Origin of the sequence: Shewanella sp. 4t3-1-2LB (assembly GCF_017368415.1) — a bacterium.
Classification (GTDB): Bacteria; Pseudomonadota; Gammaproteobacteria; order Enterobacterales; family Shewanellaceae; genus Shewanella; species Shewanella fodinae.
Window position 1 is genome coordinate 1 of sequence record NZ_JAFNJD010000033.1, and the last position, 52308, is coordinate 52308.

A 52308-nucleotide genomic window follows, 5' to 3' on the forward strand; every position below is an offset into this window, starting at 1 on the left:
GCGCAAACACACAGGGGAAAACATCGAACGTGAACACTTAGGAGATAACAGTTAAAGTAAGCTTGCGTTAGGGAGCAAGGTGTTCACGTTCAATCAGAATAGCCGTTCAACTTCGCCGGAATACGCAGCGAGATATTCCCCAATCATGCATGTTTGTTAGAGCGGATGCTGCAATATCCGATATCACCTTGTTCAAAGGCAACCATTCTCGTTTTTCCGCGCTTAAACCATCTTCCAGCATTGCTGATATTCAGATGGATAGCCCTATGGCTTCTTCTAAGGCTACAGAATTGGCAACAGATTCATTCTATGTCGATGAGTTAAAACTTGGTGAATTTAGACAACGAGTGATCACTGCTTTTGCAACATGATTTTTAAGATAAAGGGAGGTGAAAACTGTAATGAGATTAATGAACTGCCGTACAGGCAGCTGAAGATAAAAACAATCGATTCGATGTTTAAATTAATGCATCTACTGCCGCAGAGGCAGATAAAAACAACTTATTTCGCCAGTTCTAACTGGCGTTTTTTCTTTCCGTATTCAACAAGTAATTGGACAATTTCGTGTTAGGATTTTCACACTAATGAAGGCATTTCAGATTACCCAAAGTATGGAAAAGCTCTAAACCTGCGGCCAATTTTTATCGGCCACAACAAAAGCTTTCATCTAGGTGCTTACTAGATTTCTACACGATGTCCCCATATCAATGCCTATAGAGATTGATTTTAATTTCATCAGTGAGAATTCCCTCTCTCCATGATGAAATAATGTTTCTTAAATCAAGCCATTGGACCAACTCCTTATTTTCCGGAGTGTTATGCAACCTAGGTGTGCTGTACCCAGTTTTTATTTCGGAAAATGGTTTGGGTAGATTGACTAAAACACTACGTACTTCGCTATCGGTCAAAAGAGAGTGGTATTTGTTAAACAGTGAAATTTGTGTCGCTATGGGCGAAGAATACCTTATCAGGGATTGTATAATACTCCCGTTAAGGTTCGATATCTTACCGTTGACTTTATCAATAATTGGGCCGATGAGTGCCGAACGTTTGGGAAGACTCTCTAATGATTCTAGATCCATTAACTCAACTATCCTAAGCTTGTCTAAAATATCAATTTGTGTTCGAAGAAGCTCCTCAAGGAAGTTATCATCGAGTGAATAGTTGTCTGGGTCTATAAGATACATATCGATGTTGGCCGCGACGAACAGAACCTGTAAATCACTGTGGTCAGCGAGCTTGTTGAAACTCTCCTTAGTGAAGGTGATTTTTCCCTCATCGATAAGGATGCGAAGCTTGTTGGGCTCGAGTTCATTTGGTGGGTTCTTAAACGAATTCGGCAGAGCGTGAGCATATTCTTTGTAGGCTGCATCAGACAGAGAACCCGAATTGACGAGGAACTGGCGCAGCTTTAGTGAAGCCGAATCACTAGGCATGGGTTGTTCCAAGATAATTTTACGAACAGCAGCTCGATCAAGATATCCAACTAGGCTATTTGCTTCGAACATTTTACTTTCAATGAAAGAAAGACAGTTCGCCCAAGTTGGTTCGATTGTACCTAATTGAAACAACATTGGGTGTAACCTCTCAGGCACAGCCTCTAGAGTTGGAAGGAAGGTCGTTTGCAGTTCAAGAAACACCTCAATATCATCTTGTTCAAAAGTATCGCATTGAATCACTTTTAGGATAGCTGAAGCATCCTCGTTAGTATTTTCTGAGAGAGCCAAAAGTATATTTGTAAAGTAGTAATCGAAATCGAGCTCGATCCGCTTCATTAAGATTTCATTATTCGTCGAACGTATAGCCGTAAAGTTCATCGTTCGTAGTGGCTCAAGATCCTTCTCTCCCAAAATCACTTGCCAGATGTATTCCAAATTCGACATAGTTAGTTCATAAAGCCCTTTCTCGAACATCGTACGTACAATTTCAGAGTGTTCTTTGATGGAATTTAGATCTTTAACTTCAAAATCCAGGCATGTAAGACGTTTCGGTGCTAGTTCAGGTAAATTCACCAATATTTCTGGAAGATGAACCGACACAAATTCTGGTAGATCTTCAAAATCCTTTGATAGCATTTTGAGCGATTTTTCAGGCAGGCTGGCGACCAATTGAGTGATGTGGGAGATGTTGTTGGGGCTAGCTATAACTGCAGGAATAAAACCATCCCATGTATTGGCTAGTCCTGAAATAAGTCCGGCAACATCGCTGCCATTGTTGTAATAGGCATCTAAAAAACTCTCGCAGCTCTCAAACTTCGTAGAGAGGTATAGAAAAAGCTTCTTTATTTGGCCACTGTATCTAATCCGCTCACTCAAAAGAGTATCAACCAGCGTGATGTTCAATACATAGCTTTGCCTGAAGTCTTCACTTCGCATAGCAGCAATAACTTCTTGTGGATTATCCAGAGGAAAACTCACCTCTGGTGTTTCAAACGCTCGTATTTTGATCAAAAACTTGTTGTCATTCGGCGATAAACGGCCCGAGTGAAAGAGTGAGATGTATTGATAGTATGTATCGTCAATATGGCCCTCTAGAAGCAGAAAACGGGCAAGATCGCCATTTCCCCCGAAAGTTTCAAAATGATTCAGCAGGCTATTGGTATTCAAACGCAGTAACTCGTGGAGCTCAGTGGTACGTAGGGTTGCAATTTTTGATCTTAGCTCACTTATTCTACGCAAGATTTTGTTCTTATTCTCGGTGGCCTTACTTTCGATCATCTCCTTACGTTGCAGGTAAGATTGCTGAGGATCAACCTCGCGTTGCAATTTTAAAATATCGATTTCTTGCTGATTATTATAGTTGTTTCGGTAGAACAGACGTCTAGCCCCAAATAGGTCATCAAATGCACCGTGACTAGGAAGTTGAGGAAGTGAACACCATGCCCTCTGATCATGACTAACGTTGACAGTATTCGCTGGAAGTTTCTCAATCACAGCCATTGCATAGATTTGCCGCAGCTCTCTCAGGTCCGAGGGAGTTTGTCGCTCTGCGATTTCAAGCTGTTCTTCAAGTCCAGAGAGCTCAGTCCTATACGTCTTTTCAGCAGCCCCAATAAGTTCATCTTTTAAGTTCAATATTTTGCTAAGGTTACCTGCGCCGCGGTGCAGTTGTTCAAAGTCACTTGGATAAACGTTTTTATAGATCAAAATCGCAAGCAGCTTGTTTACATCAAGCAGATTCTCTCCGTCTGTCTCCAAATTGGCCACATAAATGGCATATTCATTAAAGATGTTTCGAATCAACCTCAGGTCGTTTAAATATCGTGAGACCTCTCTTAGAAACTGCCGATCTAGGCGCCCGTCGAGCTCAAGTCTTTTTCCCTGATCTAGTACCATGTCGATAGAATTCGATGTGTTAATGATAGGTATGACGGGGATAATGAATTCAAAGAACTTGGTTCGGTCGGTATTGAGAAACATGTTGTCACGCAGAGCGTAGAGGAACTTGATAGCGCGTTTCACACCTGCGTTCTCATTCACGAGGCTATTAATTTCGCGCAGTGTGACGAAAATATCCGCATTGTTAAATCGGTCTAAATCCTCAATGATTACAAGCTCATACTTGGTTGATTGGAAGAAGTAGATTATTTCGTCTAAGTGGCGATTCAATATGGAAGCCTGATCATCAGATGCAGGCTTTATCTCAACGTCTTTCAACGAGATGCTTTTGAGTGATAGACCGAAACTTGCCACATAAAAGTGATGCACTGTCACCCAGAGGAATGTTGCCGCAAGCAAGAATATTCCCAGATTAACCCAATTACTGGGCTCGAAAGGAACAAAATATTTACCGCTGATGACATCTTCTAGATGACGGAACACGTACCAAAGCGCGAGGATTCCAAGCATTATGTAAAGAGACTTTAGACACGCCCAAAAGCCTGGCGACTGAATTCTTTTGAATCTCGACAGAGGAAGTTTGTTTGCGTCTGCACCATACAATATTTGTTGCAGGATGCTTCTCTCAATCTCTTGACGGTTCACCGGATTTGTTGAATCAGCCTCAGGTGCGAAGGATGCGAGAGATATTTGAAGCACTGGCCGCCGATATTTCTTTAAAAAGGTTTGGATTATGCTGCTTTTCCCTGATCCATAGGGACCGGTTAGAGCAATATTGGATACCTTTGCATTGTTCGTTGCATACAAAATCGCTTCGGAATATACACCGGCTTTGTCGGCTTCATCAGTTGGCGCGAGGTCTACGAATTTAGATCGTTCTTTATCAGGATGCTCAAAACTTTCAAGCCATGAAATGGCATAGCGGAGCCAGCTTGAAAGTAGATGTCTAAAAGAAGTTATTATTTTTATCATGCGATACTTGAACTAACTAAAAGCGACTGATTTCTATAGACTACTTTGTAGTATCACTTCATTCTGGTCAATAGTTAAACACGGAAATCAATGATTAATATCTTGTGCGAGAAACACTTCGCACCATTATTCAAACTAGGCCAACGAACAAACGTATGAGTCGACATTTTGATTACTCGAAACAAGCTTTGGGGCAATTTCGTTTTAGGTTAAGTAATAGCTATCCACTCTTGCAACGTGCGTTTTGCTTCAGTGTATTGACGTGAAACGATTAAATCGTCCTGAGAAAGCGCATTGGGGTTGTAGTATGAGGCCTTGGCTACGCGTGAAAACTTCACCTTATCAGGGGCCTCCCTAAAAGGATTAGATTGTGAAGGACCAAATAGTGAATCATGCGCGGCAATAAAATGTTCTCTTTCTAGTGCCGAAGAGTTGTGTAGCAGTGCATGGCGCAATGCTTCTGTTAGCAGGTGTTTGAGTATGCGGTTTTCGCCTTTACTTGCAGCAAATAGCGGTATGGCGAATTGGGCCTGTTCTATAGCCGGTTTTATTTCAAGAGGCATGTGATTAGCAAGTCCTTTGAGATACCGTCTGAAGTATTTCTGCGCTTCATCCGTGGTGATATCAAAGTAGCTTAGCTGCCGTCTTCGTATTAATCGTGATGACCACTGAGGCTCATCTGCAATTTTGTCCGCCCAAGGCATCCCCACAAGAACTATTGGTAGTTTTGCGGCCTCACTGAGATATTTTAAAGCGTTGGCGATGAGTTGGCGTTCTTGAGGAGACTTGAATTCAATGACTTCCTGAAATTCATTGATGATTAGCAATTCAACGTTCGCATTTATTAAGCATTTGACGATATCTTTCCTTAAATCTCGTTGCAAACCCCGTTGTACTGTTCTGCGATGACTACCAAACAACTCCAAATCTGACAGGATTTGAGCAAATGTGTGGTCAATACTTTTGCCACTGGCAATACGGGATACCAAAATTGGGTGGCTAGTGCGCGATGCCGTTTGCGAAGATGCTACGCGCTTCTGATAGTGATTAATTAAATGGCTTTTCCCTACGCCAGTATCGCCTGTCAGTAGCATGCATTGCGGATCAGAATGGAATAACCGGCTCGCTCTCAACTGATCAAAATCTTCAAATATTTGCTTTACCTGAGTGTGCTCAACGAGGCAGTCGCTAAACTGATTGAGCAATTGTATTTGATGTTCACTCAATAGTTGTGCCATTAAAACGCCTCTAAGTCGTCGCTGTCATCATCCCAAGACGAAAAGACGTCAGGCTTGGTTGCGTTTCGGGTATTAGAAAGCGGCTTTGATGACTCTGGGACTATAGTTGTAGGTTTTTTATCACTGATATTGGCTAGTCGAGCTTGATTCTTCGCGGACTGTAGTTTGGTTGTTTTTTGTGAGGTTTGGAGTGTTTGCTCTTGAGCAATATTTTCTTTGATGGTCATCCTTGCTTTAGCAAGGTTGAGTTCATCGACTTGTGCTGCAATGACCTGTTTGTGATGTTTGCGAATCGTTTTGTACTGATACCAGCTCGTTTTATTGTCTGCTAGATGCTCTGCGCAAGGAACATCCAGATATCCATCGATTTCTTCCAGAAAAACTTTGATGGTTGCAATATCATCAGGGTCGATTTTAATTGTCTTTTGGCTAGTTTTTTGACTCTGTGGATATTGCTTTCGATAGTCAGCTAATGCAGTGCTATCGTATCTAAGTCCGTCTAAAGTGAAGCCATTTCTAGTGAGTGTTCGCGTAACCGTTTTTCCCATGATGGCATTGAAGCGCATTTCATCGTTTGGGGTCATCATTGGCGGCGGGAGGATGTTACAGCTTTCTCTCCATTTCATTATTGGAATTCGTGTTTGGCGTGAATCAGGTTGTTGATGGTAGACATCGACTACCCATCGATGGAATTCATTAATGAAAGTAGAAAAGCGAATTACGGCATCTTTTGACGAATTGTAGTCACCCTTTTCGAAAATATTGGAGAATGTTTTCCCTGGCATCTCAGAAAGGTGCAGCTGATTAATAACCCCAAACAAGCGTTCGATAAATGGTTTTAACCATGGTTTTCTAACAGGATTGTATTGGATGTTGATACCAGCGTCTTTACATGCCAGCTCTAAGCTTTTTGACCAGAATTCAGCGCCATTATCGACCACCAATGTTTCGAACTTACCGTAGCAAGGCCATTCATTTTTAAGGTCAATATTAAGGTGTGATAGGTCTTTCGGTTTGATGGCGTGGCTGATCGCTTTGGCGGTTGAGTCATATGATGGGGGATTGAAGCTGATATGAAATCCAAGAATACAGCCGCTATATACATCGATGATGAGCGTTAGATAGGGACGCCCTAGCGGGATATGTAGTTTGTCATCAATTACAATAAGATCTAGTGGAGTATGGTCTATTTCCACACGTTGTAAGATTCGAGTAGGTGACTCGTGTGAAGCACAATATGAGAACCATTGGTCGGCTTTGAACTTACCAAATCGAGTTAAAGCTTGTTCGTAAGGTGGCAGGCTTCTAATCCGTTTGGCAAATGATGTGTATGAGATTATCGGGATTTTACCTTCGACAATATGTTCATTGGCAATAATAATTCTGTCTTTATAAAACTCATAAGCTCTAGCGATAGCTGGGCGCTTTGAGTCTAAAAAGCGAGATAATGCTTCTTCAAAAAAAGGTTCATCGCCTGTCACCTTGGCGGTTCTATTCCCCTTTCGATGATGCTGCTCTGCGAGTGACGAAACACTTCCTTGGGTATCCTTTAGCGCCTTGTTCCAGCGTGTAACAGTCCGCCAACTGGGGCAATTTTCATGATCATCTTTAAACAATTCATTAAGAATCGGTGTGAGATTTTTTTCAGTCCAGCCACCAGATAAACGACTTTCAATTTGTGAAAGCAGTATTAGCTTTTTGGTTGCGAGGGCTTGCTGATCTTTGGAATAGGTCTGCAGATCTCTTGGTAGAATGACGGCATTATCAAGCTTGATATATTGAGCTGGCGTTTGCTGCGATGTCAGTTGCGATGGATCAAATTCATCCTTGAAATCCATCATTGGCACAGACTCAATAATGGGTCAGACATGAGTGTCTGGCTATGAATGTCGGTACTGATACGCCGCTGACTCATTAGCTCTAACATAATACGTCGTGCGTCAGCAGTACTAAGTTTAAGTTGACGTGTTAATGAAGAAAGTGAGCACTCTCCACCGGAATTTGCTATGTGTTGCAATAGTTGTTTCTGTATTTCTGTCGTTTCATAAAAACCACTGTAGCGATGAATGAGCTTAAGATTATCGAGAGTAACATGAGTTCGAATCTGCTTGTCTGTGATCAAATACAGCGGAATCCCAATAGCTTGGGCCGCGACTCTCTTTGCATCAAATTTTTGTTTAAACTCAAAATCTTGAGTACGACTAAATGGCTTGTATTCGTGAAAACAACACGAGCCGTCATTGAGCTCTAACAACATGTCCGGTGTGTAGGGGAGAGATTTTCCATTGAACATATATCGAAACCCTTCAGGCTGACTTTTGAAGGATATTACGTGGTCGTTATATTCGTGATGAAAACAAGCATCAAACTCCAAAGAGCTTTCACAAAGCACTGCTTCACCATTCTTGGTGCTGGCAAATTTGAAAACATTCTTGTTCGGTGAGGCCTTTCTTAGATCGCGAATATACATGGTGGCATTGCTCAGTTGTATGCCTACGAATGCTACTTAAGCTAGCTAAATTTTGAGCAGGTTGCAAATTATGTCATCTTATGGTTTTAATAATCTACAACTAATTGAAATTAAATATTTTTATTTTGTTGTTAACTTTCAAAAAGCCAGATTTATGTCAGCTTATGGTTTAATTATGTCAACTTATGGTTGTTTTATGTCAGCTTATGGTTAGATTGACATGAATCGCCACTATTTCACTAGACGACTGTTAGCCTCATTAGGGCGTGCCGCTTTAACATAGACATCAAAGCGATTTTTCTTCATGGCGATCACCAGTGTCGGCGGGGTGTTATCGAGGTTTTCTGCGTAGTCCGGTCGTTTTACCACAACGCGTTTGCTGGCTAGGGTTAATGCAGGTTGCAGCAGCTGGGCCGCGTCGTCATCAGCACCGACCAAATGCTGAAACACTCGCATCTCTTTTTTGACTTGGGCACTGTTGTCTCGATGCGGATACATGGGATCTAAATACACCACATCAATTGGCAACTGTTGCGGGTTGATGTTGGTTAACTTGGTGCCCCAAGGAAGTAATTGCATACGCTGTTGCATCCAGATGCCTATCTCTTCATCAGCGTAGGCACGGCTCAAACCATCAGCCAGCAGCGCGGCTACCATTGGATGGCGCTCAATTAGCCATACTCGACAACCCAAGCTTGCCAGGACAAAAGCATCACGGCCTAGCCCGGCAGTGCTGTCCAATATGGTTGGGCAAGCCCCTTGCTTGAGTCCCGCCGCTTTGGCAATTTCCTGACCACGACCACCACCGTATTTACGTCGGTGCGCCACGGTGCCGCTGGTAAAATCAACATGTACGCCGCCCAGCTTCGGTTCATCGCGTTTCAGCAGGTTTAATTTGCCGTCGATCAGCGCCATTTCAAAAGGAGCATCAGCGTCAAACAACAGCGGATATGGTGCTAGCAATTCGCCAAGCAGTGGCTGGTCTTGATCAAAATAGACAGCGGTAACGGGGGTGTTCAAATAGTTTCTCGGATACTGCAATGTTAGCCGCATTATGCCAAAGCCTGTCTGCGGTAGAAACTGCTGTTAAGGTGCTTTTTCAGTTAATGAATCTTATAATGCCGCCCTCAATTCTAAGGTTGGAAGTGATTATGCTCAGTTATCGTCACGGTTATCATGCTGGCAACTATGCAGATGTGCTGAAACATGCGGTGTTACTGCAGGCTTTGAGTTTGTTGCAGAAAAAAGATAAAGGCTTGGTCTATATCGACACCCATGCCGGGGCCGGTGGTTATAGCCTGAATGACGAGTTCGCTGAAAAGACTGGTGAGTACCGGGATGGTGTGGGCCGTTTGTGGTCGCAAAACCAGTTGCCAGAAAGTCTACAGCTATATTTGGACAATGTGCGGCACTTTAATGAAAACCATCAGGACTTGGGGTTTTATCCAGGGTCTCCGGCATTGATTGATATGAATTTGCGTCCGCAAGACCGTATGGTGCTGCATGAGTTGCATCCCACTGATCAGCAGTTGTTGACGGAGTATTTTGACCAGGATCCCCAAGTCAAAATCGTCGAAGGCGATGGCTTAAAGGGGCTGCTCGCCGCTTTGCCTCCTAAAGAGCGCCGAGGGCTGGTACTGATTGATCCCAGTTATGAGATTAAAACCGATTACCAACTGGTCGCGGAAACCTTGATTAGAGCGTACCGCAAGTTTGCGACGGGGGTTTATCTTTTATGGTATCCGGTGGTGCAGCGGCAACAGACAGAAGCGATGCTAGCGCGGCTTAAAGAGAGTGGTATTCGTCGACAGCTGCGTATTGAGCAAAGTATCCGGCCCGATAATGATGAATTTGGCATGACAGCCGCGGGGTTATGGGTGATTAATCCGCCGTGGCAGTTGGATAACATTGCCGCAGAGATGTTGGCAACATTGCAACCGATGTTACAACAGCCAAATGGTAGCTATCGCGTAACGTGGGAAGTCGGCGAGTGAGTTATAGCGTACGGTAGCGCTGTAACAGAATACCCACGCGTTCAACATAGGCTTGGGTTTCTGGGTAAGGTGGAACGCCGTTATAGTTGCTGACCGTTGTGGGCCCCGCGTTATAGGCAGCACATGCCAGTGATATATTGCCGTCAAAGCGCTGTAACATTTGAGCCAGATAACGGCTACCCGCATCAATGTTTTGTGCTGCTGAAAAGGCATTATCGACGCCCAGTTCGCTGGCGGTTTGTGGCATAAGTTGCATCAGCCCTATTGCTCCCGTGCGGGATTGTGCGGACGCATTAAATGCTGACTCTGCGTGGATCACCGCTCGGATCAATGCTGGTTCCAGCTGATAGTCTCTGGCCGCTTTGGCGATTTCGGTTTGGTAATCAGCGCGAAATAACGGGGTTTTGTGCCAGTTGATAGTAGAGTGCGGATTGCAGGCATAGCAATCAAACAGCAGTACTTCATAGTCGTCTTGCGGCGGGATTAGGTCGCTGAATAAAGTAATACCGTTGTTATTGGAGCGATAGACTTTTTCCTGCTTGGCTTGTTGGCTAGTACCGTGAGGCGAGTAATGGGCAATAATCTTGCGCCTAGCTTGTTCTGCGGCGGCGCCCATCATGGTTACCAATAATAGCGCTGCCAGTAATATCCGCCGCAACATCGCCTCCTGAGTGTTGGATCTGCTTCTTCATCATAGCAAATGTTGCATGAATGTATTTGGCAGTGATATTTGACTAATGTCATTAATGGTTAATTATCAAGCATGCTTGCAATTATCTTGTGTGAAATACGCTACTCGCCAGTCCAATAATATCAACTTTTAACATTTAATTTTCATTTCTATGGGAAATAGGCACTTTATAAGTTTACTGACTTTGCTCTGACATTAACTGACTGATAGTTATTAGTATTAATCTAATTTCATTCATTAAATTTCTCGCTATTTTATGACTAAGCTATAAAAAATACGTTGTAAATAAGTCAGTTAACATTGGGAAATAGAAGCTAATCCGCCTCTACCATTAATCGATGCCAAATAGCGAAGGCATTGTTCAGCTTTTATTCAGTGTGATTGGGTTAAATTAACTCTGTACATGGTTTAGGCGAAAGCGATTAGTTCATAGTTTGCCTTTTCAGACCCCTCTCCGGGTCTTTTTTTTGCCTGTTTATCAGTGGTCGGACAGCTTAAACGCTGTTGCTTAGTGGCCATTGCCTTATGGCTCTCTCCTTAACTTAATCGTCCACACTCTATTTTTTCTCTTATGTGATTGCCCATGACCGCTTTTGAGTCCTGGTCAACCGTAAAAAAGCCGCTCGATGAGCGGCTTTTCTTGAGAAGCAGTTTTTACTCTTCGGTAGCTTCTTTTTCACGTTTGCTGAACAGGCGTTCAACGACCACAAAGAATACCGGAATGAAGAAAATCCCCAGGAAGGTGGAACTCATCATCCCCCCCAATACGCCAGTACCAATAGCGTGTTGGCTACCTGAACCTGCACCAGTACTTACGGTTAAGGGGACGACACCAAGACCAAACGCCAGAGATGTCATCAGAATAGGCCGGATCCTCACTCTTACTGCGTGCAGTGTCGCATCAATCAAACCTGCGCCTTTTTCATAGAACTCTTTGGCGAATTCTACAATCAGGATAGCGTTTTTGGTTGCCAGTCCCACAGTGGTCAACAGACCTACTTGGAAGAACACGTCGTTGGATAGACCACGACCGTTCATCGCCAACAGAGCACCAATAACCCCTAGTGGTACCACCAGAATAACGGCAATTGGCACTGACCAGCTTTCATACAGAGCCGCCAGTACTAGGAATACCACCAGTAGCGACAAGGCATACAAGCCTGGTGCCTGATTGCCTGAAAGCCGTTCTTCATATGAGATACCGTTCCAAGACAAGCCAAATCCTGGCGGAAGCTGTTTCGCTAATTGCTGCATGGTATCCATTGCTTCCCCAGTACTGAAACCTGGTGCCGCAGCACCTTGGATATTGACAGCAGACAAACCGTTGAAACGTTCCAGACGCGGAGAGCCATATTCCCAGTTGCCCTTGGCAAAGGCAGAAAATGGCACCATATCACCGCTGCTGTTGCGCACATACCATTTGTCCAGATCATCTGGTTGCATACGATATTTGGCTTCGCCCTGTACATAAACCTTTTTCACACGACCGCGATCAATGAAGTCGTTAACGTATGAACTACCCCAGGCTGTCGCCAGCGTGCTGTTGACTGTACTGATCTCAATACCGAGCGCTTTGAGTTTCTCATAATCTATGTTCAGCTTGTACATGGGGGCGTCTTCTTGACCATTGGGACGCACGGCCATCAGCTTTGGATTTTGCGCAGCCATACCCAGTAATTGATTACGCGCTTGGATCAGTTTGGCATGTCCCTGACCAGTCAAATCCTGCAAGTACATGTCAAAGCCGTTTGCGGTCCCCAATTCAATCACTGCTGGTGGTACGAACGCAAATACCATCGCTTCCTTGAATTGTGAGAAAGCTCCCATGGCTCTACCCGCAATTGATTGCACATCGGAACCTGGTGCGGTACGTTCAGACCAATCTTTGAGTTTGACAAACGCCATCCCCATGTTCTGGCCCTGGCCGGCAAAACTGAAACCCGCTACGGTAAATACTGAATTCACACCTGGTTCTTTCTTAAAATGGTCCGACACTTTTTTCAGAACACTCTCGGTACTTTCCTGTGATGAGTTGGGCGGCAGTATCGTCACCGCCATCAGCATTCCCTGATCTTCATCTGGCAGGAACGCCGTTGGCATACGGGTAAACATCCAAGCGACCACTCCAACCAGTGCTGCGTAGATAATCATTACTCGGAAGGAACGCTTCAGGAGCTTGCCTACTGATGACTCATAGCCAGCAGTAAAACGTTCGAAGCCGCGGTTAAACCAACCAAAGAACCCGCTTTTCTCGTGACCTTCGCCCTTATGGATAGGTTTCAGCATCGTGGCACAAAGTGCTGGGGTCAGCACGATGGCGACGATAACAGACAGTGCCATGGCCGATACGATGGTAATAGAGAACTGGCGGTAAATGACCCCGGTAGAACCAGCCATGAAGGCCATAGGCACAAATACTGCCGACAGGGTCGCACCAATACCAATCAAAGCGCCGGTAATCTGTCCCATCGATTTCTTGGTGGCTTCTTTAGGACTAAGCCCTTCCTCTGACATAACACGTTCGACGTTTTCCACCACCACAATGGCGTCATCCACCAACAGACCGATGGCAAGCACCATGGCGAACATCGTCAGAGTATTGATGCTGTATCCCGCAAAGGAAAGTACGGCAAAGGTCCCCAGTAATACCACTGGTACGGCGATAGTCGGGATCAAGGTTGCACGGAAGTTCTGCAAGAACAGGTACATGATGACGAACACCAGTACGATAGCTTCCAGCAGGGTATGAACCACACCTTCAATGGATTTTTCCACAAATGGCGTTGTGTCATACGGATAAACAATCTGCAGACCTTCTGGGAAGGTTGGTTTCAGCTCATCCAACTTAGCGCGTACTGCGTTGGCTGTATCCAAGGCATTAGCCCCAGTTGCCAGCGCAATTGCCAAACCACTGGCCGGTTGGCCATTAAACAGTGAAGATATGTTGTAACTTTGTGCGCCTAGTTCCACACGGGCAACATCCGCTAAATACACGTTAGCACCAGCGATGTTGGACTTAAGAATGATCTTACGGAACTCTTCTGGCGTCTGCAGTCGACTTTGCGCTGTGATAGTCGCGTTGAGTTCCTGCCCCGCCACTGCGGGAGCACCACCAAACTGACCGGCAGCCACCTGCGCGTTCTGCGATTGGATCGCCGCTACTACATCGGAAGTGGTCAGGTTGTATTGCGTCAGCTTCATTGGATCGAGCCATATACGCATGGCGTACTGGGCCCCGAACAGCGTAGTTTCACCTACCCCAGATACACGACTAAGAGGGTCTTTAATCGTTGAACCGATAAAGTCCGCAATATCTGCTTTATTCATCGAACCATCGCTGGAGATGAAACCTACCACCATCAGGAAGCCAGAGGTGGATTTGTTAACTCTTACCCCTTGCGCCTGTACTTCTTGTGGCAACAACGTCATGGCTGACTGCAGCTTATTCTGCACCTGCACTTGAGCAATATCTGGGTCTGCCTCAGCGTTGAAGGTGACGGTGATTTGCGCGTTACCGAAACTATCACTGGTTGAAGTGATATAGCGCATGTGATCAAGACCCGTCATGCTCTGCTCGATAATCTGGGTCACCGAATCTTCCACTGTCTTAGCGGACGCCCCTGGATAATTCGCTGAAATGACCACTGTTGGCGGAGCAATTTTCGGGTATTGGGCTACTGGCAATGACCTGATCGCCAGTACCCCTGCTAACATTAATATTAATGCGATCACCCAAGCAAAAATGGGGCGATCGATAAAGAAACGTGCCATAAGTTCCGCCCTGTTATTGCTGGTTTGAAATTTCTTTCGCTGTTACTGGCGCTCCCGGACGAATCTTTTGCAGCCCCTCGACAATCAATTTGTCGCCAGCTTTTAGGCCACTGGTGATACGCCATTGGTTACCAATAACTTCGGCAGTCGTAACAATACGTGCTTCTACCTGACTCTGCGGGTTAACCACCATAGCAACCGCCTGGCCCTTGGCATCACGGCTGATGGCTTTTTGCGGCACCAGAATAGCTTCAGGATCAATTCCGGAGTTTAGTACTGCTCGCACATACATCCCAGGTAATAACAAGCCTTCAGGATTAGGGAACTCTGCTCGCATAGTCACCGAACCTGTGGCCTCATCGACACTGACTTCCGAAAACTTCAGCGTGCCTTCATGGTTGTATTCACTGCCATCTTCCAACACCAGTTTCACTGCGGCGTTATCGTTTGCTTTAAGCGTTCCGGCTTTTAGACGGGCTTTCAGTTGTAACAGCTGAGTGCTGGATTGCACGATATCCACTTTAATTGGATCCAGTTGCTGAATTGTTGCTAACGCAGTAGTTTGATTTGCCGTCACCAATGCGCCAGGGGTCACGCTGGATTTACCGATTCGGCCAGAAATCGGCGCACGCACTTCGGTGTAATCCAGATTAATCTTGGCGGTATTGAGTGCCGCTTCGGCCACCAGAACCGCAGCATTTGCCTGTTTGTAGGCCGCTTCGGCAGTATCAAAATCTTCTTTGCTGACAAAGTCGGTTTTCAACAATTTTTGGTAACGATGATATGTGGCGGCTGCGGAGGCCAGACTGGCCTTGGCTTTTGCTACATCGGCTTCAGCGCTTTGAACCGTGGCTTTGTAGGTGGCTGGGTCAATCTGATACAGAGATTGCCCTTGTTTGACATACCCGCCTTCGTTGAAGCTGCGTTTAAGGATAATGCCGCTGACTTGTGGCCGCACTTCGGCTTCTAGGTAAGCTTTGCTGCGTCCAGGTAAAATGGTGGTTAATTCCTGACGCACTGTTTTGACTGGAATAATTCCCACTTCCATGGCTGGGGCCGTCTGTTGTCCCTGAGCTTGTTCCTTTTCCGCACCGCAGGCGGTAATCCATAACGCCATGCTTACAACTGAGGCAACTTTTAATATCTGCCGCATGAGAACTCCTATCAATAATCGACTTGTCCGGAAGACTGGCTGGTCAACCTGCATCCTTAACATTGGCAACTGCTTTGTGTGATTGTCTGTTGCAGCCCATAGACAACCATTATTAACAAGTGCACGTAAAAGGGAAAATTTAAAATAGTAAAATTTCATTAAAGTGTCAGTTTGTTACCTTAATTACAGCGGCAACATCTCTGGGTTTCTGTTGTGATTGGCCTAATGATCCCAAAACTCTGTTGGTTCTTGCCATTCTTGCCAACTACCTCTGCTTATTCATCGCAGAAAAAGAGTTACATAATTTGTGGTCTCAACCTAAAAAAGTGGCTAGCTCGCCAGCTTGAGGCAAGCTATTCTACAACTGTGCCAAAAATTTTATTAGTCACTTAGTAATTCACTCACTGTTGCATAGGCGAAACAATAAATGGATCTAAATCGGGTACAAATTTTTGCCCAGGTGGTGGAACAAGGCAGTTTCACCGGCGCAGCCAAGGCGCTAGGACTGACCAAAACTACCGTTAGCCGGAAAGTGGCGGAATTGGAGAAGCAAACCGGTGTGCAATTGTTGTTTCGTACCACCCGTGCGTTGCGACTGACTGAAGCGGGGGCGGAATATTACAACAAAATCACCAAGATCTTGCTGGACCTAGAGAATGCTGAAGCACAATTAAGTGCGAGTCAACAGCGGGTTAAAGGGAATTTACATGTCGTTTGTCCATTTGAGATGGGCCAGCTGTTTATGGGGCCGGTGTTTGCCTGTTTCCTGGAATCTTACCCAGATATTCGTATCGAGACTGAGCTGAGTAATGGTAGTGTCGATTTGATTGAAGAAGGGGTTGATATTCTGTTCCACGTTGGACACATAGAAGATACCCGGCTGCAGACCTACAAGCTGTTCAATACTTCAACCACACTGGTTGCCAGTCCTGCATATTTGGAACGTTTTGGTCGACCACAGCGGCCAGAAGACCTATGGCAGCACAAATATATTGATCTCTATACCTCACTGGCAAAATTACCCTCTGACGGCCACATCCGGATTTTCGATGACCAACAATGGCAAAGCATTACCCCCAAAATCCAGTTTCGGGTAAATAACATCACATTGGCTCGCGAAGTGGCTATTGCTGGGCTGGGTATTGCTGCACTACCCCCGATGATTGTGGAAGAAGCTGTGCAGAAAGGTGAGCTGGTACCGTTATTAGAAGATTTCCCGATGGAACACAATGTATTGGGCATTTCATTTCCCAAACGGGCATATCTGCCACGTAAATACATTATTTTCATCGATTTTGTATATCAGGTGTTGTTCCGCTACAAGGCCGACGAATTATTGGAAAAACCAGACTTTGTGCAATTTGATGATGTAAAACAAACCAAATGCAAAGCCGATGAATATGTTTGTACCAGTGTTGAATCAAGTGTCTGGGGCAGCAAAATTAAAGAAGTTTTAGTCTAGTGCAGAGGGCATCGATAGATGCCCCCACTGCTGCTTTCACAGCCGTTTTTCCAGTACTGCCAGTACTAACAGGTGTTGTACTGTATGGTCAGTGGCTGGCACTGAAATCCACTCTCTGGCAGTCATGCTGAATCAAGGTGTTGAGCACATTGCGCTAATAGTTGTGGGTTTCCACTTGCACCGTTTTGTAATCGGCGTTACTTGCCCACGGCGTTTGTTGCAGTAATAACGGCTGTGACAACCCTGAGCCGCGGAAATCGGGCAGGACACCGCCAAGCCAGTTGCATCATCAGGAGAACTGTGGGCGGGATCTGCTATCGAGTATCCAATCTTGCAGGTAGCGCAGCAGCACACCATAAGCCGGTAAAAATAACGCAAAGCTGATAAGTAGCTTAAAGCTGTAATCGACGGCGGCTATCTCTGGCCAATGCATCGCCATAAACCCATCGCTGGAGGCATAAAATGCCACACTGAAAAATACCAGTGTATCCATGAGATTGCCGAATATCGTTGATACCGAGGGTGCGACCCACCAAGCGCATTTGGCGCGGATAGCCGCAAACACTTTAATGTCCATCAGTTGCCCTAGCAGATAGGCGGCAAAACTGGCAAAGGCGATACGCAACACAACATCATTGCCTTGGCTCAATGCGGAAACACCTTGAAAGTGGCCGTCATGAAATACCACTCCGATGACATAGGACACCAGTAGTGCCGGTAACATTGCCATAAATATTATGCGTCTGGCGGGTTGCTGACCAAAGATACGTACTGTCAGATCTGTCGCAAGATAGACAAACGGAAAACTGAAAGCGCCCCAGGTGGTGTGCAGACCAAAGATCTGGAAGGGGAGTTGCACCAGATAATTGCTGGCACTGATGATCAGAATGTGAAAGCTGACAAGCAGCCATAACGCGCGTTTCACCTGCGCGGTGGTTAACAAAAGCATCTTGTGACCTTTTTGGTTGGTTAAGCGGGGTGAGGGAACCCGCTGCCCGACTACCGGGCGGCGCACATTATAGACAGCCGAGCACAGATTACAAGCGCTGCTAGAAATCCACCAGAATCGACATGATGGTGGCAAGTTTGTTTTCCAACTCCTGCCACTCCAACGATGGATCGGATCCTGTCAGAATTCCTGCGCCAGCAAACAAGTTGATACAGCCTGGCTCCAGCAGTGCACTGCGGATTGCCACTGCAAACTCGCTCAGTTGTGAGCTGAGAAAACCGCAAGTGCCAGCGTACCAGCCGCGGTTGTAACCTTCGTTTGCCGCGATGTACTGCAGCGCTGCTTTTTTGGGAAAACCACCCACGGCGGGTGTCGGATGCAAAGACTGCAGTAATTGAAAATCGCTGATGTCATGCCGTAACTGAGCTTTGATCACTCGATGCAGATGTTGGATATGATTAAGTTTAAAAATCTTCAGTGGTTCATCAGCGTTAACCTGAACGCTCAGTGGTGTCAGTTCTGACACGATATGCGTGCCGACAAACTGGTTTTCGTGGCTGTTTTTATGATCATCAAGCAGTTGCTGCGCCAGTTTTTCATCTTCATCTGCGGTTAAGCCGCGCACCGTGGTTCCCGCCAACGCTTCGGTGACTAATTGATCCTGCTGGCGTCGGTACAACCGTTCTGGCGTGCAGGAAATAAAACTATGCTCAGGACTGAACTGAAAACCAAATTGAAAACTGGTGGGATTGCGTCCTTGCCAGCAAGCCAGCACGGTCCAGGGATCAGGCGTTTGCGTGACGTGCAATTTGCTCTGACGCGACAGGACCACTTTGGGGGTGTGGCAATTGAATGCCGGTGACGTTACCTCTGTGACCAGTTGCGACCAACGTGAGAAATCAGGGACATCGAACCGGCTGAGCACCTCGGTCTTTTGTGGGGGCAGCAGCGGCTGCGCTGGACACAATTGTGCGAGTACCGCCAAAGCTTGTTGCACTTGCTGAGCCAACGACTGTTCATTCAGGTTCAAGTTGACCAGCAACTGACCACGATCCTCTTGACGTCTCAATTCAACCCTGGGTACCAGAAACCGCGCGCGGCCAAACTCCGGCCAGGACGCCAGCGTCCGGTCAAAAGCCACTCCACCATAAAAGCGGACATCGACACCGTGTGGCTGCTGGCAGTATTGCTGGTATATCTGCTGCAGTTTGCTGTCATCGATAGCCTCAATAAAGGCTAAATCCAAGCAGCTGCCTACTGCCGCGACTTCTTCACGACGATCCCGCCCCTGCCAATAAATTTTGGGAAACTGATTTTGCGCGGCTAGCCATGACATTAAAGGCGGCAGGCTGACGTCTTCAACCAGTTGCAGGATTCCCGACTGCTGGGAATGATCAAATAACTGGGAAAGTCTGTCGCTCAGAGAACTGACAGCCTTTGACAGGGATAGTACAGACAAATGGTGCTCCGGAACGGTTTTACAACAACCTGGCTCGGCAGAACAGTGCCGAGGATAGGATTATGCGACACAAACTAAAGTCAGGAGCCGATACTGTCAAGTTGTGGGCAGTGACTGTGTGAAATTCAGCGTGATCTTCATCAGGTTTTGCTTATTTACCATGTGACGGATATGGACATAATTACATAACGCTCTGCACTTATGCGACATATTGTCTAGGTCGCAACATTCCGGTTACGCCGTCTGGCTGAAATTGTCGATCTTGGTTGGTTTTTTGCTTGGGATTTCTTGAGGGTTCAATCGGTATCATGAAAATAAGCAAATACTTCACAACCAATAAGGCATCACAATGTCAGGATTACCTCTAAAAATTTCAGCCGTTGCGCTAGCTTTGGGATACGGCTTGGCTGCACAAGCCCAAGAGACTGCGCGCGACCCGCTATTGAACATTAACGACGTTATGGTTGTTCATGGTGAACGCGGCAGTGCGGTAAAAATGTCAACCACACAATGGGTTATCACCGCGGATGAAATCCGGGATTTGGGCGCTCAAAGCCTGGATGAGGTGTTAAAGACTGTGCCGGGTGTGTATGTCCGTTACGGTGGCGAAGGCAGTCCCCGTGTGGACATTCGAGGCTTTAAAACTCGCCATGTGATGCTGCTGATTAACGGCGTACCCGCCAACGGTGCCGATGATGGTCAGTTCGACCCCAGTATCATTCCTACTAGCCAGATCGCATCTATAGACGTTTCTGTTGGGCCAACTTCGGTACTGTATGGCCCAGGCGGGGCTGGTGGCGTCATTAACATCATTACTAAACAAGGTAATAGTGCGCCGACGTTATCTGGTCATCTCGAAGCTGGTCGTAATAATACCCGCAAAGGGGATGTAAGTGTCGCTGGTTCTGGCGTTAATTGGCAGGGATTTGTGAGCGGCAGTTATCAGACAACCGATGGTTTTGAAATGTCATCCGATTATAAACCTACTGCTACTCAGGATGATGAAACCCGGCTTAACTCGGATAAAACGCTGCGTAATTTGTACGCGCAGGGGAACTACTGGTTTAACGATGATACGCAACTGATCGCCAATATGGCGTTGCGTTCAGGGAATTGGGGTAAACCACCAAGAGACGGCAGCGGCGTTGGTAGTATCAAGTATGAACGTGTTGATGATTATGACGGTAAGACCTTCCAGCTGGGGATGGCGCATAAATTCAATGAATTACTAACTTTACGTGGTTTTGGCTATTACAACGAGGCCGCCACCTATAATACCGTTTACACTGATGCCACCTATAAAAAGGTCAGTGAATACCAAGATGGCACGTCGAAAGTTCAAGGTGCCAATGTACAACTGATCGCTGACTTCGGTCAGGCAGGTACGCTGAGTACTTCCGCGATTGCAGAAAAGCAAAGCTGGGACGCGCTTTCTGAAAGCTACAGTAATACTTCCTCTGGCAGTGGTTCAGGCGGCGGCTCAGGTGGTGGTTCTGGTAGTGGCTCAGGTGGCGGTTCCAGCAGTACGGTTGCCACTTTTGACGATTCTGCCTGGGTATATACGGGCGCTGCGGAATACCAATATCAGGTTGACGGAAACTGGGGTTATACCCTTGGCGCCGCTTATCACGACATGGATCGTGATGAGGACTCTGACAACGATTACTCCGCAATGGCTTCTGGTTTCTGGCAAGCGCTGGATAACACCAAGTTGACACTGAGTGCGGCCCGTAAGATCCGCTTCCCTTCGATGTCTGATCTGTACGATCTGTCATCCGGTAATAAAGATTTGCAAACAGAGGTGTCCAAAACTGTCGAGTTCGGTCTGAATCAAGGCCTAGGCATGGATACCGAGTTTGAAATCCATCTGTTCCACACTGACACTGACAATTTTATTGCGAAAGACAGCAACAGCATTTCTCAGAACCTTGGGGATTACCGTTTTCGGGGCTTTGATACTGTGCTGAGTAATCACAGTATCGATAAGCTGAGTCTGAGCTTGGCTTATAGCTATCTGGACTCCAAAGACAAAACCGCTAATGAGACCCGCTACGATGGCCTGAATTATCGGCCAAAACATCAGCTCCGTTTTGAATTGGGTTATGAGCTACCAACAGCAACTCGCTTCCACCTCAGTGTGGAACGGATCATGGATCAGGTTTATTACCAGAATCAGAAAGTTAATGGCGTGAAGACCGCCGTGGAATATTCGCTGGATAACTACACGCTGGTGGACGTCAATCTGACCCAACCGCTGGGTAGTAACAACCTGGAACTATACTTGCGCGCCACCAACCTGCTGGACGAGAACTACTACCAGAGTGATTCCTTGCCACAGCCAGGCAGAGAGGTGTTCGTCGGTATCAACTGGCAGATTTGAGTATGAGATTACTGGAGCTTGACGGGGTTAACTTTAACTACGGTAGCTTGGAACCGTGGATTTTTCGGGATCTGACCCTTTGTATTGAATCGGGATCCTGCCACTGTATTAGCGGCCCGACAGGCTCCGGTAAATCAACGCTGTTGCGCTTACTTTCCGGCTTGCAAAGTCGGCCATTCGAAGGCGGGGTATACCGACGCCGTGGTCTGCTGTGCGGGCTGGTGATGCAGGACCCTCAAGTGCAATTGTTGCGGCAGACGGTGGGTGCTGAAGTGGCTTTTGCGCTGGAGAACACCGCTGTCACGCGAGATGACATGATCCCGCGGGTGCAGAAAGCATTGCGTCGTGTTGGTTTGTTCGTGGCGTTGGACAGTCCCATTGGTAATCTATCGCTCGGCCAGAAATACCGATTGATGATTGCAGCACAGTTGGTCAGTGAGCCTGCCGTCCTGTTATTGGATGAGCCATGGGCACAGCTGGACAATTCTGGTGTGGACGAGTTGCTGGCGGTGATCCGGGCGTTACGCGCCGAGGGGATGGCGGTGGTGATGTCGGAACACAATCCCGATGCGTTTAAAGGGGTTGCTGATCACTTCTGGCAATTGCAGCGTGGACGGTTGCTGCCAGGGCAATTTGATTGTGACCACCATGTAACGTTAACAGATTTCAGCCCGGAAATGCCGACAGTATTCACGACTGACCCGTTTGAGTTTCGTTATCAGGGGAGCAATACGCTGTTTAGCAGCCCACAGCCGTTGGCCGTGCAACGGCGCGAGTTGGTGACACTGATAGGCGATAACGGTAGTGGCAAGAGCAGCCTGTTAAAAGCGATTGCCGGTATTCAGTCCAACGTTTATCCACTGCCGATGAAAGTGTTTGGCCAGCGCCCTAAGGCTGGCGTCTTCGGTCAGCAGTTGGGGTTGCTGATGCAACGCCCTAATCGACAGTTGTTCGAAGCAACGGTTGAAGAAGAGCTGAGTTTCAGTCTGCGGCGGTTTGGGCTGCCCATTGATATGGCGAGCGAATTATTAGAACAACTGGGGTTAGCCGCATTGGCACAACGCTCCCCGCATACGTTGTCATACGGACAGCAACATCTGGTAGCACTAGCGTCGCTGGCCTGTTATCGGCCATCGTTACTATTGCTGGATGATCCGTTGGCCGGCCTTGATAGCGCTCATTTAGATAAATTGTGGATGATGATTAATTCTCTGCGCAAAGATGGCAGCAGTGTCATTATCAGTTGTCACCGTTCGTTACCCCTAGCGGCAACTCAGGAATGGCAACTGGTAAAAGGCGAGTTGCTGGTCAATAACATGTGTCGGGAGAATCGACGTGTGGGCTAAACGACGGCAACCTCTGCAATCTAAATTTTCCTCCGTAAATGACGCCAGCGGATTATGGCTGGCGGCGTTGGCAATGCTGATGGTGACGCTATTGTCGTCAGCTGCGTTTTTGGCACCGCAATCTGCATTGTTGTACTTGGCGCTGGCCAACTTGCTGTTACTGGTACACGGACTGCTCTGTCGTGGCAATATTGGTGGCATTTTGCGCTACATAGCGTTGCAGCTGGGATTTACGCTTTTGTTGTATGTTGTCATTCATGGTGGGCAGCAGTTGCATCAGGGCGCGTGGGCCGTAGCAAGATTGTTGTTAGCGTTGTTACCTGGCTGGTGGCTGACCGTGGTTATCAAACCACAGTGGATTGGCGAAGTCTTAGCTAAGATCATGCCGGTAAAGTGGGCGTTTGTTGTGGCGGCATCCATCAACCTACTGCCTTATATGACCAGTGAACTCAGAGATATTTATCAGTTGCAGCTATTACGTGGTGCACGTATTGCGCCTCGGCAACTGCTTAACCCGCTGAATTGGTATGAATTAGCTTACTGCGTAGTTTTCCCCTTGTTTGTGCAACTGTTGAAACTGGCACAGCAAACGGCAATCGCCGCCAGAAGTCGCCATTTCGGGAGTCATCCGCAACCCACTCACTGGCGTGATCCTCGGAGTCATCAATGACCACTGCAAATGATAAAACCGGATTTCAACTGCAGGATGCGCTGTTTATTGGTTTTTGTGCCACGCTGCTGGTGGCATTGAAGAGTATGTTGCGTCTAAAGCTCGGATTGTCTGGGCATTCAATGCTATTGATGAGTTTCTTTTATCTGATCTGTTATGGTTCAGTGGGCCGTAAAGGTGCCATCACCGCTTGTGGGGCACTGGCGGGTGCCGTCGCCACTATTCTGGGTGTAGGTAAAGGTGGACCTTTGATTTTCCTTAAATTTTTTGTACCAGCCTTAGCAATGGATGTGGCCTTGATACTGTTGGGCACCTTGCTGATCCTGCGCTGGCGTTTGGTTGTGGTTGCTTTGATTGGCTGCTTAGCATGGTCAGCCAAAGGCTTGCTGGAAGATTTGCTTGTCGGGATGAGTCAACAGGTGGCGTTAGTACGTTTTGGCCTGAAATTTTTGCAGGGAGGCTTGTTTTCTGTGGTGGGTGCTTTGCTGGTGTTACCGGTGTTGCGCCGCCTGAAAGCCCACGATTTACTGCATAAAGAAACCTTGATTAAGTAGGTAACGCGCATGGCTGAATGGTTAATTTGTATTGATGATACTGACGATATTGGCACCAAAGGTACTGGTGAGATCGCCAGTGAAATCGCCGAATTACTGCGTTGCCAAGGTGGCGATGTGTCGCTAGTAACCCGGCATCAGTTATATGTCCACGACGACATACCGTACACCTCCCATAACAGCGCCATGTGTTTTGCCTACGATGGCCCATTGTCGGTAGCAGAAATTAAAGCGATTGCCGTAGCGCATTTGCGGCAGGAAAGTGCGGCAGCAGCAGATCCCGGACTGGCGATTGTGCATCTACCATCGCTGCAAGATGTTGAGGCATTGCAGACTTTTGGTAAAGCGGCCAAGCAGCAGGTACTGACGAAAGCCGACGCTTACCAGTTGGCTCAACAACTGGCAATTGATCTTAGTGAACATGGCGGTACCGGCCAAGGTGTGATTGGTGCATTAGCTGGGCTGGGACTGCGACTTTCAGGTAATGATGGGCGAGTTAAAGGGCAACTACAGTTGGGGCAAGGGGAGTCGCCACAGCCGTTTAAGGTTGCCGATATTCTGCGTCAAGGAGTCCTCGACGGCGTGCTCTCCACTGAGGGTACTTGGTTGCAGCCGCAGGATGACGTGTGGCTTAGTGGTAAGGTAAAAGCGGTGATGGCGCAGGGGCGTTTTGCCCTCTTAGTGTCACAGGCGGATGGCCGCTGGTGTAATGCGTCTAAACAACAGCTCAAGGAATATTGATGATCGATCGGCGGCGATTTGTCGACCATGACGGCAACTGGGTTTTTGTGTCAGGCAACAACGCGGCAGCGGAGGCGCGGGCTCAGGCATTGCAATGTCGCTATTTTGTTGAAGATGATGAGGATGAACAAGTGGATGACGTGCTGCGTAGTTGTTATAACTGTGGCTACCGCCGTTGGACTTCCTCAAGTTTTCACTGTCTTGCAATAAAACCCGCCACAACCAATTAGAAGTGAGATCTGCTCATAGGTAAAAACTATCACCTATAATATAGTACTGTCTAAATTTGACTCGCCGGAGGCGTCAGCCTGTTATCAGGTGAGATAGTTGCAGTGGAAGCGCCAGCCCATTATCGGAGCAACTTAATGACAGAGACTTTGCGAAAAGCAGATCTGATTAAACTGCCGGTTTCCAGCTTGGAAATTGGCATGTTTGTGACTGCCATTGAAAACAGCGAACACGTTATGGTGACCAACGCCGGACGAATTTCTACTATGGATCTCGTCGTTAAACTGAAAAACAAAGGCGTTAGCTTTGTTTGGATCGATCCGGCGCGATCTAGCTTCACACCTGAAAAACCCCCGACAGCAATAGCCATTGTTAGTGACACGGCCAATGGCATCAAAAATCGTGAATTGGCACAGCAGCAAGCCATTGAACTATTGCACGAAGCGAAAGGGTTAGTGCGCAAAGTGTTGTCAGAGACCTTTGAAGGCAAAGCCATTGACGTGACCAAAGTGGAAGCGCTTGCTGAGAATATGATTGAGTCGGTCATGGATAACGCCGATGCCTTCAAATGCGTGTCGGCACTGCGCTCCAAAGATGCTTACCTGCTGGAGCATTCGGTTAACGTGGCGGTGCTGTTAGTGACCTTTGGTCGTTATTTAGACTTGAGTCGCGATATGCTGCGGCAACTGGCCGTTGGTGGAATTCTGCATGATGTTGGCAAGATCAAGGTGGACAGCAATGTGTTGAACAAACCCGGTAAGTTGACACCGGATGAGTTCGAACATATGAAACTGCATCAGGTGTACGCAATTCCCATCATGAGTGAAACGCAGGGATTATCTCAGGTGAGCAAAGATGTGTGCCTGATGCATCACGAAAAACTGGATGGGCGTGGTTATCCTCGCGGTCTTAAAGGTGAGCAATTACCACTGCACGGACGCATGAGCTGCATTGTGGATATCTATGATGCGCTCACAGCTACCCGTTGCTACAAGGAAGCGATGAGCCCGTCTGCGGCCTTTAAGATTTTGCTGAGTCTCACCCCTTTCCATCTGGATGAAAGTCTGGTTTATGAGTTTATCCGCTGTATTGGCGTCTACCCAGTGGGCTCGTTAGTTGAGTTGTCCGATGGCCGTGTGGGGATCGTCTGGGAAACCGAAGGCCGCGATGTGCTGCATCCGGTGGTGAAGTGTTTTTATTCCAACAAACACAAGCACTATACAGAGGTAGCGCTGGTGGATCTGAAAAAATCTGAATTGAATATCGAACGCGGGATCTCACCATCCAGCATGTCCGTTGACCCAACGCCTTTCTATTAGACCGGACATCATGTGTCTACGTCAGTTACACTGAACGGCCTGTCGCAGGCCCGCTGTTTTTTGGAGACATGATGTCACACTGGAAAGCGTTACTTTTGTTGTTATCGTCGCTGGCATTGTTAGTGCCAGGCGTTACCTTGCCAATCCTGACCATCGATGGCCACATTGAAAAAGCCAAACTATCGGCAACTGGCATGGATATGCTTGCTGAAAGTGTTAGCAAAGATACTGCTGACGGAAAACAGCAGACCCGTAATATGTTGGGTTTTGTTGCCGGACTGTTGGGGCTTGATCACCTGCAAGGCGAGGTCGAGGTTTTTCATAAAAGTCGCAGCATTTGGGGCACGGTGACGGAGTTGCAGCAACACGGTAATCTGCTGGTGGCTGTGTTGGTTGCTTTGTTTTCAGTGGTGATCCCAGTGCTAAAGCTACTGTTGTTACTGCTTTCTGTATTGCTGCCGTTACCAGCGGGGGCGCGACGTAACATCACCGCAGTGACTGATGCCATTGCCAAATGGTCGATGGCCGATGTGTTTGTAGTGGCGTTGATTATCAGTTTTCTTGCTGGAGATGCCTCAGCCGGCATGGGCGATTTGGTGCGAACCAGTGCCCAGTTTGAACCGGGTTTCTGGTGCTTTTTGGGGTACTGTCTGCTGGCGATTGTTGGACAATTTCTGCTTAAACCTCGTCGAGATTCAATGGATTAGCCCGCATACTGCTGGCAGAAGGCGATAAATTGTTGCGCTAGTGCGCTCAGATATTTCTGCTGATGCCACACCAGCGAAAGTTGCCTTGGAAAATGCAGCGCGAGAGGTAACTGTTTTAGCGACCCGTCATTGAGATGGCGCGCCGCCGCTAGTTTTGAAATCAATGTTAGCCCGAGTCCCTGTTCCACTGCCAGCATCACCGCTTCCAGTGAATTCAATTCTAAAATGCGTCCCACCTTGGTTAATTTGGGCGCTAGCTGCTGCTCAAATAGTTCGCGACTTCCAGAATTTATCTCACGCAGCACCCACTGAGAGTTTTCCAAGTCTGCTAACTGCAGATTGGCATAGTGAGCCAGCGGGTGATTGACCCCTGCTATCAGCAACATCTCATCTTGTAACCAGGGTTGTTGCTGTAATTGGGACAGATGGCTGCGTCTTTCAATCAGCGCTAGATCCAACTCAAAATTCGCCAGTTGTTGACACAGTTTGTGGGTATTACTGATCTCCACCCGAATATCGGCCTCTGGAAATGCTGCCAGTAACTGCGGTAGCAGATAGTTGCCTATGGTTTGACTAGCACCCAGTCGCAGGGTGCCTGCAGCTATCGCCTCAGGGCTGAATAACTGGCCGATGTCACTGACTCTTGCCAACACTTCGTCCGCCAGTGGTTGCAGCTGTTGTCCTTGGCTGTTGAGCTGCAATCTGGGATGAACCCGGTCGAATAGCTGCGTGGCTAGCTGTCGTTCTAACTCGGCCAGTGACTGCGACACCGCGCCTTTACTGAGAAATAGCGCTTCTGCGGCTTGGGTCAGATTGCCGTAACGGGCAATGGCGGCAAATACCTGAAGCTGTTTGATGCTGATCATTGTTTAGATTTTCTATACAAATAATTCAATTCATTTAGATATCACAAATGTAAAAAGCTTTCTATGATGCGTTGAAATTTAACCAATGGGAGCACGTTTATGGGATTCAATCCCGGTCGTCTGGCGGCAGCGCCGACGCCTATGGCTGGTTTGGCATTAGGTATCGCCAGTCTCGGCTGGTGTTGGGAAAACAGCGGGTTATTTGCCGGTCAGGCTCAACGTCTGGGCGCCGTATTTGCGGCCGCTATGTTGCTGGTGTTATTGGGTAAGTTCCTGCTACATCCAAAATCACTGTGGCAGGATTTAGCGCATCCAGTGGTGGGCAGCGTGGTACCAACGTTTGCCATGGCAACCATGGTGGTATCTAAAGCAATTTCTGGCCCGGTGGGGGCGGGGTTATGGCTGCTGGCGGTATTGCTGCATCTGCTGTTTCTATTGGCTTTTTGCTTTCATCGATTACGTCAGTTTGAATTGTCCCATATGGTGCCTAGTTGGTTTGTGCCGCCGGTGGGCATTATTGTGGCGGATGTTGCTTGCCCTGGCGCGGCGATGTTGCCGTTGGCGCAGGGGCTGTTGTGGTTTGGCATTATCTGTTACGGCCTGATGTTGCCGTTGATGTTGTATCGATTGATTTTTGCGGCGGAGGTTCCTGATGCCGCCAAGCCCACCATTGCCATTCTGGCGGCTCCAGCCAGTCTGTCGCTGGCAGGATATCTAACGGTGGTCGAGCAGCCATCGCCGTTGCTGGTAAGCCTGTTGTTGGGCATTGCAGTGCTGATGACCGGCATCATCTATCTGGCTTTTTTCAAGTTATTACGGCTTCCATTCAGCCCCGGGTTTGCCGCGTTTACCTTTCCCATGGTGATAGGCGCAACTGCACTATTCAAAACGGAAGCATGTTTTCGTCAGTGGCAGTTGCCGCCGCAAACGGTTATCCAGTTGCACGGATTAGCGCAGTTGGAGCTAGCGGTAGCAACGGTCATTGTGAGCTATGTTGCCCTGCGCTATGTACTGTATTTCAATCCTTTGCGGCAGCGAGCGCTGGTGGGTTAGCAGGGTTTTAATAAGTAATAGATATAAAAATAGAGATGGTTATTAGATATGGTTTTTGAATCTTGGTCCGATGCATCTGCAATAACGATAATGCCAGTCGTTATTGACCAAGGAAAGATGATGAAACCTGTTCGCCCATTTGTTGCCGGCATTTTGTGTGCGATGGCGTTGCTGATGTTGCTGGATCTGCAGCTCTCTGGGTTGTCGCGCGCACTACTGGAACTGTTGGTGTTTACGCTGTTGTGGTACGCTTTTGCGCGCTGGCAGTCGCGGCGCGGCATCCGATCACACGATCGGGATGCCGGACGCTGATCCCAGATTAGGGTTGCCCCTGACCGAGGACGCCGTTGCTGGCGATGGGCACTATCCAATAACGACAGGGGTTGTGTTGGCAGACTTGCGCCAGCGTCGTTAATAATGCTTCCTGCGACTGTTGCGGGTGCATAATCTCAAACTTGTAAAACTGCCGATAGCCTTCCACCTGTTCTTTCAGATTGTACTGGCTGTGTTCGCGGCTGAAGCCGCAGATATCCACCAGACTGAAGCCAGACAGATAGTCCAGCGACATCAAGGTGTCGACAATATCATCCTTGATATTGTGCTGGGCTATCAGCACTAACAGTTGCTTCATTTGCGTTTCTCCAGTGCCTCATACAACAGTGGCAATAAGTACAGAGTGGTGATGGTTGACGTGATCAGGCCGCCGATAACCACAATGGCCAGTGGGCGTTGGATTTCAGCCCCCGGGCCGGTGGCAAATGCCAGTGGGATCAAGCCGAACATAGCGGTGGTAGCGGTCATCATAATGGGCCTTAAGCGGCGTGCAGCGCCCTGTTTCACCCGATCTTCCAGCGTGGCGAACATGTGTCGCGACTGTTCATAGTAACTCACCATCACCACCCCATTGAGTACCGCAACCCCTAACAAAGCGATGAATCCCACGGATGCGGGTACTGACAGATATTCCCCTGACAAGAACAGGCTGATGATGCCGCCCATCATCGCAAAAGGAACGTTTGCCAGGATCAGCAACGCCTTGGAAATGGTGCCAAAGGTAGTAAACAGGATTAGGTTGATCAGCATAATGGCTACGGGTACCACCAGCAGCAAGTTATTGGTGGCGCGCTGTTGGTTTTCAAACTCACCACCGAAGCTGAGACTAAAGCCGCTGGGCAGGGTTAATTGGCTTGCCAGCTTGCCTTTGAGCTCCTCCACAAAGCTGACGATATCACGACCACTGACATTGGTGGTGACCACGGCAAAACGGTTGCCCTGTTCGCGGTCGATGCGGATGGGGCCTTGCTGATAGCTGATATCGGCCAGCTCACTCAGCGGTTTGAGCGTGGCGTCTGGCAGTTGCACCACCTGTTGCTGCAGTTGTACCAAACTGGTGATGTTGTCATTTGGATGGGCAATCAATACCGGTGTCCGTTTTTTGCCTTGGATCACCTCTGTCACCATCACCCCTTCCAACTGGCTCTTCAGATAGCTGCCGAATGCCGTAGCATCCATGCCATAGCGACTGGCAAGGCCATCTTTCAACTTCAAGTTGATAAACGGACTGCCTTCGGTCATCGCCATTTTCACATCTTGGGCGCCGGTGGTTGAGCTGGTGATATCGCTGATCTGTGCGGCAAGTCGGTTCAATGCTGCCAAATCATCACCAAAGATTTTGATAGCGACGTCACCAATGCTACCGGTGAGCATCTCTGAAACCCGCATCTGGATAGGTTGGGTAAAGTTGAAATCGATGCCGGGAAATTTCACCACTTCGGCACGAATCGCTTCAATGAGTTGCTCTTTAGTGTCAAAGCGCCATTCATCAACGGGTTTCAGTTGCAGGAACACGTCGGTTTCATTCAGCCCCATGGGATCCAGTCCCAGCTCGTCGGCACCGGTACGGGCCACCAATTGGCGGATTTCGGGCACAGTTTGCAGCAGGTGGTTTTCTATCTGGGTATCTAAATCTAATGATGACTGTAGTGAAATAGAGGGCGATTTGGCTAACTGCAAAATAATGTCACCTTCATCCAAGGTCGGCATAAAGGTTTTTCCTACCAATGCAAACAGGCCAAAACTCATCACCAGCAGTACGCCGGCAATGGTGACAAAGCGCTTGCCATGGTGCAGTACCCATTCCAGCGACTGTAGATAATGGTGTTTGAGCCAGTGGACAAACTTAGGTTCTTCTACCGCCTTTTCATTCACCAGGTAGGACGCCACTACCGGAATGATGGTCAGCGCTAGTAGCAGCGCCGATAGCATGGCAAACACTATGGTGATGGCGACAGGCGAAAACATTTTGCCTTCGAGCCCACTCAATGTCAGCAATGGCGAGAACACGATGATGACGATAACCGTGCCGGAAACCACCGGGGTGGCAACGTCTTTTGTGGCTCGGTAAATCAAGTGTAATCTGGGCAAGCGTTGTCCACCTGCCAACTGGTTCACCATGTTTTCCACCACCACCACCGACGAATCCACCAGCATGCCGATGGCGATAACCAAGCCCCCTAAACTCATCAGGTTGGCTGACAGGTGGAAGTAACGCATTAACACAAAGGTGGATAGCGCTGCCAGTGGTAGCGCCAGTGATACCACCAGTGCGGCGCGGATGTTACCAAGAAACAGTGCCAGCAACACAATCACCAGCACCACCGCTTCTACCAGCGCTTCTGAAATCGTGCCAATGGCAGTGCTGATAAGATTGGCGCGGTCATAAAACACATTGAGTTTGCTGCCCGGCGGTAAGGTCGGTTCTATTTGCGCCAGTTTTTGCTTCACCGCCTTGACCACATCGGCGGTATTAGAGTCTTTCAGCGCTACGATCAGTGCTTCTGTAGTTTCACTGCCGTTACGGGTAACGGCACCGTAGCGGGCTAAGTGACCAATCTCAACCTCGGCCAGGTCTTGCAGCCGGTAGGTGCCATTAGCATTGCTGATAATGACCATGTTGCGCAGGGCATCAATGGAACCCACGCGGCCTTCGGTGCGCACGGTAAAATTATCGGTACCTAAGGTGATGCGCCCAGCACCTGTATTGACATTATTGGCATTAATGCGTGCAATCAGCTGGTCTTGACTGATCCCGGCTTGTGCCATCGCCACCGGGTTTGGGGTTATCTGCAACGTTTTAGCATAACCGCCGAGAATATTGACATCGGCCACGCCAGGCACAGTGCGCAGTAAGGGCCTGATTTGCCATTGCAGCAACTGTCGCCGCTCCAACAAAGACATTGACGGATTTTCCAGTGAAAACATGAAAATTTCACTGAGCGGGGTGCTCATCGGCGCGATGCCACCCTCAATATTGGCCGGCAGTTTGTCTTTCACCGCAGCTAAACGATCGCTGACCTGCTGACGTGCCCAGTAAATATCGGTGCCTTCATTAAAGTCCAACGTGATGGCGGTGATGGCGTATTTGGTGGTGGAGCGTAATATAGCCTGCTTGGGGATCCCCAACAGCTCGGTTTCAACCGGCACTGTCACCTGCGACTCAATCTCTTCCGCCGTCATACCGGGTGCTTTGAGGATAATTTTGACCTGAGTCGGTGAAATATCCGGGAAGGCATCTAACGGAATACCCAACCAAGCATAACTGCCAGCACCGGCCAGGATCAGCCCGGTGATCAGCATAAATAGCCGCTGCGTCAGCGAGAAACGGATAATGCCATTTAGCATATTATTCGCCCCCTAATCCCAGCAGTACACCTTTGGCGGCGGCTACTGAGTCGCTCAGTACCTCGCTGTTTTGCAGTTCGGGTTGTGATTGAACCAGATAGTTATCGCCATCAACTGCCAGAATCTTGACTGTCGTGGGTAGTAGTTTATCGCCCTGATGGCGTAATACCTGACTAGCGGTCCCCCAGGAATAAACACTTTGTTTGGGGAGCTGAAGTGCCTGTAGTTGTCTTAAAGGGGTTACCTGCAGTTGTTGTCCAAGGGTGAGATGGCAGGCGGGGGCGACCGTGGCACTCCAGGCATCTACAAAACCGGCCTTGGCAACATTATCGCGCCGTACCACTGCTAGCTTACAGCTACCGGTATCAATGGCGCTGGTGTCGGCCGCGATCGATAACGGCAAGCTTACCTGCAGACGAATATCTTGTTCTGGAATGATGCCTAGCAATAAACCGCCATCAGCTAAGGGTTGGCTAGCGTCACCATAGCGCAAGATGCCAGCCGTAGGGGCTTTCAGCAGTGACCCCTGTTGCTCCGGTGCCTCCTCTAGTAACTCCATAAAGTGGTGCATATGCTCAAACGTCAGTTTGGCATCATGGTATTGCATACTGATTTGGCTCCACACTTCGGCACCGATAGTCCCGTTAGCGTGTAATTTGCGGTTATGTTCATAGCGGCTTTGCGCTAGGGTGAAGGCTTCTTTGGCGGCGTCGAACTGCATATAGAAATGGTGAATACCTGCGCCTTGTAGCAACACCAGTGGTTGACCGGCGGTAACGGTTGCTCCTTCAGCGACCAGCCAGTGCCGTTGCTGAATGGTTTCCGGTACCGTCACATAAAAAGTGTTGCCAACTTCTGCGGTGACAAATGCGGGCACTGGGCTGGCGGGCAGTTGTTGCACAGCTTTTACCTGGGTGTAGCTTAAAGTCAGGTTGCCAAGACTGGCCACCGTCAGATCATCGGCAAGGGTGGCAGCACTGCACAGTGCTATTACGCTACTGCCGAGCAGTGAGATCCATTTCATAAGGTAACTCCAAGAGCTTGCAATTGTTTGGAATGTAATTGGGATTGCGCCAGTTGATTGAGTGCCAGGCGGCTTTCGTTATCAAGCATCTCGACATAGCTACGCAGCCAAGCTTGATATTGCGCTAACCCCTGCTGTTTGGTGGCTGCCAGCGCATCAGTAAGCTGTTGCGTGAGCGCCAATGTCTGCTGCAACAGCAATTGTTGCTGCTGCAGCTGTGTCTGCTGCTGTTGTAGTTCATCTAACTGCAAACGTGTCTGTAGCATCAGTTGCTGTTGTTGCTGTTGCAGAGTTAACTGCTGCTCTACCAACGTACCGACTTCCTGCTGACTCAGGCCACTGCTGACGGGTAACGGGATATCCAGCGCCAAGCCAAGTGCTTGTTCTTCCATGCCGGGGGTCGCGGTGTTCTTGGCATTAACAGACAGTATCCAGGGGGTATTGTTGCCGTCGGCCATGGCTTTGCCGAGCAGTTTCTGGCGTTGCAGTTGAATGCTAGCAAGTTGCCATAGCGGATTATTGATGCCGTCATCCTCTGGTAATATCCGGTTGCTTTCATCGAGTGACGGTAGTTGACTGAGCCCTGTTAGACGTCTCAGGGCATCGCTGGCGCTGGCAAGCTGCTGCTGTAACGGCAAGGTTAGCAGTTGCAGGTCCAATAGCTCTTTTTGCAGCATCAACAGCTGGCTGGTGGGCGCTTCGCCACTGTGGCTCAACGCTTGTTGCCGAGTCAGCAGTTGTTGCAGTAATTGCTGTTTGTGCTGTTGCTGTGCCAGTTCCGCTGTTGCCAATTGCTGTTGCCACCAGTATTGACGGATCAGCCCTGACAGGTACAGCTGTTGCAGTTTGCTCTGCTGTTGTTGTAACTGTTCGTCTAACGGCCGGAGTTCAGCATCTATCCTCTGCATCGATGGTGATTTAAACGGCAGGTTTAAAGACAACTGCTGTTCGTAACTGCGACGACTGTCCAGCCCTTGCAGATGGCTGATACTGATAGTTGGTAGACCTATTAACCAATCGGAACTCTGGTAAATAGGTGTGAGTTGCGCGGTATAATTGTGTAATCTGGATTGCGCCTGCTTGAGTAGCGCGGTGCGCGCTTCATCAGCCGTTGCTGACAAAGTAAGTGCTGGCACTAGCATCACCAGCACTAAAGTATAATTTCGGAATTTCATAAGCTGTGATCACCGGGGGAAACAACGCTACCAGCCTGACACAAAAGTGTGCTGGGATCGTCGGGGAGCTGTATCATAAACACCGACCATGGTACATCTGTACCATGTGACTAATTTTTTGATGTTAAAGGATTTATTTCCAGGAGTTGCAAAAATGAAGGATTGGCTGATGATTACGCTGCTCAGCGTAATAATGCTGCTGAACCTGCTTGATGTGTTGTCAGATCTGGAACTTGGAGTCCCAACTTGGCACATTATTCAGGAAAGCTTGCTGGTGACGTTGTCGGCTTTGGGCACATTGTATATCAGCACCGATTTGTTACGCAGAACTCGAAAGCTCCGGCAACTGGCCGTTCAGCTTAAACGGGCGGATACCCGTATCTGCAATATTTCCAGTCGGATGCAGGCCGCTCGGCAGGAATATACGGAAGCCGTGCAACAACAGTTTGAGTTGTGGTCACTTACCCGGAGTGAGCAGGAAGTGGCATTATTGCTGCTAAAAGGGCTGAGTTTTAGAGAAATATCCGGTGTGCGCAGCACTAAAGAAAAAACCGTCAGACAGCAGGCGTCTTCTATCTACACCAAGGCTGGCGTCGACGGGCGCCACAGTTTTTGCGCCTGGTTTATGGAAGACTTTATTCAACCCTCATCAGAAGACCGGGTGCAGGCGGCTTAAGCTAGCAATTCAGTGTAGCCACAACACACAGACGAGTGAGCCACTGCCAATTGCCAGCCACAACAATGTTGCCATCAATAATGGTGCGCGACCATGTGTGCGTAGTTTTTTGAGGGTAATGCCACAACCTATCAGAAATAAACACACTACCAGTGCACGTTTGCCTGCCATAAATAGTAATTGGTACAGGGCTTGTCCTTGTGGCAGCAAGCTAGTGATGGCGATTGCCAGACAGTAGTACAGAATGAACGCAGGGATCACCATGCGGCCTTTGCCACCGAATACCACTGCACTTAATGCCGCTACCGGAATGATCCACAAGGCCCGAGCCAGCTTGATGGTGGTGGCCGTTTTTAAGGCGTCTTCACCGTAAGCCGAAGCAGCTCCTACGACCGATGATGTGTCGTGGATAGCAATCGCGCTCCAAACGCCGAAATCGTGCTGACTCATTGCCAGCAGATGACCAATCACCGGAAAAATAAATAACGCGATTGAGTTAAGAATAAACACACAGGCAAGGGCAATGGCCGTTTGTTCACTTTTGGCATTGATGGCGGGGGCAACCGCAGCGATAGCACTGCCACCGCAGATGGCGGTGCCACAGGCGATCAGATGGCCCGTACGTTGCTCAAGTCGCATTAGCTTGGTCAGCAACGTACCTATCACCAGCGTCATGATAATGCTACCGAGGATCAACGGTAGGTTATGGGTGCTGATATCAATCGCTTGTTGCAATGGAATGCCAAAACCCAGGCCGACAATAGAGAATGCCAGCAGCTTTTTGGTGATTTTGCCGATTTCCCAATTGCTGGGTAGCCAGCCCAGATTGGCCAGAATAAATCCTAGGATCAATGCTAATGGTGAACTGACGCCTGGTAACAAACAGGCGGCGGCAAGTAAGGTAAACAACACCTTACGGTGATTCTCCTGCAAACTGAAACTGCCAATCATGGAAGGAATTTTCCGCAAAAAATAGGAAGTGGCAGTATAGGGAAGGCTTGAGTGTCAGTGAAATCAAATAAACTTAATCACATGATTCAGTATTATTTAATCACTGGATTGTTGAACTTAAAAAAACAGCAGAATTTTAGTTCTGCTGTTGGGCGTATATGGGCTTATCCGGTGATTACAGCGCGTATATCAGGCCTGTCCGGTCAACAAACTGTTTAGACATGACTTGGCTACAAGTGTGGCCATCAATGCCTTCATGTAACAGACTGATCCATTGCCGGGTCTGGCGTTCTACACTTTCCAGCTGGATGTCATCAATGTTGGCTTTGTCATGACAGCCAATAGTGCCGGCATTATTAAAACTCAGTTCCAGATGGCAGCCGCTTTCGTGTTTCAGCAACAGGGCTTCCGGCTGCGCCTTATGACCCGCCATGGCCACAAATTGCCGTGGTTGACGCAGACCACTTAAAGTGGCATCGGCAAAACAGGCCAGCAGATGCTGGTAGTACACCATATAACCCGTTACATCGTTATGCGATCCCTGGGACAACGGAAACAAAATATCCAATAACTGTTTGGCATTGGACAGTTTTTCGGAAATATGGCGTTTAGCCAAGGATTCCACATTCACGACTGCCATTGCAATACATGGATGTTGGCGCTGCAATTCAGTGGTATTCAGTGGCATATTCATGGCTCTTCCCTCGTATCTCACGGCAAATGGTAGTGGTGCAAATAATCACCGACTTGTATATTTTGTAGACTAGCTGTTTTTATACTAGAATTTCACAATAAAAATTTTACATTGTGAATTTTACAAAATGCGCCAAGAACAGAGCCTACTTCGTAAGTCACATTTTCTCGGGACCAAGATCAGAAATCTGAGAAAACGCAATCACTTAACTATGGAAGATCTGTCTGCCCGCTGTGTCAGGCTGGATCCTGAGTCGGCGCCGTCAGTGTCTTATCTATCGATGATTGAACGTGGTAAGCGCACGCCGAGTTATGCCATGTTGCAGGTTATTGCCGACGTATTTCAGAAATCGCCGGAGTGGTTTCTCGATGATGCCCCAGAGGAGGAGGCGATTGTCCCAGAGAAGGGCAATCGCGGCGGTATCAGCGGTATGCCGTTGGAACCGGGATTTCTGTTCTCCGGTGATATTCTGCAAATTGCGATTCCAGAGATGCTGTCTCAAACAGGTATTTCTGGCCGCCAGTTCGCACAGCTACTGATCCGCGCCTACCAAGAACATCACCAAAATCACTTTCCCGATTTGGAACGCGCCGCCGATGATATTGGCAACAAGCAGTTGCCTTTGTCGCTGGAGGATATGCTGGATTTGGCTGCCAGACAGGGGCTTAAGGTACACTGGTTTCAGACGCCAAAAAATGAAAGTGGCACCCATCGGCTGGTGACTTCCTTTATGGATGCACCTGGGAAGCTGATGCTGAATGAAGCGTTACGCAGCAGTCCAACCCGGATGAAATATGACTTGGCGGTGCATATTGGTCATTGTGTATTACACCGTAGCGATGGTTTACTCCATGAGATGAATATAGGCCCAGGGGCATACGAACTTGACCCAGCGCAGCAGAGTTCATCGGTGAATGCTCAAGATATTCTGCAAGCTTGGCGCAGCTTTGAAGCAAGCTTTTTTGCCGGCGCCTTGCTCTGCCCCAAAGTCCCGTTTCGTCAGTTACTGGATCGTTACGGCTATGAAGTCGATGCACACCGGCTAGCGGGGGTAACGCCTTCGGTAGCGATGCGGCGGATGACGGTGGTTTCTCCCTATCCGCACTGGCACTATTTTGATGCCTACACACCAGGAAAACTCAAAGCGGTTTATCGCGGCAACGGTATTCCGTTGCCTTGGGGCAATATGCGTGAAGTGGCCGATCCCTGCCAGCATTGGTCGGTGTTCCGCATGATCACCGAACCTCGACAGGGCAGCGCGGCGCAGATTTCATTACTAGACGTTAACGGCCAGCCGCGCTTGTACTGTTGTGAGTCGGTAAAAGTGACCGATCTGGCCGGAAACAACCGGGTGTTGTGTGCTGGTATTGATCTCAATCCGGCCATGGAGGCTCAGGGAATGGATGCGCCAGCCATGACACAGGAGCTGAAGCAACTTTGCGTTAGCCGTGGCGGTGAAGCTGATATTCCTGCAGCCATGCGACGGCAACTGCTGATGCTAGCACGTATTTTGAATATTCACTGGTTGGAACGTGGGCTGCAGCAACAAGCGCGATTGATCTGCTCCCGTGGCGCAGTATGTCCACGGGAGCCTAAATGTTATGGCGCTTGCCAAGCCACTTGAGTCATCGTCAACGATGGCTTAAAGGCGAAAAGAAGATACCAACTTATCCAAACGATCTGCCAATTGATTCAGTGAGTCACTGGAACGATAGGTGTCTTCTGCCCGTTCGCTGGTGCGGTTCGACACTTCGCTGATCTCGGTCAAATTGCGGTTAATATCCTGTACCACCGCCGCCTGCTCTTCGGTGGCGGCCGCGACCTGGACATTCATGTCACTGATCAGCGAAATCCGTGCCGAAATCTGTTGCAGCACCTCGCTGGCTTCATCGGCAGCGCGTACGCCCTCGGCCGAGCGACTGCGGCTCTGTTCCATCGCGGCAACGGCTTTAGCGGCTTCAGTTTGTAAGCGGTCAATCATCTGTTGCACTTCATCTGTGGAGCTGGCAGTGCGCGACGCCAGATTCCGCACTTCATCGGCCACTACCGAAAAGCCGCGGCCAGCTTCGCCTGCTCGGGCGGCTTCAATGGCTGCATTCAGCGCCAACAGATTGGTTTGATCAGAGATGCTACGGATAACATCCAGTACACTGCCAATGGCGTCGGTGTGTTTGGACAATGACGCAATCACTTCAGACATCTGCCCAACATCGTCAGACAACTGATTGATGGTGCCACGGGTGCGGGCGACAACGTCTTGTCCGGTAACCGCTTCGTCGTCTGCACTCTTGGCTGCATCAGCCGCTTTTGCCGCATTGTTGGCGATTTCACTGACAGTGGCCCCCATCTGATTAACAGCCGTGACCACTGTTAACGTCCGGTCTTTCTGCTCATTGTAATCCAGTTGGCTCTGCTGGGCGTGTTTAGCGGCAGTGGTGGCTGCCGTTGTCAGGGTTTGACTGGTATCGGCCACTTCTTCAATCGAGCGGTGGATCTGCGAGATAAAACTGTTAAAACCGCGAGCTAGTTTTGCCAATTCATCATTGCCGTGTTCTGGCAAGCGTTGTCGCAGATCGCCATCACCCAATTCAATAAACATGTGAGCTGCACGAGCGATTGGACGACTGACTGAACCCGCAACCAGAATGGCTAACACAATGAATCCGCCGGTAATCACCAGCGTCCATAACAGGATGATCCATGATGCCTGATCTAACTCATCAAAGATTTCCTGTTTGGGCACTTGAGCAATCACATACCAACCTATGGTGGGCAGATAGCTGCTGGCGACTAAGGTATCAGTACCATTGAGCTTGAGTGTCTGCAGGTTGAAATCACTGTGTTGCAATAACTTATCTGCGGTTTGGCCGTAAAGATCTGTCAGGTGACTTTTCCCCACCAATGTTTGGTTTTGATGGATCTCAATTACGCCGTTTTCATCGGCGAGAAATACCTGACCAGTTTGCTCAATACGGAAGCTATTGAGCAGGGTCACCATATCTTTCAGCGACTTACCTAAGCCTACCAAGGCTCTGCCATTGGTCTGCTGATAGTTGATAAACAGTTTGATGTCACCGCTGTTTGGCTCTGTATACAGCTTTAGCATCTTGGTTTTGCCACTGTTCACATAATCAAAAAACCAAGCGTCTTGTTGATGATTAAGGATGCGCAGCAAGCCATTTTGGGTGTAATAAGCGGCAGATTGGCGGTCGGCATAAGACGCCTGTGCCAATTGATATTGGGCAACTAATTGCTGCAGCTTGGCCTCTACCAAGGGTTCTTCAGCATCCGGCCGCCCTTGCTCCAGCCAATGATTGAGAATGGGATCGTTTGCCAGTTGTTCTGAAGCATTCAGCAGCGTACCGATTTCCAGTTCGATACGACTGCGGATCTGCAATAACTGGTTGGGTAACTCGGAAGTCAGCATTCGTTGGCTGATAACCTGTTTGGCGTTGTGCTGACCTAACAGGCCAACCAAACATGTGGGCAGTAAAACTGCCAATATCATAGTGATCAGCAGTTTCTGCTTAATAGTTAATGTATTGAATTTCATATTTTTAATTTTTACAGCTTAGAGACTCAGGTATTTTCTGGAAACCAGATGGCCCGGATTTGGGCGCGCACCGACGCGACAACGCCGCCGCGGAGTCGGGCATTATCCCTGTCCAGCGGCGGCGCTGCAATCATGCTGTTTAAAAATACTGCAGTTATACTACCGTAGTTTGACACTACATACCGGAGTAATTCGGACCACTGCCACCCTCAGGAGTAACCCAATTGATGTTTTGACTTGGGTCTTTAATGTCACAGGTTTTACAGTGGATACAGTTTTGCGCGTTGATTACAAAACGTTTTTCCCCTGCATCTTCGGTGACTTCATAGACGCCAGCAGGACAGTAGCGTTGTGCTGGCTCGTCATATAACGGCAGATTGACTGCCAGTGGCACCGAGCGGTTTCCCAGTTGCAAATGACAAGGTTGGTCTTCATCGTGGGCAATATTCGCTAGATAGATGGACGATAGCCGATCAAAGGTGAGTTTATTATCCGGAGCGGGATAGCTGATCTTGGTATAGTCACAGGCCTTACCCAAGCAAGCAAAGTCGGCCTTGTCATCACGCAGTGTCAGCGGGAATCTGCCGTCAAACCAGTTCTGTTCAACAAAATTAAACGCACCACCAAGCAGCGTACCAAACTTATGTAATGCCGGACCGAAATTACGGGCACAGTAGAGTTCTTCGTATAATGAACTCTGTTCGATGCGCGTTTGAAAACAGTCCAGGTCCTTACCCGCCTCAACGCCAGCAAACATCGCTTCAGCTAGGGTTTCAGCGGCCAGCATGCCACTCTTCATGGCGGTGTGAACACCTTTGATTTTAGCAAAATTTAGCGTGCCAGCGTCACAGCCGATCAGCAAACCACCGGGAAAACTCATCTTGGGGAGCGAATTGAGTCCGCCTTTGGCTATCGCTCTAGCACCGTAACTCAGGCGTTGCCCCTGCTGCAGAATGGCGGCAATCTTCGGATGGGTCTTGTAGCGCTGAAACTCCTCAAAGGGGCTCAGATGTGGATTCTTGTAGTTGAGATCTACGATGAGTCCCACAGCCACCTGATTTTGCGCGATATGGTAAAGGAAACCACCGCCAGAAGCTTCCGTCAGCGGCCAGCCAGCCGTATGCAGCACTTTGCCCAGTTGATGTTGCGCTGCGGGGATCTGCCATATCTCTTTAAACCCGAGGGCATAATGTTGTGGACTCTTGCCGTTGTCCAAATGGAAGTGCTGGATGAGTTGTTTTCCAAGATGGCCGCGACATCCTTCAGCAAACACTGTGTATTTTGCCAGCAACTCCATGCCTGGCATATAGCTGTCTTTGGGGGAGCCATCTTTGGCAACGCCCATATCGCCGGTAATAATCCCTTTAATACTGCCATCTTCGTTAAACAGTAGTTCACTGGCGGCAAATCCCGGAAAAATTTCTGCCCCCAACGCTTCGGCTTGCTCCGCCAGCCAGCGACACAGATTGCCTGCACTGATGATGTAATTGCCATCGTTGGTCATGGTTTTCGGGATCAGTGAATGCGGCATTTCTCTGGCACTTGTGGGGGACTGCAACAACAGGAACTCATCGCTGCTAACCGCTGTGTCCAGCGGTGCCCCCAAACTCTTCCAGTCACCAAACAACTCTTCCAGCACTGTTGGCTCAAATACTGCGCCGGACATAATATGCGCGCCGACTTCGGCACCTTTTTCCACCACACATACGCTAAGGGGCGTTTCCGCATCTTTGGCGATTTGCAGTAAACGGCATGCAGTCGCCAATCCAGCTGGGCCTGCACCGACAATCACAACATCGAATTCCATGGATTCGCGTTCCATCATTGTTTCTTATCCTTCGCCTCGTGTTAACGGGATGTTGGTTTATGTCCCCAACCATACCCGAAAATTTGGTTGACGCACAGCGTTTGACTAGGGGGAGTTATAGTGGACTTTAGTCACAGATCCTGCCTTTCTCTTATCAACAGTCTCTTTTAGGGTTTTGGTGAAGGGCCATTTGCATCTATACTAAGGACTGACGGTTCTCCGAGCTCAGGTCCCTACGTCACGACAGATAAGGGGCTTAAGCCGTGGCATTTTGCCACCGGGGTAAGAGTAGAAATGCGCTTGCCTCCCCTTGTTTTGGAAAGGTGATCATGTCCCAGCAGTTACAAGACGATTTCGGTCGGCGATTCCATTATCTGCGAATGTCAGTGACTGACGTTTGCAATTTCAAATGCAGCTATTGTTTGCCCGATGGCTATCATCCCAATGGCAAGCAATCCTTTTTGACACTCAGTGAAATTGAGCATCTGGTGGCGGCTTTTGCCAAGGTCGGTACCCGTAAAGTGCGCATTACCGGCGGTGAGCCAACGCTGCGCAAAGACTTTACCGATATTGTACGACTTTTAGCTGACAACGATGCGATTCATACCATTGCTACCACGACTAACGGGTATCGGTTAGAGAAAAATGCGCAAGAGTGGTATGACGCGGGTCTGCGGCGCATCAATATTTCTGTCGATAGCTTGGATCCGCGGATGTTTTATCAGATCACCGGTGAAAACCGCTTTGATCAGGTGATGCGTGGTGTTGATGCAGCGCTCAACGCCGGTTTTGAGCGGGTAAAAATCAATGCCGTGTTGCTGAAAGACCTGAACGATAAAGATTTGCCGCGTTTTCTGCACTGGATCAAACATACACCTATCGATTTACGCTTTATTGAGCTGATGGAAACAGGCTTGGGCCATGAATATTTTCAGGCACATCATCTGGCGGGTGAAGCCATTAAAGGTCGATTGATGGCGGAAGGTTGGTTATACGACCAGCCATCAGCGGAAGATGGGCCAGCGCAAAATTTCAGTCATCCAGATTATCAGGGTCGTATCGGCCTGATCATGCCGTACTCCAAGGACTTCTGTGCCAGCTGTAATCGCTTGCGGGTGTCTGCTGTTGGCAAGCTGCACTTGTGTCTGTTTACTGAACAGGGGCTGGATCTGCGGGACTTGCTACAGTCAACCGCGCAACAGCCAGCGTTGATTGAACGGTTGCATCAGCAGTTACATTTGAAGAAAGAAACCCATTTCCTGCATCAAGGGATTACTGGCGTTACCCAGCATCTGGCCTCTATCGGCGGTTAATGCGTTAGGTGGATAACCGCCGCATTTTGAACGACAAATTAAGGCAGCTTTTTGATGAGCGACACATTTACCCATATCAATGCCGATGGTAACGCCCACATGGTAGACGTTACTGCCAAGTCGGAAACTGAACGTGAGGCCCGCGCCGAAGCTTATGTCGAGATGGCACCGGCAACACTGGAGATGATCGTCAGCGGTAAGCACCATAAAGGCGATGTATTTGCCACTGCCCGCATTGCAGGCATTATGGCGGCTAAAAAAACCTCAGAGCTGATCCCCTTGTGCCATCCGTTGATGCTGACCAAAGTCGAGGTGGATCTGGAAGCACAACCGCAATTTAACCGAGTGTGGATCACCAGTCGCTGCAAATTATCCGGTAAAACCGGTGTGGAAATGGAAGCACTGACGGCCGCCTCTGTCGCGGCGTTGACCATCTACGACATGTGTAAAGCGGTGCAGAAAGATATGCATATTACCGGCATCCGCCTGCTGGAAAAAAGCGGTGGTAAATCAGGACATTTTAAGGTGTAGCCCATGATTAATGTATTGTTTTTTGCCCAAATCAGAGAGTTACTCGGTACGCCTTCCATTCAGTTGGAAGCTGGTGAACACGTTGCCACCACCGCAGCATTACGGACTCACCTGGCTGCCAAAAATGAGAAATGGGCGCGGGCATTAGAGTCTGACAAACTTCTGGTGGCTGTTAACCAGACGCTGAGCAACTGGCATGCGGAGGTTAATGACGGTGATGAAGTGGCGTTTTTCCCACCGGTGACCGGGGGCTAACGATGCAAGATAGGATTGTGGTACAACAACAGGATTTTGATGTTCCGGCAGAATATGCCCGTATTGCTACCGACAACAGTGATGGCGCGATTGTGACCTTTGTCGGCAAGGTGCGGGATTTTAACGATGGCAGTGCCGTGACTGATCTGACGCTGGAGCATTATCCGGGCATGACCGAAGCGGTGTTACAGCAGATCACGGCTCAAGCCCATGAGCGTTGGCCGCTGAATTTTGTCACTATTATTCATCGTGTTGGCACTATGACATTAGGTGAGCAGATCGTGTTTATCGGTGTCAGCAGTGCACATCGTAAAGCGGCGTTCGCCGCTTGTGAATTCTTGATCGATTTTTTGAAAACCAAGGCCCCTTTCTGGAAATTAGAAGGCGCTGGTGCTAACAAGCGCTGGGTGGACGCGCGGGATGCTGATGAACAGGCGGCGCAAGCCTGGGAACAGGATAATTAAGCATGGCTTGGCTGTGGCGTTCGCTAGCACTGTTATTGCTGATCTGTGGCAGTCCCTGGGTGGCCGCTGAAGTCCCCAATATTGCCGCTGCGGCCAATATCAAGTTTGCCATGGAGCAGATTGTTAAAAACTATCAGCAGCAAACTGGCAAACAATTGCGCGTTTCCTATGGTTCCTCGGGTAATTTTGTGGCGCAGATTAAACATGGTGCGCCGTTTCAACTGTTTTTGTCGGCAGATGAAAAATATGTGGCAGCACTGGCATCTGCCAAGGTAACTGCCGATAACGGGGTGGTCTATGCCTATGGCCGATTAGCCTTGGTGGCACCCAATAACTCACCGTTGACTCTCGATACTGACCTGTCAGGACTGACACAACTACTGCAAAGTGGACAACTAACACGGTTTGCCATTGCCAACCCTGAACATGCGCCTTATGGTGAGCGCGCCCGTCAGTTATTACAACAAAAGGGGTTATGGCAAGCGCTACAGCCTTCAATTGTTTATGGCGAAAACGTCTCGCAAGCCGCCCAGTTTGCGCTCAGTGGCTCCACTCAAGGGGGCATTGTTGCCTTGTCACTGGCAATGGCTCCGCAGTTTCGCGAACGTGGGCGATACGTGGCGTTGCCAGACGAGCAACACCACCCGTTGACGCAACGTATGGTGTTGCTTAAAGGCGCGGGTGATGTTGCCCAAGACTTTTATCGTTACCTGCAAAGCGAACCTGCTCGAGCAGTGTTCCGCGCCTATGGTTTTGCGCTGCCAGAAGAGGGCCATTGATGGACTGGCAGTCACTGTGGTTGTCGATCAAACTGGCCGCCATCAGTGTGCTGATACTGATCCCGCTGGCCGTGATTATTGCGAGGCCGCTGGCCTACGAGCGTTTCCCCGGTAAGTCCTGGTTAGAAGCCTTGATTATGGTGCCGTTGGTGCTACCGCCAACGGTCATCGGCTATTACTTGTTGGTCAGCTTGGGCAGTGACAGCTTTATCGGCCAACTGCTGCAACAATATTTTGATGTGCAGTTGGTGTTCCATTTTTCTGGTCTGGTACTGGCGTCAGTGCTGGTCAATATTCCATTTGCTGTACAACCCATTCAGCGTTCATTTGAGGCGATCCCCCAAGAGGTGCGCGATGCCAGTGCCTGCTGTGGTATGGGGCGTCTGAAACAGCTGTTTCGGGTGGAACTGCCGCTGGCATGGCCGGGAATTCTCACTGCATTAGTTTTGTGTTTTTCTCATGTGCTGGGCGAATTTGGCGTCGTGCTGATGATGGGCGGTTCCATCGCCGGAGAGACTAAAACTATCTCCATTGCGATTTACGATAATGTGCAGGCGTTTGATTTCAGTGCTGCCGGTAATATGTCATTGCTGTTGCTTTTATTTGCTATCTCCACGCTGGCATTGACTACGGCACTGTCGCGGCGGATGGAGCGTCATCGATGAAGGCTCGCGGCGATCTGCACGTGCATATTTCACAGATGAATGGTATTCCGCTGCAGGCCGAGTTTAGCTGCCGCGCCGGTGAATTACTCGCTGTTGTTGGCCCATCTGGCGGTGGTAAGACAACCTTGCTGCGGATGATTGCCGGACTCAACCAGCCACAATCCGGTGAAATCCGTTGTGGCGAACAGTTGTGGTTTGCTGACGGAATTAACCTGTCACCACAACAACGTCATCTGGGCTACGTGCCACAGCACTATGGTTTGTTCCCCAATCTCAGCGCACAGGCTAATGTGATGGCGGGTCTTGACCATCTACCCAAATCACAACGGCGACAACGAGCGCTACAGTGGCTGGAACGGGTAAATCTGCAGGGATTACCCGAGCGGTTGCCACATCAGTTATCTGGTGGGCAGAAACAGCGGGTGGCGCTGGCGCGGGCATTGGCGCGAGAGCCTTCGGTATTATTGCTGGATGAACCTTTTTCGGCATTGGATCGAGAAACTCGTGAGCGCTTATATATTGAGCTGGCGCGTTTGAAGAGTCAGTTACAGATCCCGGTTATCATGGTGACCCATGATATTAACGAAGCCTTGCTGCTGGCGGATAAACTGGTATTGATCAGTCAGGGGCAGATGCTGCAGCAGGGGGAGCCACGGCAGGTGTTACTTAAGCCGCGTAATGAAGCTGTGGCGCGGCAGATGGGCTTGCGTAATATCTTTGATGCCAAGGTATTACCGTATGACGAGCAGCAGCAACTGCAGTGGTTACAGTTTGGCGAACAGAAAATTGCCTGTAACACCGATGCGCGTCAACGTTGTGGTGAGCATGTGCGCTGGGTGATCCCCAACCAGGGCATCCGCTTTAACGCCATCAGCAGCGGCCGCTTGAGCCGCAGTTACAACAAGCTGTGGGTCACTATTGACTCGTTGCTGGTGATGGGGGAATCCGTGCGCTTAGTGGCGAGTATTGCCGGTATTGCCTATCAGCTGCATGCCGAGGTGCCATTGCATCTGGTGCAGAAATTGGCCCTTGCGGAAGGCTTGCAAACGGAAGTCGCCCTGAAATCTGACCTTATCCACTTGCTGGAACATGAACCTGCCTGCATATCCTCCGACAGATGATCAAAACTTAATCTTGTTTCCATGCAGGTTTAAAGCAACCTTCCGTATACTAAATTGCCCAATATTTCAGGAGGTATGCATGATGACCAAAAGAATTTGCGGGTTATTAGGCGCGTTACTGGTCGTTGCTGCACCGGCAATGGCGAGTGCCTCGGTGACAACAGCGCAAGCTGCCAAGGGTGCAGACCTTGATACACAGGTAGCGTTGCAAGGTTATCTGATCAAGGCGCTGGGTGGCGAACATTATCTGTTTCGCGATCAGAGTGGTGAACTGAAAGTCGAAATTGACAATGCGTTATGGCGTCATATTGACGTCAAAGGTGATACACCACTGACACTGACGGGCAAAGTCGGCAATACCCGCTTCGGTCCAGAAGTGGAAATTGACCATATGCAATTGGCTGATAACCATTAAATGAATGTAAAAAAAGCGATTTCTACGGCAGTCTGCTTGGATGGAGGCGACATGAGGCTGATATTGGCAACCCTGTTGTTGTGGTGTTCTGCTGCATTCGCAGCGCCATCGCCGATGCTCAGCTTATTCAGAGATGGTCAGCATTTGGTTCCGGCTGCCGCGATTGCCAGTGCCGAAGCGCAGAATCTGGGTGAGATCATTGAATTTATTGCTGAAATCAACGACGGTAAACTGGTATATCGGTTTACACTGGTTGACCCCCGTAGCCGTAATCAAAGTGAACTGACCTTGGATGGCGTTGACGGCAAAGTGCTCAACAACCACATGCGCAGGCTTGCCAAGGATGCTTCCCCTTTGGCGCTAGCGCTGATGTTACAGCAACGCCAGCAGCGGTTTTCCATGCTGACCCAGTTAGCCTTAGTTCACAACAATGGTTATTTGCAACAGGCGGAGTTGGATCAAGACTTAGGGATCAGTTATCTAGAACTTAAAGTGCTGGATGAAAATGGCAGCCACAAACTTGCATATGACATTGAACATCAGCGGCAATTGCCGTTACTGAAATGGGATTAACAGATGAAGATATTACTGGTCGAAGATGACGCCACCACCCAGGAATATATCGTCAAGGGCTTCTTAGAACAGGGCCACAGTATCGAAACTGCCGCCGATGGTCAGCAGGGCTTGATGTTGGCGACGACAGGGCAGTTTGAATTGCTGATCCTCGATCGTATGTTACCTGGGCTCGATGGCTTGAAACTGCTGGCAGCGCTACGGGCTACCGGCGATCAAACACCGGTGTTGATCCTGTCCGCGCTGAGTCATGTGGATGAACGGGTTAAAGGGTTGCGCGCCGGTGGTGATGATTACATGACCAAGCCGTTTGCTTTTTCTGAATTGCTCGTGCGTGCAGAAAAACTGATGCAACGTGGGCAATCACAACCGGCGAAAACTGACTTACGAGTCGGGCCATTACGCATGGAATTACTGACCCGCACCGTCACCCTCAATGAAGAAGAACTGTTGCTGCAGCCAAAGGAGTTTTTGTTGCTGAAGTACCTGATGGAACACGCCAATCAGGTGGTCAGTCGCACATTGTTATTTGAGGCGGTATGGGATTATCACTTCGACCCGCGCACTAATGTCATCGATGTTCACATCGCCAAACTGCGGCGTAAATTTGAAGATCTTGGGCATGGCGAGCTGATCGAAACCATACGAGGTGCTGGCTATCGTCTCCGCAAAGGTTATTAAGCCCTTTAGAAGCAGTGCTTGGCGCATTACCGTTATTTTCTCGGTGCTGGTGATGTTAATCATCGGCACCTTGCTGCTGGTGTTGTATCGCCAACTGGTGACGGAGCAGCAGGCTCAAGTTCGGCAACATCTATTATCAGAAGCCCAGCGCTATCAGCAGCTATCTCTGACCGTCGATCGGCGAGCATTTGCGGCACAGATCCGCGCCTCAGATTCACGCACCGCATTAATTGCCTGGCAAGGCGGAGTAGAAATGGTCGGCTCATTGACATTGATGCCGGAAAACATGCCGCTATTGCCCAATACCCGCGAATTTCCGATATTTACCGGTGGCCCGGAAAAGCTGCATATTCTCACCGGCGGCGTGGTGATGACCCGCTATGGCCCCGTGTTAATCGCCACCCGCACCGACCATTTGGCGGCGCTGATCGATAAGTTTGTCAGCGCGGCATTAACTGCGTTGGCGCTGACTATTGTGTTGGCGCTGGTGGTGGGCTACCTGTTCTCCAAAGGGTTACTCAGCCGCTTGGTCCATTACAACCGTTTGAGTGAACGTATTGAAAAAGGCTATTACAACACGCGACTGCCTGTCAGTGGCAAGCAGGATGAGTTTGATCTGCTGGCGGCGCAATTTAACCGGGTGCTGGACACGCTGGAGCATAACCTGCACGCAGTGCGGGGAGTGACCGATAACATTGCCCACGATATGCGCACACCACTGTCGCATTTGCGTATCGGGCTGGAGCAGTTGCCCTATCAGCCACCGGAACGTTTAGCCGAACGTTGCGGCGAACTGACCGATGAGTTGGATCACTGTCTGGCAACCTTTAACGCTATGCTGTCACTGACGCGTATTGAAGAAGGCCAGCAGGCGTTGGAATTACAACCGGTGAGTTTGCATGAGCTGTGTACCGACTTGCGGGAAATGGCAGAAGCTCTGGCGGAAGAGCGCCAACAAACACTAACGCTGGAAACCAACGAGGATTGTGTTATTTCTGGCGATAAGCATCTGTTATTTCAAGCGCTGTTCAATTTGGTGGATAACGCCATCAAATATGCGGGTGAGGGCGCCAGTATCTGTATTCGCCAACGCGGTGGCAGTATTGAGATCAGTGACAATGGCCCTGGTATCCCGGAAGCCGCCCGTGAAAAGGTGTTTGAACGCTTGGTGCGGCTTGATCCCAGTCGACATGAGCAGGGCAGTGGTTTGGGTTTATCTATGGTAAAAGCGATTTTATCGCGCCATCATGCGACAATTAACCTCACCGATAACCAGCCAGGACTGAAAGTTATCCTTAACTTCCCGCGCGCCTGAATAGCCGATGGACAGAAGCACCCTTCATGACCAGCCCTGATAACTATCGTCTGCTCGCGACTGAGGCGGATTTCATTGTGGTGGATAAAGCCCCGGCCGTGCACTTCCACAGTCAGGATGGCACTGCCGGGCTGGTGGCGCAGTTAGAAGCCGACTTAAACATCAAGCTGTATCCGGTGCATCGGCTCGATACCATGACGTCAGGATTGTTGCTGCTGGCGCGATCTTCTGCCGCCGCCGCTGGATTTACCGCCATGTTTAGCCAGCACCAGGTGCAGAAATACTATCTGGCACTGGCGGCCGGTAAGCCGAAGAAAAAACAGGGTTGGGTGATTGGCGATATGGGCAAGTCGCGTCGCGGCATGTATAAACTGCTGCGAACTACCGCCAATCCTGCGATTACACAGTTTTTTAGCCAGTCGGTGGCTGAGGGGTTGCGACTGTATCTGCTAAAACCCTTGAGTGGTAAAACCCACCAACTGCGGGTGGCACTGAGTAGTCTGGGCGTGCCAATCCTCGGCGATAGCTTGTACGGTGACGCTCAAACCATTACTGATCGTGGTTATCTGCACGCCTATGGTTTGGAGTTCCATTGGCAAGGGCAGGTGTTTCGCTATCTGTGTCCGCCGCAAACAGGCTGTCAGTTTCAAACGCCCGCAGTTGCCAACCAGTTGCAAGTTTGGGGTGAGCCTTGGTCGCTCAACTGGCCGCAGCGCTAGCGGCAATTGTGCTACCTGAGCACAATTGCCATTCCGTCCAATTTCACTGGTCTCAAGTGTTGTTGTCAGAAAGCTCAATACGGCGCGTTCACCACCACAAATTGCTTACCACCATCCAACGGTAAGTACCAAATACCATTCGCGCAATAATATAACCGTCCGTCATAGGCGACTTTTTTGGTCACCCCGGCAATCACATCTACTACGGTGCCTGGTGTTAGGGTGCTGCTGCCTGTTACAACGGTTGGAGTACTGACCATGGTATAGTTGCCAGCGGGAGGATTCTGGACATAAATGTACTGATCTCCACTCTGGCGATAATAGTTGTCCCCCACGATAGCGTAAGTAATCCCTGCAAATACCGCGAAAGTTGCCAAATCCGCCAGCGCATTGCCGTGATAGGACATCACATGCGGTGCTGAACGGTGTGAATCGCCACTGATTTCCTAGACACCTTTTAGTTAGATAAACTAGCTAAAAAAGAGGTGTCCATGAGCCATAAACGTTACCCCGAACAATTCAAAATCGAAGCGGTTAAACAAGTCACTGTTGCCG

At 49.0% G+C, this 52308-nt stretch carries 47 protein-coding genes and 1 riboswitch; of the genes, 27 read left to right on the top strand and 20 right to left on the bottom strand.

What is annotated here, in order from left to right:
• The first annotated feature begins 149 nt into the window (after positions 1 to 149).
• Positions 150 to 371, top strand: a complete 222-nt coding sequence (locus J3L11_RS12605; protein WP_207571212.1) for a hypothetical protein — start codon at positions 150 to 152, stop codon at positions 369 to 371.
• 333 nt (positions 372 to 704) lie between these two features.
• On the opposite strand, the gene J3L11_RS12610 is transcribed toward J3L11_RS12605, so the two are convergent.
• The 5 genes from J3L11_RS12610 to J3L11_RS12630 all read right to left on the bottom strand — a co-directional run bounded on the left by J3L11_RS12610 (position 705) and on the right by J3L11_RS12630 (position 9071).
• A complete protein-coding gene (locus J3L11_RS12610) occupies positions 705 to 4310 on the bottom strand; it encodes an ATP-binding protein (protein ID WP_207571213.1) in 3606 nt (1201 codons plus the stop codon).
• A 209-nt stretch (positions 4311 to 4519) separates the two neighbouring features.
• Positions 4520 to 5548, bottom strand: coding sequence for a TniB family NTP-binding protein (locus J3L11_RS12615; protein ID WP_207571214.1), 1029 nt, complete (start codon positions 5546 to 5548; stop codon positions 4520 to 4522).
• On the bottom strand, positions 5548 to 7389 hold the full coding sequence (locus tag J3L11_RS12620; RefSeq protein ID WP_207571215.1) for a DDE-type integrase/transposase/recombinase: 1842 nt from the start codon (positions 7387 to 7389) through the stop codon (positions 5548 to 5550). The genes J3L11_RS12615 and J3L11_RS12620 overlap by 1 nt, the downstream gene beginning before the upstream one ends.
• Positions 7386 to 8018, bottom strand: a complete 633-nt coding sequence (locus tag J3L11_RS12625) for a TnsA endonuclease N-terminal domain-containing protein (protein ID WP_207571216.1) — start codon at positions 8016 to 8018, stop codon at positions 7386 to 7388. Before J3L11_RS12625 ends, J3L11_RS12620 begins: the two co-directional genes overlap by 4 nt.
• Positions 8019 to 8249: 231 nt before the next feature.
• Positions 8250 to 9071 carry a class I SAM-dependent methyltransferase gene (locus J3L11_RS12630; RefSeq protein WP_207571217.1) on the bottom strand — a complete coding sequence of 274 codons (822 nt, stop codon included), beginning with the start codon at positions 9069 to 9071 and terminating at the stop codon, positions 8250 to 8252.
• A 98-nt stretch (positions 9072 to 9169) separates the two neighbouring features.
• Between J3L11_RS12630 and rlmJ the strand changes: the two genes are divergently transcribed.
• On the top strand, positions 9170 to 10012 hold the full coding sequence (gene rlmJ, locus J3L11_RS12635) for a 23S rRNA (adenine(2030)-N(6))-methyltransferase RlmJ (RefSeq protein ID WP_207571244.1): 843 nt from the start codon (positions 9170 to 9172) through the stop codon (positions 10010 to 10012).
• A 1-nt stretch (position 10013) separates the two neighbouring features.
• Here rlmJ and J3L11_RS12640 read toward each other — a convergent pair whose 3' ends face one another.
• From J3L11_RS12640 to J3L11_RS12650, 3 genes are all read right to left on the bottom strand, one after another.
• A complete protein-coding gene (locus J3L11_RS12640) occupies positions 10014 to 10673 on the bottom strand; it encodes a lytic transglycosylase domain-containing protein (RefSeq protein WP_207571218.1) in 660 nt (219 codons plus the stop codon).
• A gap of 684 nt (positions 10674 to 11357) precedes the next feature.
• The gene (locus J3L11_RS12645) at positions 11358 to 14474 is read right to left on the bottom strand and encodes an efflux RND transporter permease subunit (protein ID WP_207571219.1); all 3117 of its coding nucleotides are present in this window, start codon (positions 14472 to 14474) and stop codon (positions 11358 to 11360) included.
• A 13-nt stretch (positions 14475 to 14487) separates the two neighbouring features.
• Positions 14488 to 15627 carry an efflux RND transporter periplasmic adaptor subunit gene (locus J3L11_RS12650; RefSeq protein ID WP_207571220.1) on the bottom strand — a complete coding sequence of 380 codons (1140 nt, stop codon included), beginning with the start codon at positions 15625 to 15627 and terminating at the stop codon, positions 14488 to 14490.
• Positions 15628 to 16054: 427 nt separating this feature from the next.
• Here J3L11_RS12650 and J3L11_RS12655 point away from each other — a divergent pair, with 427 nt between their 5' ends.
• Entirely contained in the window at positions 16055 to 17089 is a 1035-nt protein-coding gene (locus J3L11_RS12655) for a LysR family transcriptional regulator (RefSeq protein ID WP_207571221.1), read from the top strand.
• A gap of 289 nt (positions 17090 to 17378) precedes the next feature.
• Here the strand turns inward: J3L11_RS12655 and J3L11_RS12660 are convergent, their stop codons facing one another.
• Together J3L11_RS12660 and J3L11_RS12665 are read right to left on the bottom strand one after the other, a co-directional pair.
• Positions 17379 to 18038 carry a 7-cyano-7-deazaguanine/7-aminomethyl-7-deazaguanine transporter gene (locus J3L11_RS12660; RefSeq protein WP_207571222.1) on the bottom strand — a complete coding sequence of 220 codons (660 nt, stop codon included), beginning with the start codon at positions 18036 to 18038 and terminating at the stop codon, positions 17379 to 17381.
• Between the two features lie 100 nt (positions 18039 to 18138).
• Positions 18139 to 19497: an isochorismate synthase gene (locus tag J3L11_RS12665; RefSeq protein ID WP_207571223.1), complete on the bottom strand. Its 1359-nt coding sequence runs from the start codon at positions 19495 to 19497 to the stop codon at positions 18139 to 18141.
• Positions 19498 to 19846: 349 nt separating this feature from the next.
• On the opposite strand from J3L11_RS12665, the gene J3L11_RS12670 reads away from it, so the two are divergent.
• The 8 genes from J3L11_RS12670 (at position 19847) to J3L11_RS12705 (ending at position 27442) form a co-directional block, all read left to right on the top strand.
• Positions 19847 to 21877, top strand: coding sequence for a TonB-dependent receptor (locus J3L11_RS12670; RefSeq protein ID WP_207571224.1), 2031 nt, complete (start codon positions 19847 to 19849; stop codon positions 21875 to 21877).
• Between the two features lie 2 nt (positions 21878 to 21879).
• Positions 21880 to 23223 carry an ABC transporter ATP-binding protein gene (locus J3L11_RS12675; protein ID WP_207571225.1) on the top strand — a complete coding sequence of 448 codons (1344 nt, stop codon included), beginning with the start codon at positions 21880 to 21882 and terminating at the stop codon, positions 23221 to 23223.
• Positions 23213 to 23893, top strand: a complete 681-nt coding sequence (locus J3L11_RS12680) for an energy-coupling factor transporter transmembrane component T (protein WP_347566512.1) — start codon at positions 23213 to 23215, stop codon at positions 23891 to 23893. The genes J3L11_RS12675 and J3L11_RS12680 overlap by 11 nt, the downstream gene beginning before the upstream one ends.
• Positions 23890 to 24447 carry a core component of ECF transporter gene (locus J3L11_RS12685; protein WP_133038907.1) on the top strand — a complete coding sequence of 186 codons (558 nt, stop codon included), beginning with the start codon at positions 23890 to 23892 and terminating at the stop codon, positions 24445 to 24447. Before J3L11_RS12680 ends, J3L11_RS12685 begins: the two co-directional genes overlap by 4 nt.
• Positions 24448 to 24456: 9 nt before the next feature.
• On the top strand, positions 24457 to 25188 hold the full coding sequence (locus J3L11_RS12690) for a DNA-binding protein (RefSeq protein ID WP_133038908.1): 732 nt from the start codon (positions 24457 to 24459) through the stop codon (positions 25186 to 25188).
• On the top strand, positions 25188 to 25418 hold the full coding sequence (locus tag J3L11_RS12695; protein ID WP_207571226.1) for a hypothetical protein: 231 nt from the start codon (positions 25188 to 25190) through the stop codon (positions 25416 to 25418). The genes J3L11_RS12690 and J3L11_RS12695 overlap by 1 nt, the downstream gene beginning before the upstream one ends.
• A 135-nt stretch (positions 25419 to 25553) precedes the next feature.
• Complete coding sequence (locus tag J3L11_RS12700; RefSeq protein ID WP_207571227.1) at positions 25554 to 26735, top strand: HD-GYP domain-containing protein; 1182 nt, start codon at positions 25554 to 25556, stop codon at positions 26733 to 26735.
• A 68-nt stretch (positions 26736 to 26803) separates the two neighbouring features.
• Complete coding sequence (locus tag J3L11_RS12705) at positions 26804 to 27442, top strand: paraquat-inducible protein A (protein ID WP_207571228.1); 639 nt, start codon at positions 26804 to 26806, stop codon at positions 27440 to 27442.
• On the opposite strand, the gene J3L11_RS12710 is transcribed toward J3L11_RS12705, so the two are convergent.
• Positions 27439 to 28308 carry a LysR family transcriptional regulator gene (locus tag J3L11_RS12710; protein WP_207571229.1) on the bottom strand — a complete coding sequence of 290 codons (870 nt, stop codon included), beginning with the start codon at positions 28306 to 28308 and terminating at the stop codon, positions 27439 to 27441. The genes J3L11_RS12705 and J3L11_RS12710 overlap by 4 nt on opposite strands.
• Before the next feature lie 99 nt (positions 28309 to 28407).
• Here J3L11_RS12710 and J3L11_RS12715 point away from each other — a divergent pair, with 99 nt between their 5' ends.
• Both J3L11_RS12715 and J3L11_RS12720 read left to right on the top strand, forming a co-directional pair.
• On the top strand, positions 28408 to 29361 hold the full coding sequence (locus J3L11_RS12715) for a TDT family transporter (RefSeq protein ID WP_207571230.1): 954 nt from the start codon (positions 28408 to 28410) through the stop codon (positions 29359 to 29361).
• Positions 29362 to 29481: 120 nt separating this feature from the next.
• Positions 29482 to 29673: a hypothetical protein gene (locus J3L11_RS12720; RefSeq protein ID WP_207571231.1), complete on the top strand. Its 192-nt coding sequence runs from the start codon at positions 29482 to 29484 to the stop codon at positions 29671 to 29673.
• 7 nt (positions 29674 to 29680) lie between these two features.
• Here the strand turns inward: J3L11_RS12720 and J3L11_RS12725 are convergent, their stop codons facing one another.
• The 4 genes from J3L11_RS12725 to J3L11_RS12740 are packed head-to-tail and all read right to left on the bottom strand — an operon-like array spanning position 29681 to position 35241.
• Positions 29681 to 29992 (bottom strand): DUF3240 family protein, encoded by a 312-nt coding sequence (locus tag J3L11_RS12725; protein ID WP_133038913.1) that lies wholly within the window; start codon positions 29990 to 29992, stop codon positions 29681 to 29683.
• A complete protein-coding gene (locus J3L11_RS12730; RefSeq protein WP_207571232.1) occupies positions 29989 to 33042 on the bottom strand; it encodes a CusA/CzcA family heavy metal efflux RND transporter in 3054 nt (1017 codons plus the stop codon). The genes J3L11_RS12725 and J3L11_RS12730 overlap by 4 nt, the downstream gene beginning before the upstream one ends.
• 1 nt (position 33043) lies before the next feature.
• Positions 33044 to 34066 carry a membrane fusion-like protein gene (locus tag J3L11_RS12735; RefSeq protein ID WP_207571233.1) on the bottom strand — a complete coding sequence of 341 codons (1023 nt, stop codon included), beginning with the start codon at positions 34064 to 34066 and terminating at the stop codon, positions 33044 to 33046.
• A complete protein-coding gene (locus J3L11_RS12740) occupies positions 34063 to 35241 on the bottom strand; it encodes a metal transporter (protein ID WP_207571234.1) in 1179 nt (392 codons plus the stop codon). The genes J3L11_RS12735 and J3L11_RS12740 overlap by 4 nt, the downstream gene beginning before the upstream one ends.
• A 154-nt stretch (positions 35242 to 35395) precedes the next feature.
• Between J3L11_RS12740 and J3L11_RS12745 the strand changes: the two genes are divergently transcribed.
• Entirely contained in the window at positions 35396 to 35917 is a 522-nt protein-coding gene (locus J3L11_RS12745) for a LuxR C-terminal-related transcriptional regulator (protein ID WP_207571235.1), read from the top strand.
• Positions 35918 to 35926: 9 nt separating this feature from the next.
• Here J3L11_RS12745 and J3L11_RS12750 read toward each other — a convergent pair whose 3' ends face one another.
• Entirely contained in the window at positions 35927 to 36868 is a 942-nt protein-coding gene (locus J3L11_RS12750) for a putative sulfate exporter family transporter (RefSeq protein ID WP_189617704.1), read from the bottom strand.
• Between the two features lie 175 nt (positions 36869 to 37043).
• Positions 37044 to 37562: a malate synthase gene (locus J3L11_RS12755; RefSeq protein ID WP_207571236.1), complete on the bottom strand. Its 519-nt coding sequence runs from the start codon at positions 37560 to 37562 to the stop codon at positions 37044 to 37046.
• Between the two features lie 127 nt (positions 37563 to 37689).
• On the opposite strand from J3L11_RS12755, the gene J3L11_RS12760 reads away from it, so the two are divergent.
• Positions 37690 to 39186 (top strand): DUF3612 domain-containing protein, encoded by a 1497-nt coding sequence (locus J3L11_RS12760; protein WP_207571237.1) that lies wholly within the window; start codon positions 37690 to 37692, stop codon positions 39184 to 39186.
• An 18-nt stretch (positions 39187 to 39204) separates the two neighbouring features.
• Here the strand turns inward: J3L11_RS12760 and J3L11_RS12765 are convergent, their stop codons facing one another.
• Positions 39205 to 41115: a methyl-accepting chemotaxis protein gene (locus tag J3L11_RS12765; protein WP_207571238.1), complete on the bottom strand. Its 1911-nt coding sequence runs from the start codon at positions 41113 to 41115 to the stop codon at positions 39205 to 39207.
• A 175-nt stretch (positions 41116 to 41290) separates the two neighbouring features.
• On the bottom strand, positions 41291 to 42937 hold the full coding sequence (locus tag J3L11_RS12770; RefSeq protein WP_207571246.1) for an electron transfer flavoprotein-ubiquinone oxidoreductase: 1647 nt from the start codon (positions 42935 to 42937) through the stop codon (positions 41291 to 41293).
• A 190-nt stretch (positions 42938 to 43127) separates the two neighbouring features.
• Positions 43128 to 43264: riboswitch (molybdenum cofactor riboswitch) on the top strand.
• On the opposite strand from J3L11_RS12770, the gene moaA reads away from it, so the two are divergent.
• From moaA to J3L11_RS12830, 12 genes are all read left to right on the top strand, one after another.
• A complete protein-coding gene (moaA, locus tag J3L11_RS12775) occupies positions 43252 to 44235 on the top strand; it encodes a GTP 3',8-cyclase MoaA (RefSeq protein WP_189617701.1) in 984 nt (327 codons plus the stop codon). It overlaps the preceding riboswitch by 13 nt.
• Before the next feature lie 54 nt (positions 44236 to 44289).
• On the top strand, positions 44290 to 44766 hold the full coding sequence (gene moaC, locus J3L11_RS12780; RefSeq protein ID WP_189617700.1) for a cyclic pyranopterin monophosphate synthase MoaC: 477 nt from the start codon (positions 44290 to 44292) through the stop codon (positions 44764 to 44766).
• Between the two features lie 3 nt (positions 44767 to 44769).
• Entirely contained in the window at positions 44770 to 45021 is a 252-nt protein-coding gene (gene moaD, locus J3L11_RS12785; protein WP_133038924.1) for a molybdopterin synthase sulfur carrier subunit, read from the top strand.
• 2 nt (positions 45022 to 45023) lie between these two features.
• Positions 45024 to 45485, top strand: a complete 462-nt coding sequence (moaE, locus tag J3L11_RS12790; protein WP_207571239.1) for a molybdopterin synthase catalytic subunit MoaE — start codon at positions 45024 to 45026, stop codon at positions 45483 to 45485.
• A gap of 2 nt (positions 45486 to 45487) precedes the next feature.
• Entirely contained in the window at positions 45488 to 46264 is a 777-nt protein-coding gene (gene modA, locus J3L11_RS12795; protein WP_189617698.1) for a molybdate ABC transporter substrate-binding protein, read from the top strand.
• On the top strand, positions 46264 to 46929 hold the full coding sequence (modB, locus tag J3L11_RS12800; protein WP_133038927.1) for a molybdate ABC transporter permease subunit: 666 nt from the start codon (positions 46264 to 46266) through the stop codon (positions 46927 to 46929). Before modA ends, modB begins: the two co-directional genes overlap by 1 nt.
• Complete coding sequence (locus J3L11_RS12805; RefSeq protein WP_207571240.1) at positions 46926 to 48050, top strand: ABC transporter ATP-binding protein; 1125 nt, start codon at positions 46926 to 46928, stop codon at positions 48048 to 48050. Before modB ends, J3L11_RS12805 begins: the two co-directional genes overlap by 4 nt.
• Before the next feature lie 79 nt (positions 48051 to 48129).
• Positions 48130 to 48465: a NirD/YgiW/YdeI family stress tolerance protein gene (locus tag J3L11_RS12810; RefSeq protein ID WP_165900108.1), complete on the top strand. Its 336-nt coding sequence runs from the start codon at positions 48130 to 48132 to the stop codon at positions 48463 to 48465.
• A 51-nt stretch (positions 48466 to 48516) separates the two neighbouring features.
• Entirely contained in the window at positions 48517 to 49038 is a 522-nt protein-coding gene (locus J3L11_RS12815) for a PepSY domain-containing protein (protein WP_207571241.1), read from the top strand.
• Between the two features lie 3 nt (positions 49039 to 49041).
• The gene (locus J3L11_RS12820) at positions 49042 to 49719 is read left to right on the top strand and encodes a response regulator transcription factor (RefSeq protein WP_133038931.1); all 678 of its coding nucleotides are present in this window, start codon (positions 49042 to 49044) and stop codon (positions 49717 to 49719) included.
• 49 nt (positions 49720 to 49768) lie between these two features.
• Complete coding sequence (locus tag J3L11_RS12825; RefSeq protein ID WP_207571247.1) at positions 49769 to 51034, top strand: HAMP domain-containing sensor histidine kinase; 1266 nt, start codon at positions 49769 to 49771, stop codon at positions 51032 to 51034.
• Positions 51035 to 51060: 26 nt separating this feature from the next.
• Entirely contained in the window at positions 51061 to 51753 is a 693-nt protein-coding gene (locus J3L11_RS12830) for a TIGR01621 family pseudouridine synthase (protein WP_207571242.1), read from the top strand.
• Between the two features lie 74 nt (positions 51754 to 51827).
• Here the strand turns inward: J3L11_RS12830 and J3L11_RS12835 are convergent, their stop codons facing one another.
• A complete protein-coding gene (locus J3L11_RS12835) occupies positions 51828 to 52163 on the bottom strand; it encodes a hypothetical protein (protein WP_207571243.1) in 336 nt (111 codons plus the stop codon).
• Positions 52164 to 52308 lie beyond the last annotated feature (145 nt).

Coding starts and splice junctions, on each gene's coding strand:
- J3L11_RS12695 (WP_207571226.1), top strand. CDS start 25,188: ATGATCGATCGGCGGCGATTTGTCGACCATGACGGCAACTGGGTTTTT.
- J3L11_RS12720 (WP_207571231.1), top strand. CDS start 29,482: ATGAAACCTGTTCGCCCATTTGTTGCCGGCATTTTGTGTGCGATGGCG.
- J3L11_RS12760 (WP_207571237.1), top strand. CDS start 37,690: ATGCGCCAAGAACAGAGCCTACTTCGTAAGTCACATTTTCTCGGGACC.
- rlmJ (WP_207571244.1), top strand. CDS start 9,170: ATGCTCAGTTATCGTCACGGTTATCATGCTGGCAACTATGCAGATGTG.
- J3L11_RS12675 (WP_207571225.1), top strand. CDS start 21,880: ATGAGATTACTGGAGCTTGACGGGGTTAACTTTAACTACGGTAGCTTG.
- J3L11_RS12610 (WP_207571213.1), bottom strand. CDS start 4,310: ATGATAAAAATAATAACTTCTTTTAGACATCTACTTTCAAGCTGGCTC.
- moaD (WP_133038924.1), top strand. CDS start 44,770: ATGATTAATGTATTGTTTTTTGCCCAAATCAGAGAGTTACTCGGTACG.
- J3L11_RS12765 (WP_207571238.1), bottom strand. CDS start 41,115: ATGAAATTCAATACATTAACTATTAAGCAGAAACTGCTGATCACTATG.
- J3L11_RS12735 (WP_207571233.1), bottom strand. CDS start 34,066: ATGAAATGGATCTCACTGCTCGGCAGTAGCGTAATAGCACTGTGCAGT.
- J3L11_RS12615 (WP_207571214.1), bottom strand. CDS start 5,548: ATGGCACAACTATTGAGTGAACATCAAATACAATTGCTCAATCAGTTT.
- J3L11_RS12730 (WP_207571232.1), bottom strand. CDS start 33,042: ATGCTAAATGGCATTATCCGTTTCTCGCTGACGCAGCGGCTATTTATG.
- J3L11_RS12750 (WP_189617704.1), bottom strand. CDS start 36,868: ATGATTGGCAGTTTCAGTTTGCAGGAGAATCACCGTAAGGTGTTGTTT.
- modB (WP_133038927.1), top strand. CDS start 46,264: ATGGACTGGCAGTCACTGTGGTTGTCGATCAAACTGGCCGCCATCAGT.
- J3L11_RS12710 (WP_207571229.1), bottom strand. CDS start 28,308: ATGATCAGCATCAAACAGCTTCAGGTATTTGCCGCCATTGCCCGTTAC.
- J3L11_RS12755 (WP_207571236.1), bottom strand. CDS start 37,562: ATGAATATGCCACTGAATACCACTGAATTGCAGCGCCAACATCCATGT.
- J3L11_RS12740 (WP_207571234.1), bottom strand. CDS start 35,241: ATGAAATTCCGAAATTATACTTTAGTGCTGGTGATGCTAGTGCCAGCA.
- J3L11_RS12815 (WP_207571241.1), top strand. CDS start 48,517: ATGAGGCTGATATTGGCAACCCTGTTGTTGTGGTGTTCTGCTGCATTC.
- J3L11_RS12715 (WP_207571230.1), top strand. CDS start 28,408: ATGGGATTCAATCCCGGTCGTCTGGCGGCAGCGCCGACGCCTATGGCT.
- J3L11_RS12655 (WP_207571221.1), top strand. CDS start 16,055: ATGGATCTAAATCGGGTACAAATTTTTGCCCAGGTGGTGGAACAAGGC.
- J3L11_RS12670 (WP_207571224.1), top strand. CDS start 19,847: ATGTCAGGATTACCTCTAAAAATTTCAGCCGTTGCGCTAGCTTTGGGA.
- J3L11_RS12625 (WP_207571216.1), bottom strand. CDS start 8,018: ATGTATATTCGCGATCTAAGAAAGGCCTCACCGAACAAGAATGTTTTC.
- moaA (WP_189617701.1), top strand. CDS start 43,252: ATGTCCCAGCAGTTACAAGACGATTTCGGTCGGCGATTCCATTATCTG.
- J3L11_RS12770 (WP_207571246.1), bottom strand. CDS start 42,937: ATGGAACGCGAATCCATGGAATTCGATGTTGTGATTGTCGGTGCAGGC.
- J3L11_RS12700 (WP_207571227.1), top strand. CDS start 25,554: ATGACAGAGACTTTGCGAAAAGCAGATCTGATTAAACTGCCGGTTTCC.
- J3L11_RS12605 (WP_207571212.1), top strand. CDS start 150: ATGTTTGTTAGAGCGGATGCTGCAATATCCGATATCACCTTGTTCAAA.
- J3L11_RS12660 (WP_207571222.1), bottom strand. CDS start 18,038: ATGCTTTTGTTAACCACCGCGCAGGTGAAACGCGCGTTATGGCTGCTT.
- J3L11_RS12805 (WP_207571240.1), top strand. CDS start 46,926: ATGAAGGCTCGCGGCGATCTGCACGTGCATATTTCACAGATGAATGGT.
- J3L11_RS12645 (WP_207571219.1), bottom strand. CDS start 14,474: ATGGCACGTTTCTTTATCGATCGCCCCATTTTTGCTTGGGTGATCGCA.
- J3L11_RS12810 (WP_165900108.1), top strand. CDS start 48,130: ATGATGACCAAAAGAATTTGCGGGTTATTAGGCGCGTTACTGGTCGTT.
- J3L11_RS12820 (WP_133038931.1), top strand. CDS start 49,042: ATGAAGATATTACTGGTCGAAGATGACGCCACCACCCAGGAATATATC.
- J3L11_RS12620 (WP_207571215.1), bottom strand. CDS start 7,389: ATGATGGATTTCAAGGATGAATTTGATCCATCGCAACTGACATCGCAG.
- J3L11_RS12640 (WP_207571218.1), bottom strand. CDS start 10,673: ATGTTGCGGCGGATATTACTGGCAGCGCTATTATTGGTAACCATGATG.
- J3L11_RS12830 (WP_207571242.1), top strand. CDS start 51,061: ATGACCAGCCCTGATAACTATCGTCTGCTCGCGACTGAGGCGGATTTC.
- J3L11_RS12725 (WP_133038913.1), bottom strand. CDS start 29,992: ATGAAGCAACTGTTAGTGCTGATAGCCCAGCACAATATCAAGGATGAT.
- J3L11_RS12745 (WP_207571235.1), top strand. CDS start 35,396: ATGAAGGATTGGCTGATGATTACGCTGCTCAGCGTAATAATGCTGCTG.
- J3L11_RS12650 (WP_207571220.1), bottom strand. CDS start 15,627: ATGCGGCAGATATTAAAAGTTGCCTCAGTTGTAAGCATGGCGTTATGG.
- modA (WP_189617698.1), top strand. CDS start 45,488: ATGGCTTGGCTGTGGCGTTCGCTAGCACTGTTATTGCTGATCTGTGGC.
- J3L11_RS12705 (WP_207571228.1), top strand. CDS start 26,804: ATGATGTCACACTGGAAAGCGTTACTTTTGTTGTTATCGTCGCTGGCA.
- moaE (WP_207571239.1), top strand. CDS start 45,024: ATGCAAGATAGGATTGTGGTACAACAACAGGATTTTGATGTTCCGGCA.
- J3L11_RS12690 (WP_133038908.1), top strand. CDS start 24,457: ATGGCTGAATGGTTAATTTGTATTGATGATACTGACGATATTGGCACC.
- J3L11_RS12630 (WP_207571217.1), bottom strand. CDS start 9,071: ATGCGGCTAACATTGCAGTATCCGAGAAACTATTTGAACACCCCCGTT.
- moaC (WP_189617700.1), top strand. CDS start 44,290: ATGAGCGACACATTTACCCATATCAATGCCGATGGTAACGCCCACATG.
- J3L11_RS12685 (WP_133038907.1), top strand. CDS start 23,890: ATGACCACTGCAAATGATAAAACCGGATTTCAACTGCAGGATGCGCTG.